Raw genomic sequence first — 56,226 nt, 5'->3', positions numbered from 1 at the left:
AGAACATCAGCTCGCCGGCGTTTTCCGCCTCGATGAAGACCGCATTGAACGCGCCGCGTACGGCGGCCAGCGGGTGCTCGCGCGGCAGCAGCGTGGGGTGCACGCGCACGGAAACGCCTTCGCCGCCGTCGGCATCCGTGAGCTTTTCGGCGATGGCCAGCAGTTTGATGACAAATCCGGCATCCTTGGCTGCGGCGATGTCCGCCGCGCTGACGGACGTGATGCCTTCGCAGTGCACGTTCTCCAGGGCGAAGCGGGTGTGGAAGGACAGCGACGCGAGAATGGCGGCCTTGGAGGCGGCGTCGTGGCCTTCGACGTCGGCGGTGGGGTCAGCTTCCGCGTATCCAAGGCGCTGGGCCTCCGCGAGGGCGTCCGCGAACTGCGCGCCGGTGGAGTCCATCTGGTCCAGGATGAAGTTGGTGGTGCCGTTGACGATACCCAGCACGCGGGTGATGCGGTCTCCGGCCAGGCTGTCCCGGATGGGGCGCAGGATGGGGATGGCACCGGCTACGGCGGCTTCGTAGGACAGCTGCACGCCGGCCTTGTCGGCCTCTTCGTAGAGGGTGGGGCCGTCCTGGGCGAGCAGGGCCTTGTTGCCGGTGACTACACAGGCGCCGTTGCGCAGCGCGGAGAGGATCAGCGTGCGGGCAGGCTCGATCCCGCCCATGAGCTCGATCACCAGGTCGGCGTCCTTGACCAGGGTGTCCGCGTCGGTGGTGAAGAGGTCCTGCGGCAGGTCCACGTCCCGCTTGGCATTGACGTTGCGCACCGCGATGCCGCTGAGCTGCAGGCGGGCACCGGTACGGGCGGCAAGGGCGTCGGCGTCCTCAATGAGAATCCGCGCAACCTGGGCCCCAACGTTGCCACAGCCCAGCAGGGCTACTTTCAGGGTTCGCAATTCAGTCATTCGGCACTCCCATGTCGCGGTTAAGCAAATCTTCTTCGGTTTCCCCGCGGACAATCAGCCGGGCAGATCCGCCGCGCACCGCGACAACGCCCGGCCGGGCCAGATAGTTGTAGTTGCTTGACAGGGCCCAGCAGTAGGCGCCGGTCCCCGGTACAGCAAGCAGATCACCGGCTGCCACGTCCTCGGGCAGATATACATCTCTAACAACTATGTCGCCGCTCTCGCAATGTTTGCCCACCACGCGGGACAGCTGCGGGGACGCGGCGGACGTGCGGGAGGCCAGAATCGCCGAATAATCCGCGTCGTAGAGCACCGGGCGGGCGTTATCGCTCATGCCGCCATCCACTGACACATAGCGGCGCGGATGCGTAACGTTCTCCTTGGCCTCTGAATCGCCCGGCGCGTCGACGCGGACGGTTTTCAGGGTACCCACCTCGTACAACGTGAACGTGGTGCTGCCCACGATCGCGCGTCCGGGTTCGATCGAAATCCGGGGAGCGGTGATGCCCAGCTCAGCACACGTGGAACGCACGACGGCGGCCATCGCCTGCGCGACGTCAGCTGCGGGGCGCGGGGTATCCACCGGGGTATAGGCAATGCCGTAGCCTCCGCCAAGGTCCAGCTCGGGCATCACGATGGAGTACTTTTCCTGCATGGCGGCGTGGAAGCGCAGGAGCTTCTGCGCGGCGAGTTCAAAGCCGTCCGGCTCGAAGATCTGCGAGCCGATGTGGCAGTGGAGGCCCAGCAGTTCGATGCTGGCGTAGCCCGTGGCCGCAGCCACGGCTTCCTCCGCTGCTGACAGTCCGGCCTGCTCGGTGGAATCCCCGGCCATAGAGAGGCCGAACTTCTGGTCCTCGTGGGCGGTGGCGATGAACTCGTGGGTGTGCGCGTGGACGCCGGGAGTCAGGCGCAGCATAACGTTGGCAATTTCGCCCCGGTCCGAGGCGATTTTGGCGACGCGGTCCAGCTCATCGAGGCTGTCCACCACGATTCGTCCCAGCTTCATATCCAGCGCGCGGTTGATCTCGGCGTCGGATTTGTTGTTGCCGTGCAGGCCCAGGTTTTCGCCCTTGATGCCGGCCCGGGCCGCCACCGCGAGCTCGCCGCCGGAACACGTGTCCAGCCGGAGTCCTTCGTCTGCCACCCAGGCGGCTACGGCGGTGCACAGGAAGGACTTGCCCGCGTAGTAGACGTCCACTCCCCCGCAGATGTCGGCAAACGCGGCATCAAAGGCGTCCTTGAAGGAACGTGCGCGGGCCCGGAAGTCTGTCTCGCTCATCACAAAGAGCGGCGTGCCGAACTGCGCCTTGAGCTCGCTGACGGCGATGCCATCGATGGCGAGCTCACCGGCGTCGTTCTTCCGCACATCCTGCGCCCACATGGGCTCGTGGAGCGCATTCAGGTCCGCGGGAACGGCGAGCCACTCGGGAGCCAGCGGGGATCCGCTGTTGGTGTCCTGTGCTGACACCTTCTGCGTCGAAGTTTCCTGTGCCGACATCAGTTTCACATCCGTTCCGGTGCGGACACGCCCAGCAGGTCCAGTCCGTTAGCCAGCACCTGGCTGGTGGCGTCGTTCAGCCACAGGCGAGTGCGGTTGACGTCGGTGACGGCTTCGTCGCCCTGCGGGGCAACACGGCAGGCGTCGTACCAGCGGTGGTAGGCGCCGGCAATGACCTCGAGATGGCGGGCCACACGGTGGGGTTCACGCAGTTCGGCGGCTTTGGCCACAATCGAGGGGTAGCTGCCCAGGTAGGAGAGCAGTTCGTTTTCCGTGGCGTGATCCAGAAGTGAAGCATCGAACGCGCTCCGGTCCACGCCGGCAGCCACGGCGTTGCGGGCGGTGCCGCGGGACCGGGCGTGGGCGTACTGGACGTAGAACACCGGGTTTTCGTTGCTGTGCTTCTTCAGCAGATCGGGATCCAGGGTGAGCGGGGAATCTGCCGGGAAGCGGGCCAGGGAATAACGAACGGCGTCCTTGCCCAGCCAGTCAATGAGGTCCTTGAGCTCGATGATGTTGCCGGCACGCTTGGACAGCTTGGCGCCGTTAACGGACACGAGCTGGCCGATCAGCACCTCGATATTCACCTCGGGATCATCGCCCGCGCAGGCCGCAATGGCCTTGAGGCGGTTGATGTAACCGTGGTGGTCGGCGCCCAGGAGGTAGATCTTTTCGGTAAAGCCGCGGTCCTTCTTGGAGAGGTAGTATGCGGCGTCCGCGGCAAAGTAGGTGGGTTCGCCGTTCGCGCGGATCATCACGCGGTCCTTGTCGTCCCCGAAGTCGGTGGTGCGCAACCAGACCGCACCGCCGTCGTCGAACACGTGGCCCTGCTCGCGAAGGCGGGCGACGGCACTTTCGATGTGGCCGGCGTCGTGCAGTTCCTGCTCCGAGAAGTAGACGTCAAACGCAACGCCAAAATCGGCAAGGGTGTCCTTGATGTCCTTCATCTGGGCCTTGTAGGCGGCGGCGCGGATGACAGGAAGTGCGGCGACCTCGGTGAGTTCGCGGATGTCGGGGTGCTGGGTGAGGACGTCGTGGCCGAGGTCCGCGATGTACTGGCCCGGGTAGCCGCCGTCCGGCACCGGAAGTCCGTGCAGCCGCGAGTAAACAGAGTTCGCGAACACGTTCATCTGCGAACCGGCGTCGTTGATGTAGTACTCGGCGGTGACCTCCGCGCCCGAAGCACGCAGCACACGGGCGATGGCATCGCCCAGGGCGGCCCAGCGGGTGTGGCCGATGTGCAGCGGACCGGTGGGGTTCGCCGACACAAATTCCATGTTCACCACGTGGCCGGCGAGCGTGGTGGTGGTGCCGTATTCCCGTCCGGCTTCCACGATGGCCTTCGCCAGGGCACCCGCAGCGGCGGCGTCCACGGTGATGTTCAGGAAGCCGGGGCCAGCGATATCCACGGCAGCGACGCCGTTGATGGACTTCAGCCGGGCGCTCAGGACGGTGGCGAATTCGCGCGGGTTGGTGCCGGCCTGCTTGGACAGCTGGAGGGCGATGCTGGTGGCCCAGTCGCCGTGTTCCCGGTTCTTCGGTCGCTCCACGCGCACCTCATCAGGGACAGCTGATGCGGAAAGCGCGATTTCGCCAGCGGCGACGGCGTCTTTCAGGCAGGCGGATATGGCGAGGGAGAGTTCTTCGGGAGTCACCCCTCTAGCCTACCGGGGGCCGCCACGTGGACGAATTTGGGGGTGATGCGTGACTGGTTCCGCACCACATTTCCTCACAGCGGACGCACTGCCGATTCACAGGGTGAACCATTAGGCTAAATCCGACGTTGAGTACAGCGTAAGCACCCAGCCCACGAAACGAGCCCCATCATGAGACCGTCAGTCCGCAAAAGTGTTTTCGTCGGCATCGCCGGTCTGTCCCTCACTGGAACGGTGGCCGGCTGCGCGCCGTCGGCCACGCCCGCTGCGACTTCCGACAGCACCTCCGGCGCCACCCCCGCCCCTTCCGGCACGGCATCATCACTGGCCAGCAGCGGCTCCCTCTACCAGGACGGCACGTACAGCGCCGACGGCACCTATGTCTCCCCCAACGGCACCGAAACCGTGGGGGTTGAGCTGACGCTCGCCGCGGGCACGGTCACGGCCGTGAACATCACCCAGCACCCCTCGAACCCGAACACCCGGAAATTCCAGGGCGAATTCGCCGGCGGGATCGCAGCGCAGGTTGTGGGTAAAAGCATCGACGAACTCAACGTCTCCAAGGTGGCAGGATCCTCGCTCACCAGCGGCGGCTTCAAGCAGGCCTTGGACAAGATCAAGGCCGAGGCCCAGTAGGCCGTGCCGGACCCGGAGGACTTCCGCTTCGACGGGATCGGAACCCGTTGGGAAATCTCCACCCCCCGTCCGCTTGACGCCAGCGTCCGCGGCCGGCTGCTCGCCGCGGTGGAGCGGTACGACGGCGACTGGTCCCGGTTTAGGTCCGATTCGACCGTCGGTGCCATGGCCCGCCGGCCCGGGCGGTATGAGCTGCCGCCGGAAGCGGCGGACCTTGGCCGGCTGTACCGCTCGCTGTACGACATCACCGGCGGTGCAATGACACCCCTGATCGGCGGCAGCCTGGAGCGCCTCGGGTATGACGCCGCCTATTCCCTGCGGCCTGCCGGGTCCGCGCTGCCGGCACCCCGCTGGGAGGACGTCCTGGTGTGGGACGGCAATGTGCTGACCACCTCCGCTCCCCTGGTCCTGGACATCGGTGCCGCCGGTAAGGGGCAGCTGGTGGACCTTCTCGCTATTGAGCTGTGCTCCTGCGGCGTGGACTCCTTCGTGATTGATGCCAGCGGCGACCTGCTGCACCGCGGTCCTGATCCGGTGTCCGTGGCGTTGGAGCACCCGTACGATCCGGCGAGGGCCATCGGGACCGTGCCGCTGGCAGGCGGCGCCTTGTGCGCGTCAGCCTCAAACCGACGGGCATGGGGCGACGGCCTGCACCATGTGCTTGATGGCACCACAGGGCTACCCGTCAGTACGGCGGTAGCCACGTGGACCATGGCGGAAAGCACTATGGTGGCCGATGCCCTGGCCACCGCCCTGTACTTTGTTCCGGGCAGCGAGCTGGAACGGAGTTTCGATTTTTCCTGGCTGACGGTATTTTCTGACGGAAGCGCTGCCTACTCGGCCGGATTTGAAGGGACACTGTTCTCATGAGCCCCGTTGACGCCCCCAAGGCAACTGCCGTTTTCACTGTCGGGCGGCTGGACACCCTGCTGGGCAAGTACACGATGTACCGGCTGATCCTGCTGGTGCTGGCAGCCCTTGCCGCGTACAGCCTTCTGCTGAATGCCCTTGGCTGGCTCACGTTCGGCATTCCGCAGATGCTCGTCCACCTGGTGCTGTGTCTTGGCCTGACCTACGTGTCCAACCGAGGGCTGGCTGCCCTTTTCCACGTCCGCCCGCATTCCGAATCGTCGCTGATCACCGGTCTGCTGCTGTACTTCCTCTTCTGGCCCTCCTTTGTGCCCCTGGATACGGCGGGGGTGGCCCTGGCCTGTGTGCTGGCCTCCGCCTCGAAGTACGCGCTGGCCTGGCGCGGCCGGCACATCTTCAACCCGGCCGCCGCGGGGGCGTTTGTGACCGGGCTGACCGGCCTGAACATTGCGACGTGGTGGGCGGCGACCCCCGCCATGCTCTGGCTGCTGGTTCCGGGCGTCCTCCTGGTGCTCTACCGGACGCGTAAGTTGCTCATGGCGGCCGTGTTCCTTGTGGTTGCCACATCAATTGTGAGCGCTGAGCTGCTGCAGGCAGGGCTTACCCTGGGCAGCGCACTCTGGCAGGCCCTGGCGCAGAGGCCGCTGCTGTTCTTCGTCGGCTTTATGCTGACGGAGCCGCTCACCCTCGCTCCGCGCCGCTGGCAGCAGCTCGCGCTCGCCGCACTGGTTGGTGTGGTGTTCGCAGTGCCGTACAACTTCGGCTTCATCGCCAACTCGCCGGAACTGGCCCTGCTGGTCGGCAACCTGCTGGCGTTTCTCGTGGGCCAGCGCGGCGGGCTCAGGCTCCGGTTCGCTGGCTCCCGTCCTCTGACGCCGAGCACCACAGAGTTCGTCTTTGAACCGTCCCGTCCCGTCCGCTTTGTGCCGGGGCAGTACATGGAACTGGATCTGCCGCACGCCAAGTCTGACGGTAAAGGCCGACGCCGGGTGTTCAGTTTGACCAGCGCCCCCGGTTCGGAGACGGTGAAGTTTGGCGTCCGAACGGCGGAGCCCCTGTCCGCGGCGAAGAAAGTCCTGCTGGACCTGAAGCCTGGTGATGAGGTGGCCGCCACGTCCGTGGGCGGAGATTTTGTCCTGCCCCGCGATCCCCGGGCCCCCGTCCTCCTGATCGCCGCGGGCATCGGTATCACGCCCTATCTTGCGCATCTGGCTTCCGGCGCCGCGCAGGACCGGGACGTGGTTCTCCTCCTGCTGGCGCGCAACGCTGCCGAAATTGCCTACGCGGCCGAGCTGCAGGTGTCCGGGGCGCGTATCCTGGCACGCCTCGCTGACGGTTCGGTCCCGCCGTCGTTCATCACCGATGCCGGGACGCTGGAATCCGGGGGCGCTGCCGCTGGCGCCCGGCTGGACGGAGATTCCCTGAAGGCCCTCGTTCCCGACATTGCCGGCCGCGCTGTCTACATCTCCGGGTCCCCTGCGAGCGTCGCATCGCTGCGCCGTGCAGCCCATATGGCGGGCTCGCGCCGGGTGCACGTGGACTCTTTTTCGGGCTACTGAACAGGGCCGTTTTTCCTTGCAGGCACCTTCCTGCTAAGCTCTAGGACGTCCCGCTGGCAACGGCAGGATCCCTGAATTGCCCTCGTAGCTCAGGGGATAGAGCGTCTGCCTCCGGAGCAGAAGGTCGTTGGTTCGATTCCAATCGAGGGCACATATGAAACCCCCGCCGCTTGCAAAAGCGGCGGGGGTTTCTGCGTTCCTCCCCCACAGGCGCGAGCGGACACTTGAGGGCCTGCCGAGCTGGGCAGCCGGACACATGAGGCCCTACCGAGGTGGCGCGGCCGGACACCGGCCGCATGTTTATTGCGGCGCGGCTGTGGCACTCCGGCTTGTCGGACTCCGCGGCAGGCGCTGTGCCTCAATACCCAGCCCGCGACATGGCCCGCGCTAAGGCGGCGTGGTGCACAAGGCCCCAGTTGTTTCCGGCGCTGGCAACGTTGGTGGTTCCCAGTCGGGGTGTTCGCTGGCGTAGTGACGTCCGGTCGGTGATATCCAGCCGGGTGGTTCGTTCTTGGTTGCGGTGGTAGGTTTCCAGGCTGTGCTGTGGCGGAGCCTGTGGTGTTTGGGGCAGGGCTGGCCGAGGTTTGAGATCCCGGTGGCGCCGCCGTGGGCCCAGGCCAGGAGGTGGTCCGCTTCGTTGTCCAAGGAGTGGTTGCTGCAGCCCGGGAACGGGCACTTCCCGTCGCGAAGTCTGAGCCATTGGCGCTGGGCTTTCGTGACCCGGTAGCTGGTTCTACCGATCTCCAACGGTGCACCATCCCGTGGGTCTGTCAGGACCCGATGGAAGGACTCGGCTCCGTCGGCGATGAGCTGCCGGGCCATGGACGGCGGGATCGGGCCGTAGCCGTCGAGCATGGCGGGCTCATCCGTGACACCCAACAGCGAGAGGACGGGGACCGTAACAAGAACCTGCGCCCGCGGCGACGGGACACCAGCAGCCACACTGCCGCCGTCGATACCTGCCTGGTCACCGCTGCCGCCGAGGAGCCAGGTGGCGACGGTGTCAGCGCGGAGCTGGCTGAGTGTCCTGGCTTCCTCCGGGCCCTGCAACGCTCTGGCGGCGACAGTAGTCCGGTCCCAGATCCCTGCCGCCTGATCCGCGGGAAGGTAGGCGGAGAGCCACGCCATACCGTCCCTGTCCGGGGCATACTCCAACCGCCGGTCGGCGGCGCACCTGGTGTGGCGCTTCTCGATGCTGACCGGATGGTGGCGTTCCCGCCACGTACGGGCCTTGTGCCGGAACCGTCCGGGCACGAGCCCACCGGCCGGACACCCCCTCGCTGGGTTAACCGCGTCGGGGTCCAGGAAATGAGCCTCCAACGCCGCAGCGGCCGGCCGGTCAAGGTTGGTGGTTTCGTCGACCATGATCCGGGCGTGCTGCCACGAAATCTGCCCTGCCTGCAGCGCGGATAAGGTCAGGGGCAGCCTGGTGGTGAGTTGGTGGGCCTCGGCCAACAGCGCCCCAGCGGACCGTTCGCTCACCGTGAGCACGCATGCCACCTCCGCGACCACGGCCATCTCTTGCCCGGTGTTGTCCTCAGGTGACGTGGCCGGACCCGCCAGCGCTTGGGCAGCGTCGTCATAGTCGGCGACCGCCTGGACTTTCAGGGCAGCCATCTTCGCCTCCCCGCGGGCCACGGCAGCCAGCGTCTGCAGGGCGAGCTCGGCCCTCCGATGCAGCGGGTCAGCACACGGACCCGGGGCTTCGACAGCCTCACGGATCACAACCGAAAGCTCAGCGAAGGACACAGAAAGGGCCTCCAACGCCGCCACAGCTGCTCTGCTATCCATACTCAAATCATCGCGCGAGGCTCTGACAATAACGGCGAGGCTGAATGGCTATGTGCATAACTCTGCGAAGCAACGATCGGTGCCGCCAATCGCGCCGCGGCAATTCAGGGCCTCAAGTGTCCGTTCGCGCGGGTGGTCGGTGGGAAAGGCCCCAGCTGTCCCTTCGCGCCATGGAGCAGGGCCTCAACTGTCCGTTCGCGCTGGATCAAGTGCGCCTTCATCAGAATGTCGGTGGCCCCTCGTAGGCTGATTCAACGAACTCGAGGGGTAGGCCATGCACGTTCCAACCACATTCTGTTCCATCATTCCGCCTTACTTGCTGCGGCGGTTGGCCCGCCTGGACGAGCCTCGGTTTTCCGCCGCCGCGCGGGCCGCCAAGGAAGCGCTCAGCCACGTCCGGTCAGTCCAGTCAGCCCGTACCCAGCCGGCTCCGGCCGCTCCCCCGGCACTGCGCAACGTGCGTCCGGGCCCGCCCAACAGGAGCATCTACGATGCCGGCCGTTCCGAGAACCTGCCCGGAAAGCTCGTGCGCAAGGAAGGCGAACCGGTTTCCGGTGATCAGTCGGCGGATGAGGCGTACGACGGCCTTGGGCACACGCATCGCCTGTTTGCCGACATCTTCGGCCGTAACTCCATCGACGGCGAAGGCCTGCCGCTCGATGCCACGGTGCACTTTGGCAAGCTCTACGACAATGCTTTCTGGGACGGCCGCCAGATGGTCTTCGGCGACGGCGACGGCGAAGTCTTCGAACGTTTTACGCGGTCGCTGAGCGTCATCGGGCACGAACTCACGCACGGCGTCACGCAGTACTCGACGGGGCTGGCTTACCGCAACCAGGCAGGTGCCATCAACGAATCCATGTCCGACGTTTTCGGCGCGCTCGTGGAGCAGTACCTGAACAGGCAGTCCGTGACCGACGCCAGCTGGCTGATCGGCGAAGGACTGTTCACGCCCCAGGTTGAGGGATCGGCCCTCCGCTCGCTGAAGGCGCCGGGCTCGGCGTACGACGACGACGTGCTGGGTAAGGACCCCCAGCCGGATTCGATGGACTCGTACGTGCGGACCAGCGCGGACAACGGCGGCGTCCATATCAACTCCGGGATCCCCAACAGGGCCTTTTACCTCACGGCGGAGACTCTGGGGGGCAACGCCTGGGAGGCGCCGGGACGGATCTGGTACGACGCACTGACGGGCGGCTCGCTGCCTGCCACCGCCACGTTCCGCGTCTTCGCGAGGGCGACGGCGGCATCTGCCGTCGACCTGTTCGGCACCGATTCGCCGGAGCATGACGCCGTGCGGCAGGCGTGGGAAACTGTGAAGGTCAAGCTTTAGTTGAACGCCTGCCCGCCCCGAGCTGGCGGCCAGGCTGCAGGAAAGCCCAGGACCCAGGCCATGAAGATCAGTGTGGAGCGCAGCGGCGGCATCGCAGCCCTGACCCGCGTATGGACAGTGCACGCCCAGACCGCGAGCGCCAAAAGCCAGTGGCAACCCATTGTGGAAGCATGCCCTTGGGACGCGGTGCCCAAGACCGTCCGGGCCGCAGCCGCGGAGGTGCAGGACAACCAGCCGGACCGATTTATCTATTCGATCCGGGCCGGCCAGCGGCGGGCGGCGCTGCCGGAGCAGGCTGTCACAGGACCATGGCGTGTGCTGGTGGACACCACCCGGGCGGCAGCCGAGGACAGCCCCGACCGGCGGGGTCCTGTGCAGGCTTAGCTGCGTCTCCAGTCAGCCTGCTGTTACCAGTTGCCCCCGGAACGCCCGGCGGTAGGACTGCGGGCTGGTGTCCAGCACCTTGGCGAAGTGATGCCGAAGGAGGACGGGGTGGCCAAAGCCGGATTCCCGGGCAACCTCGTCGATGTTCAGGTCAGTGGATTCCAACAGCTCCTGCGCCCGGAGGACCCGCTGCGAGTTCAGCCAGGCAGCAGGTGTGGCCCCGGTTTCGGACCGGAAGCGGCGGGCAAAGGTCCTGGCTGACATGTGCACGCGGGACGCCAACTCAACGACGGTGTGCTCCTGCTCCAGGTTCTGCACCATCCAGCGCAACAACTCTTCCATCGGCGCCGATCCACAGGCAGGCACGGGCCGGTCGATGAACTGAGCCTGTCCGCCGTCGCGGTGCGGCGGCACCACCATGTCCCGGGCAATGGCTGCTGCCACATTGGCGCCCAGCTCAACGCGCACCAGATGGAGGCAGGCATCAATTCCTGCCGCTGTTCCGGCGCTGGTGATCAGGTTGCCGTCCTGCACATAGAGCACGTTTTCATCGACCTGCACTTCCGGGTACCGGTTTGCGAGTTCATGGGAATAGTGCCAGTGCGTGGTGCAACGCCGCCCGTTCAGCAGACCGGCGCGGGCCAGGGCGAAGGCTCCGGAACAGATGGACATCACCCAGGCTCCACGGGCGTGCGCGGCGCGCAATGCCTCCAGCACGGATTCCGGAACGTCGTCGTCGCGTCCGAACGGGGTCATGATCACGAGGTCCGCGTCCGCCGTGGCATCGAGCCCCAACGGGACATTCATGGAGAGGCCTGATTTCAAGCGGACGTTTCCGGGCTCGGGCGTGCAGGTCCGGAAGTCGAACGCGGGGACGTTGCTGCCGCGACCCGACCTGTCGATGCCGAACACCTCGCATGCGGTGGCGAACTCGAAGATCGAGAAGTTGGGGACGACAATGACTGCCACTGATTTCAGCATGCTTCCATTGTGGCAGAAACTCGAGCTTTTTGGGCATTTCTGCCACTGTTTCTTGAACATGCACCGGAGCAACATTGAGTCATGGAAATCTTCGGAATCGCCCTAGTGGTCCTGCTCCTCGTTGTTCTCGCCGCCACCGTCTCAGCGCTCCTGCGTGATGGCCGCGGCCACACCCCGCCCATCACCTCCGACCAGCCTTGGTCCGCCCTGGACCTGCCCAGCGTTAACTACACCCTGCGCATTTTCTAACCAGAAGGCATGCCTCAAGCCGTCTTTGTTAACCCATCCGTACTAACACGAAGGAACCCGGCACATGTGAGCCGGGTCCTTTCCTCATGTTCTGATTGAGTGGGGTCCGGGAGGGCGGAATCAACGGCCGGGCCGACGGCGGGGTTGACGGCAGCAAGCGCGGGAAACAGGCGCCGCCCCAGTAGACTGGCTGCAGCCATGACATTTCATATCTCCTACCCTGCTGAGCTGCCCGTTTCCGAGCGCCGCGAGGACCTGAAGGCTGCCATTGCAGCGAACCAGGTGACCATCATCGCCGGCGAGACCGGCTCCGGCAAGACCACCCAGATCCCCAAGATGTGCCTCGAGCTGGGCCTGGGCGACAACGGCCTGATCGGGCACACGCAGCCGCGCCGGCTCGCAGCCCGCACGGTGGCTGAGCGCATCGCCGAGGAACTCGGTGTGGAGATCGGCCAGGAAGTCGGCTTCCAGGTGCGGTTCACCGGCGAAGTCAGCCGCGCCACCAAGGTCAAGCTCATGACCGACGGCATCCTGCTCGCCGAGATCCAGCGGGACAGGCTGCTGCGCAAATACAACGCCATCATCATTGATGAAGCGCACGAGCGCAGCCTCAATATCGACTTCATCCTGGGCTACCTCAAGCGCATCCTGCCGCAGAGGCCGGACCTGAAAATCATCATCACCTCGGCCACGATCGATCCGGAGCGTTTCGCCAAGCACTTCGGGTCCGACGACGAGCCCTCCCCCATCATCGAGGTGTCCGGGCGCACGTTCCCGGTGGAGATCCGGTACAGGCCGCTTTCCCAGCCGGCCGGCGGGGCCGACGAGGACGCCTCCGATGACGAACTCGAAGAGGACCGCGATCCGCTCGACGCCGTCTGCGACGCCGTTGACGAACTCGCCACCGAGGCCCCCGGCGACATCCTGGTCTTTTTCTCCGGCGAGCGCGAAATCCGCGACGCAGCAGAGGCACTCAACGCCAGGATCCAGTCCAACCGGCGCCTGGCCGGCACCGAGGTGCTCCCGCTGTTCGCCCGCCTGAGCCTGCAGGAACAGCACAAAGTGTTCCACCCCGGCAAGAACCGCCGGATTGTGCTGGCCACCAACGTGGCCGAGACGTCCCTGACGGTCCCTGGCATTAAGTACGTCATCGACACCGGCACGGCCCGCATCTCCCGCTACTCGCACCGCACCAAGGTCCAGCGGCTGCCCATCGAGCGCGTGTCGCAGGCTTCGGCGAACCAGCGCTCCGGCCGGTGCGGCCGTGTGTCGGACGGAATCGCCATCCGGCTCTATTCGGAAGAGGACTTCGGGTCCCGGCCGCTGTTCACGGATCCGGAAATCCTGCGCACCAACCTGGCGGCAGTCATCCTGCAGATGACCGCCATGGGCGTTGCACGTGGGCCCAAGGACGTGGAGAACTTCCCGTTCGTCGAGCCGCCGGACTCGCGGGCAATCAACGACGGCGTTACGCTCCTGCGCGAGCTCGGCGCCCTGAACGCCGTTAGACCGCAAAACGCACCAGCGGACGCCAAGAGCGGCGGACTCACCGCCGTCGGACAGCAGCTTGCCCAGCTGCCGGTGGATCCCCGCCTCGGCAGGATGATCGTGGAGGCCGGCAAGCGCGGCTGCGTCCGCGAGGTAATGATCCTGGCCGCGGCGCTGACCATCCAGGACCCGCGTGAGCGTCCCACGGACAAGCAGCAGCTCGCTGCCGAGAAGCATGCCCGCTTCCGTGACGAAAACTCTGACTTCACCGGCTTCCTGAACCTGTGGAACTACCTGCAGGAGAAACAGGAGGAACTCTCGTCCACCCAGTTCCGCCGCCTGTGCCGGACCGAGTTCATCAACTACCTTCGGGTCAGGGAATGGCAGGATCTCTTCGCCCAGCTCCGCCAGATGGCCCGCCCGCTCGGGATCAGCCTGGACAACAAGCGCCTTGCCGATCCTGTGGGCAACCACGAGGGCATCCACATGAGCCTGCTGTCGGGCCTCCTCAGCCACATCGGCATCCTGGACGAGCGCAAGCGCGAATACGCCGGTGCCCGCGGCAGCCGGTTCGCAATCTTCCCCGGTTCGTCGCTCTTCAAGAAGTCCCCCACGTTTGTGATGGCTGCCGAACTCGTGGAGACCAGCCGCCTCTGGGCCAGGGTCGCAGCCAAGTTCGATCCCGTCTGGGCAGAACAGGTGGCGCCGGACCTCGTTAAGCGCAGCTACAGCGAGCCGCACTGGTCCACCAAAATGGGCGCGGTCATGGCGTACGAGAAGGTCACCCTGTACGGCGTGCCCATCATCCCGCAACGCCGAGTCAACTACAGCCGAGTGGATCCTGTGCTGGCCCGCGAGCTATTCATCCGGCACGCCCTGGTGGAAGGCGATTGGAAAACGCACCACAAGTTCTTCCACCGCAACCGCGCCCTGCTTCTGGAAGTCGAAGAGCTCGAGGCCAGGATGCGCCGCCGCGATCTGCTGGTGGACGACGAAACGCTGTTTGAGTTCTACGACGCCAGGATCGGCCCCGACGTTGTATCCGAACGACACTTCGACAAATGGTGGAAGGAGGCCCGGCAGCAGAATCCGGACCTCCTCGACTACGACAAGTCATTGCTGCTCAACAACGACGCCGATGACCTGGACGAGGCCGCTTATCCGAAGACGCTGTTGCACAAGGGCTTCGAGCTGCCACTCAGCTACGAGTTCCACCCTGTGGCGCCCGGGTCACCGCCCAACCCGTCCGACGGCGTCACGGCCGAAGTCCCGGTGCTCTTCCTGAACCAGCTCGATGATGCCGCCTTCCGCTGGCTGATCCCCGGCCAGCGTGCCGAGCTCGTGGCTGCCCTGATCAAGTCCCTGCCCAAGCAGGTCCGTAAGAACTTCGTTCCCGCTCCGGATGTGGCCCGGCAGGCCGTTGCCGCCCTGGAATCAGACTTTGATCCGGCCCACGATGAGCTGGAAGCTTCACTGGAACTGGCCCTGCGCCGGATCCGCGGCCACGTCATCCCGCCCGGTTCCTGGAACTGGGATGCTGTGCCGTCCCACCTGCGGGTGAGCTTCAAGGTTGTCGATACCCAGGGCAAGGTGCTGGATGACGGGAAGGACCTCGCGGCCCTGCAGGAGCGGCTGGCCCCGGCAACACGCCGCGCCATTGCTGAATCCCTGGGGGCGACACCGGGAACCACCGCGCTGCAGTCTCGGGGAAATTCGAAGACACCCGGAAAGGCCGGCGGAACAGTACCCGCGTCATCTACTGGCGGAAATGCAGCCGGCAGCGGCACAGGCTTCCAGGAACAGACCGGCCTCACCGAGTGGGCCTTCGGCACGGTCCAGCGGCAGGTCAGCAACACAGTCAAGGGCCACACTGTCACCGGCTATCCGGCGTTGGTGGATGAAGGAACATCCGTGGCGCTGCGCGTCTTCCAGACCTCGTCGGAGCAGCTCGAGGCCATGCGCGGCGGTGTGATCCGGCTCCTCGCCCTCAGGGTACCGGCGCCGGACCGTTACGTCCTGGAGCATCTCAACAACACCGAAAAACTGACGTTCAGCCAGAATCCGCACGGTTCGGTGTCAGCCCTCATTGCCGATTGCGCCCTGGCTGCCGTGGACAAACTGACCCCGGCGGAACTCCCGTGGGAGCGGGCGTCCTTCGACGCCCTCTACGAGCAGGTCCGGGCGGAACTCATCGATACCGTCTTTAGTGTGACGGCCGTGGTGGAGCGTGTCCTGGCCAGCACCCGGCGGATTGAGAAAATGCTGAAGGGCACCACCAGCCTGGCACTGATCAGCGCCCTGAACGATGTCAGGAGCCAGCTCGAGCAGCTCGTGTTCCCGGGATTCGTGGCCCGCACAGGCTACAAGCAGCTGAGCCAGCTCCCCCGCTACCTTGCCGCCATCGAGAAACGCCTCGAAAAGCTCCCCGGCAACGTCCAGCGGGATGGCCTGAGCATGGCCGCGGTCCAGCGGCTGGAAGACGATTACGACGACGCCGTGTCGGCCCTGCTGCCAGGGCGTCGGGTGGGTGCCGAACTGACGCAGGTCCGCTGGATGATCGAAGAGCTGCGGGTGAGCCTCTTCGCCGTCGAACTCGGAACGGCCTATTCCGTCTCCGAAAAGCGGATCAGGGCTGTCCTTAACAAGGCGCTCGCGCCGGCCTAGGCCTGCCGGCCCACGGCCGGTGCGGGCAAGGACCTGGAAGGGCCAAACCGGCGCGAGCGTCAGGCTCAGCTTGCCGGAACGAACTCCGCGTAGCCTGCGGCCCGGAGCCCGGCACGCAGCTTCTCGGCGTTCGCGTCCAGCACTGCAGGGTCCGGGTTCTGGTCTGCTGAGGCGAAATCGAAATCAGCCATGGTCCTGGACGGCCACACGTGGACGTGCAGGTGGTTGATCTCGTACCCGGCCACAATCAGCCCCGCCCGCTCGGCGGGGAAGACGTCCAGCTGCACCGCACCGATCCGCCTTGCCACTTCCATCACCTTCGCGAGGGTTTCCGGGGACGCATCAGTCCAGCGGTCCACCTCCTCGGTGGGGACCACCAGGGTGTGCCCGTCTGCCAGGGGACCCATGGTCAGGAAGGCCGCAACGTCCGCCTCCCGCCAGACAAAGCGTCCGGGGATCTCGCCATTGATGATTTTGGTGAACAGGGTGCTCATGCGTCTGCCTTCTCGGCCGCAGCCTGCAGGGTGCTGGTGTCCAGCACAAACCGGTATTTCACGTCGCCTGCCACCATGCGGTCGTAGGCCTCATTCAGCTGGTCTGCGCGCACCAGTTCGATGTCCGCCACCACTCCATGCTCGGCGCAGAAGTCAAGCATCTCCTGCGTTTCGGCGATGCCGCCGATCAGCGAGCCAGCGTAGGCTATCCGCCGCCGGATCAGGGCCCCGGGGTTCACCGGCGGCATGGCGTCGGAGGGCAGGCCCAGCTGGAACAGCGCACCGTCCACGCGCAGGGTGCGGAAGAACGGATTCAGGTCGTGCGGAGCGGCCACGGTATCGATGATGAGGTCGATGGTGCGGTCCGCGGCGGCCATGGCGTCCTGGTCCCGGGACAGGATCACTTCGTCGGCCCCGAGTTCCAGTGCGGCCGGCACCTTGCCTTCGGACGTGGTGAAGACTTTCACCACCGCCCCCATGGCCTTGGCGAGCTTCACGGCCATGTGTCCGAGCCCGCCGAGCCCCACCACGCCCACCACGTCGCCTTCCTCCACGTCAAAGTGCCGCAAGGGAGAGAACGTGGTGACACCTGCGCAGAGCAAGGGGGCGACGGCGGCCGGGTCCAGGTTGCCGGGCACACGGACCACGTAGCGCCGGTCCACCACTACGGCGGACGAGTAGCCGCCCTGGGTGACGGCATCGCCGTTACGCGAATCCTTGGCGCCGTAGGTCCCGGTCAGGCCGTTTTCGCAGTACTGTTCCAGGCCGTCCAGGCAGCTTTCGCATTCGCGGCAGGAATCAACCATGCACCCGACGCCCACGCGGTCGCCCGGGGTGAAGTCAGTCACGGCCGAACCGACGCGGCTGACAGTTCCGACGATTTCGTGGCCGGGGACCAGCGGATACTTCTGGCTGCCCCATTCACCACGCGTGGTGTGCACGTCCGAGTGGCACAGGCCGCAGAATTCGATGGCAATCTCGACGTCGTCCGCTTTCGGAACACGCCGGGCAATCGTCAGGGGTGCCAGGCCGCTGTCAGGGGAAACCGCGCCATAGGCGGCTGCCAGCAGGCCGGTGCCCGGATCGGCGTCCAGGTCCGTAGCAGGATGAGCAGCAGGATCGGCAACAGCATCATCGTTCGGCAATACGGGGCGGGCAAGGGGCGGCGGTACGGGGCGTCCTGGGGTCATCCTTCGACGCTACCCCCGCGGGCCGCCGCATGGCCATTCGGCCGGCTGCCCGTCGCCACCGGCAGCGCGGGATTGTTGGACCATTCCGAGAAGGAACCCGGATAGAGGGCGGCCCGGAATCCTGCGATTTCGAGGGCGGCCACCTCATGGGCGGCGGTCACGCCCGAGCCGCAGTACACGGCCACCGCGACGTCGTCGCGGACGCCGAGGTCCTCGAACTTATGCCGCAGCAGGTCCGCCGGCAGGAAATGCCCGGCCCCGTCCACGTTCTCCGTTGTTGGCGCGCTCCGGGCGCCCGGAATGTGGCCCGCGCGCGGATCAACGGGTTCAAATTCGCCCCGGTATCTTTCGCCGGCCCTGGCATCCAGGAGGACGCCGGTTGCCGGCCAGTCCGCCGCTCCGGCCGCGTCGATGCTGGGCATCCTGCCTCCGGCAGGGGAAACGTCAAAGGAAACATGCCCGACGGCGGCGTCCACGGGTCCGGTGTCCAGCGGCAGTCCGGCGTCCTGCCAGGCGGCCAGGCCGCCGTCGAGCAGGTACACGTCCTGGAACCCGGCGTTGCGGAGCATCCACCAGAGCCGGGCGGCAGCCATGTTGCCGCTGTTGTCATAGGCCACCACAACGTCGCCGTTGTTGATCCCCCAGCGCCTGGCAGTTTCCTGGAATTCCGCGTCGGTGGGCAGCGGGTGCCTGCCGCGGGCCGGGGTGGCCGGCGTCGCCAACTCGGTGGCGAGGTCCACAAAAACTGCCCCGGGGAGGTGGCCCCCAAGGTAGTGTTCCCGGCCGTGCGGGTCCCCCAGCGCCCAGCGGACGTCCAGCACCACGGTTCGCTGGCCGGCGTCGAAACGCGCCGCCAAAGCCGGGACAGCCATCAGTGGACCCATCGTTCTCCTTGCAATTATGCTTGTGAGGTGTGCAGTCGCTGACCCAACTCTAGCTGCGGCAGAACGGCTGGCGGGGAGCGCCGCCGGTAAGCTGATCCGGTGAAGAACGCGAGCACGGACCGGGCCTGGGCTGACGAGGCCATCAGAAAAGTCAATGCAGAAAACAACCGGTCCGCCGATACCCATCTCTACTCGGTACCGCTCCCGGAGCACTGGGGTGTCCAGCTGTACCTCAAGGACGAGTCCACGCACCGTTCGGGGAGCCTCAAGCACCGGCTGGCCCGCTCGCTGTTCCTCTTTGGCCTGGTCAACGGCTGGATCCGCGAAGGTACCACAATCGTGGAGGCTTCCAGCGGCAGCACCGCGGTCTCGGAGGCATATTTCGCGCAGCTCCTGGGGTTGCCGTTCGTAGCGGTCATGACCCGCACGACGAGCCCGGAGAAGATCGCGCTGATCGAGCAGTTTGGCGGCTCGTGCCTGTTGGTTGACCATGCCTCAGAGGTTTACGCCGCGGCGGCGGACGTCGCTGCCACGTCCAACGGCCACTACATGGACCAGTTCACCTACGCGGAGCGGGCCACGGACTGGCGTGGCAACAACAACATCGCGGAGTCCATCTTCGGGCAGCTGGCGCTGGAGGAACACCCCGTCCCCCGCTGGATCGTGGTGGGTGCGGGGACCGGCGGCACCAGCGCGACCATCGGCCGCTACCTGCGCTACCGCGGCCACGACACCCGCCTTGCGGTGGTGGACCCGGAGAATTCAGCGTTTTACCCCGGCTGGGTGAACGGTGCTGGTGGAGCCAGCACCGGCCTGCCGTCCCGGATCGAAGGCATCGGCCGGCCGCGGATGGAACCGAGCTTTGTGCCCGCCGTCATCGACCACATGATCCAGGTTCCCGATGCCGCCTCCATCGCAGCCATGCGGCACCTGCGCACGGTCGCCGACCTGCACGCCGGACCGTCCACCGGCACTAACCTGTGGGGTGTCTGGCAACTGGTGGCTGAAATGGTCGCGGAGGGGCAGCGCGGCAGCATTGTGTCGCTGATGTGCGACGGCGGCGACCGCTATGCGGGGAACTATTACAACCCTGCGTGGCTCGCCAGCCAGGGGCTGGACCCCGAGCCGCAGGCGGAAGTCATCCGCCGGTTTTTCAAGACAGGCGTCTGGAACGTGTAGCTGATCAGACCTCCACCGATTCCCGCGGGGCAAGGCGGGTGTACTCTGTGCCGTATTTCCGGCCCAACCGGGCAACATGGGATTCTGCGACCTTCAGGCCCGTTTCGTTGAGCAGCCCATCGTGGATCTGGAACGCACGCGGGGCCCGGACGGCGATAACAAAGTCCACCACCTCGCTGACCTTGCTCCACGGTGCGTGGAGCGGAACCAGCAGCGTCTGCACGCTGAGGCCGTCGGGGATGATGAAGGAGTCCCCCGGGTGGTACACGTTGCCGTCCACTAGGTAGCCGATGTTGGCGACGATGGGAACCTGCGGGTGGATCAGTGCGTGCTGTCCGCCGAAGCTGCGGACGTTGAAGCCGGCCGCGTCAAAACTGGAGCCGGGTTCAACCGTGTGGATCCGCGCTGCAGCCTGCGGCGCCTCCTCCCGCAGATGGGCGGCCACACCGGCCGGCGCGAAGACCGCCAGGACGTCCGAGCCGCGCAGTGCGTTGACCATGACCGGCACGTCCACGTGGTCGGCGTGCTCGTGGGTGATGAGCACGGCCTGCGCCCCGTCCAGGGCTTCGGCGGTCTCGGAGAATGTTCCCGGATCCAGCACCAGCACGCGGCCGTCCTGCTCAAGCCGGACGCACGAGTGGGTGTATTTTGTCAGCTTCATAGCGCCAGCCTAGGGTCCGGCCCCAAGCCTGTCCAAGGCTCGTCTGGCGGGGCGCTCCCGGCTGGTAATCTTGATGATTGCCACCGTCCTTCAGGGAAGCGAGTACCTTCATGCCGTTCGGCACCAAAGCTGACGCCACGCCGTCGAACGCTGCATCCGGCGCAGGCACCGTCAGTGTGCCCGGCAAGGAGCAGCGCGTCACCAAGCAGCGTGTGGCAGTCAGCGCTGCCCTGGACGAGCTGGATGACTTCGTCAGCACGCAGGAGCTGTACCGCATCCTGCAGAACAAGAGCGTCTCAGTTTCCCTGGCAACGGCGTACCGGATCCTGCAGTCGCTCGCCGACGACGGCCTCGTGGACGTGCTGCGCAACGGCGAGGGCGAAGCCGTTTACCGGCGCTGTGCCGTGACCGGGCACCATCACCATCTGCTGTGCCGCAACTGCGGGAAGGCCGTGGAAGTCGAGGCCCCGGCGGTGGAAACCTGGGCCGCCCGGATCGCCACCGAACACGGCTACACAGAGGTGGCGCACACCGTGGAGATCTTCGGCCTGTGCCCGGACTGCACAGCCCTCAGTGCCACCGGCAAACTCTGACGGCCTGCGCGGCCGCGGCCTCACGCATCCCGTTCGACCGTGTCAGCGGGCGTGCAGCAGCCGGCCGTTGATGCCTTTCTTGGCCCGGACACTGCCCACGAGGCGGCACACCACGTAGATCAGGAATGACAGCGTGGTGACATAGGGGCTGATGGGGATCCGCCCGCCCAGGGCCAGCAGGATTCCGCCCACCGTGGCCGTGACGGCGAAAACAACGCTGAGCGCCACCACGGCCACGGGCGCGGACGTCACGCGGAGCGCCGCGGCTGCCGGGGTGATCAGCAATGCGAGCACCAGGAGCGCCCCCACCACCTGGATGGACAGCGCTACGCTGACTCCCAGCAGGACCATAAAGATCAGCGCGAGCGTCCGGACGGGCACCCCGCGGGCTTCTGCCAGTTCGGGATCAACGCTGGCAAAGTTCAGCGGGCGCCAGATGGCTGCCAGGGCTGCAATGACCAGCACGGCGGCGCCGGCGAGGACCTGGAGCTGGACGGTGTCCACGGACACGATCTGCCCCGTGAGCAGGCCGAATTTGTTGGCGGCACGGCCTTCGTAGAGGGACAGGAACAGAATGCCGAGCCCCAGCCCGAAGGGCATGATCACCCCGATGATGGAGTTTTTGTCCCGGGCCCGGACCCCCATCAGGCCCAGGAGCAGCGCCGCCGCCACCGAGCCGATCAGCGAGCCAAGCACGATGTCCGCGCCGATCAGGAGCGCAAACGCGGCCCCGGCGAAAGAGAGTTCTGAGATGCCGTGGACGGCGAAGGCCAGGTCCCGTTTCATCACGAAGGTGCCCACCAGCCCGCCCAGCAGGCCCAACACGGCCCCGGCCCAGATGGAGTTCTGGACCAGCACCAGCAGCTCGCCGTAGTTCTCGAAGCTGAAGATCGCTCCGATGATGCTGTCCGCATCCATCAGGCCACCTCCCCCGCCGTTGCGTGGACATCGGAGTGGTGGTGCGTGGTCGCGTCGGGCAGGCCGACGACGACGAGGCGCCCGTTCGCGTGGATGACTTCCACGTGGCTGCCATAGAGCTCGGACAGGACCTCGGTGGTCATGACCTCTTCCGGGGTCCCCACGCGGAACCGCCCGCCGGCCAGGTACAGCACCCGGTCAACGTAGTCGATGATGGGGTTGATTTCATGGGTGACAAAAACCACCGCGCTGTTCTGGGCGTGGCACTGCTTGTTGATCAGCGCGCTGACGGCCTGCTGGTGGTGCAGGTCCAGGGACAGCAACGGCTCGTCACAGAGGAGGACCTTGGGGTCCGTGGCCAGCGCCTGGGCCACCCGGAGGCGCTGCTGCTCACCGCCGGAGAGCTGGCCCACCGGGACTTTGGCGTAGTCACTGGCGCCCACCAGTTCCAGAAGCTCATCGATCCTGCGGTTTGCCCGGGACTTGCCCAGCCGCAGCCCCCAGCGGTGGCCGTCCACGCCGAGCCCCACCAGGTCCCGGGCACGCATGGGGGTGTCCGGAGCAAAGGATTTCTGCTGCGGAATATAGCCGATCAGGTTGCTGCCCCGCTCCACGGGACGGTCGCCAAGCGTGGCCCGGCCGGACTGCAGTTCCTGCAGGCCCAGGAGAACCTTGAGGAAACTGGTCTTTCCGCTGCCGTTGGGGCCCAGGACGGCGAAAAACTCACCGGGCCTGATGTCCAGGTCAAGATCCTCCCAGAGCAAGCGTTTGCCGAACTGCAGGGACGCCCCGCGGAGGCTGACCACCGGTTTCAACTATTTTTCTCCAAAACTTTGCTGACGTTGTCAACATTGTCCGTCATCCACTGCAGGTACGTCTTGCCTTCGGGCAGGGTTTCGCTGAAGTCAATGACGGGAACGCCGGCTGCTTCGGCTGCCTTTTTCAGCGCCTGTGTCTGGGGTCCCTCTGTCTGCGCGTTGTAGGCCAGGAACCTGATGTCCTTGGATCCCGCCAGGTCCGTGGCTGCCTTCAGCGCCGCGGGCGGAACGTCCGAGCCTTCCTCGATCGCGGCGGTGTAGTCGGCCGGAGTCTTGTTCTCCAGCCCGGCTGCCTCGAGCAGGTACAGCGGGACAGGTTCGGTCACGGCCACGGCTGCGCCTGTTCCGTTGGCCTTCAGTGCGGCGAGTTTGCCGGCCAGGCCGTCCACCCCGGCTTTGAAGGTTGCGGCATTGGATGTGAACAGGGCCGCAGAGCCCGGTTCGAGTTCGCCCAGTTTGGCCGCCAGAGAATCAGCCAGCTTACCCATGGCATCCAGGCTGTACCAGGCGTGTTCGTTGAATGCACCGGGCTCGTGCGCGTGTTCGTCGGCTGATTCGCTAACCGACGGCGACGTTTCGGCGTGGGCTTCCTCCGGCGCCAGGCCCGCTACTTCCACGGCGGTGACGATGTTGCTGTCGTCGGCCATCTTGTGGAGGAAGGCGTCGTAGCCGCCGCCGTTCTCGATCACCAGTTCCGCTTTGGACACCAGCAGCCGGTCCTGCGCGGTGGCCTCGTACGAATGCGGGTCCTGGCTGGTCTTGGTGATGATGGAGGTGACGTTGACCTTGTCCCCGCCGATGATCGCGGCGATGTCCCCGTACACGTTGGTGGAGGCCACAACGTCGACGACGCCGGCGGATGAGCCGGCGCCGGACGTCGCCGACGGTGCACCGCCTCCGGAGCCGCAGGCGGTGAGCAGCAGGCTCACCCCGGCGAGGGCTGCGAGGGACGTTCGGATGGCGGCGGGGTGGCGCACGGAAACCTCAGTTCAGTACAGGGATGGACTTTTGCGTCTCCAAAAAGCTTACCCCTAAATGTGAATGATTCCTATTTAGGATAGCCGGGCCGGTCCCTTGCGGACCCGGGCGCGCTCAGTCACCGTTCGGTTCGCCCAGCCTCCTGATGCCGGTGGCCTGTGTGGCGTCCCGGATCTCTCCCACCAGCTGCTCGATCACGTCTTCCAGGAAGAGGACGCCGCGGGTCTGCCCGTCCGCGCCGATCACGCGGGCCAGGTGTGAGCCCGTGCGCTGCATGACGGACATGGCCGTTTCAACTTCGTCATCCAGCGCGAGGTTGGCCAGCGAGCGGATCCTGCTCTCGGCGATGGGGTGCTGGTAGTCCGACTCGGGAATGGACAGCACATCCTTCACGTGGAGGTAGCCGGACAGCATGCCGTCATCGTCCAGCATGGGGAACCGTGAGAACCCGGTCCTGCTGACGGCTTTTTCAAACTCCACCGGCGTGGTGGCCGCCTTCAGCATGACCAGGTCGTCCAGTGGAACCATGATGTTCGAAGCCGTGTATTCGGAGAATTCCAGGGCGCCGGTGATCAGGCCCGCGTCATCATCCACCAGCCCGTGACGGGTGGATTCCTGCACGATCGACTGGACTTCTTCGAGCGTGAAGGACGAATTCACCTCATCCTTGGGCTCAATCCGCAGGAGCTTGAGGATGTGGTTGGCGGACCAGTTCAGCGCGACGATGGCCGGGTTGACCAGCTTCGCAACAAACATCAGCGGCGGCGCCAGCAGCAAGGCAGCCTTGTCCGCCACCGATACCGAGATGTTCTTCGGCACCATCTCGCCGAACGTCACGTGGAGGAAGGTCACCACCATCAGGGCAATGGCGAACGCCGCGACGTCGGCAACTTCCACCGGCAGCCCGACAGCTTCCAGGGGAGCCGCCATCAGGTGGTGGATGGCCGGTTCGGCCACCTGCAGGATCAGCAGCGAGCACACGGTGATGCCCAACTGCGCACAGGCCAGCATCAAGGAGACGTTTTCCATGGCGCGCAACGTGGTCTGTGCCCGCTTGGAACCGGCCTCGGCGAGGGGTTCGATCTGGCTGCGCCTGGCCGACATCACGGCGAACTCGGCGCCGACAAAAAACGCGTTACCCAGCAGGAGGACAACCAGCCAGGCAATTCCGGCCCAGTCACTCATCGTTCACTCCTGTCGTCCGGAGCAGGCTCCGCTTCAGGCGCCGCCGGATGGAAGGAGATCCGCTCGATCCTTCGGCCGTCCATCCTGGTCACGCTCAGCGTGCCTCCGCCTACGTCGACGGTGTCCCCCACTGCGGCGATCCGGCCCAGTTCACTCATGACGTACCCGCCCACGGTTTCGTAGGCGGCTTCGTCCGGAACGGTCAGCCCCGGGATCTGTTCGGAAAGCTCGTCGGGGCGCAGCAACCCGGGGAAGTACCAGTCCCCGGAGGCGCTCTGGAGCAGTCCCGGGCGTACCTTGTCGTGCTCGTCGGACACTTCACCGACGATTTCCTCCACCAGGTCCTCAAGGGTGGCGATGCCTGCGGTTCCGCCGTATTCATCCAGGACAATCGCGAGCTGGAGGTTTCCCTCGCGCAGCTCGGCCAGGAGGGCATCGAGGTGGATGGTCTCCGGCACGCGGAGGACATCGGTCATGATGGCTCCGGCCTCCAGGTTGGCCCGCCTGTCCCACGGCACGGCAACGGCCTTCTTGACGTGGACCAGGCCCTTGATGTCGTCGGAGGACTCCCCGATGACGGGGAAGCGGGAGTACCCGGTGCGCCGGGCGGCGTCCAGGATGTCCGAGACAGGCTGGTCGGCGTCGATGGTTTCCATCCGGATCCGGGGCGTCATCACATCGGCGGCCGTCCGGGCCGAGAAGTTCAGGGTGCGGGCCACAAAGTTGGCCGTCCCGGCGTCGAGCGTTCCCATGGCGGCGGAGCGCCGCACCAGGGAGGCGAGCTCGGCCGGCGTCCGGGCACCGGAAATCTCCTCCTTGGCCTCCAGGCCAAAGACGTTCAGTACCTTGTTGGAAAAGCCGTTGAGCACCACGATGGCGGGCTTGAAGATGGCCGTAAAGACCAGCTGCGGCCGCGCCAGCGCCTTGCCCACTTGGAAGGACAGCGCAATTGCCATGTTCTTGGGCACGAGTTCGCCAAACAGCATGGACAACAGCGTGGCCAGCACCATGGCGATGACCAGGGAAACGGATGCCGCCGCGACTTCGGGAATTCCGACGGCGGCCAACGGGCCCTCGAGGAGGCGTCCTACCGACGGTTCCATCACGTAACCGGTCAGAAGGGTGGTGAGGGTGATGCCGAGCTGACAGCTGGAAAGCTGGGTTGAGAGGGATTTCAGGCACCTGAGCAGCGGGACGGCACCGGTGTCACCGTTATCGATGGCACGTTGGACCGTGGCCTGGTCAAGGGCAATCAGGGAAAATTCGACGGCGACGAAAAAGCCGGTGCCGGCGATCAGCAGGAGGCCTGCCGCGAGGAGCAACCACTCCATTCAGCATCCCGCCCGAAAGCCGGGAGAAATTGTGTGAAGCCGGGGGAAACGGACCGGCGGAGGATGATCGGCCGAAGCCGATGCTGTTTCCATAGGGGCTCCGCCGGGGTGGGCTGACGGAGAATGATGGGCGCGTGTTCGGGGTTTGCCGGCTCTGCGGGTGGACTGCGCGGTGCTGTACGTCATGCTCCGCTGACAGCCCCCAGGCCGGCACCTAGATTTACTGTCCATAAGAATTTCAGTCTACAGGAGCAGATTGCGCCATTCGGATGGCCGCACGGAGGTCCCGGCGCACCCGCGCCGGGACGGCTTCCGGACGCCACAATCCGTGATCTCCGCGTCATTGCCATGATTTGGGTCACCGTTATTGGCAGTTAACACAGAATGCTCATTAGACTGGCAACGGTCCGGGTTCAGGACGCAGAGACTGGTTCGAATGTTGTGCTGCGGCACCGTGGCGGCCAGAGAGAAATCAAACTCATGGAAGAGGCGTATTTCAAGTGCCAGAGCAGCCTAGCCACCGTCTACCAGAGGAATTTGGCGGAAACGAGTGGCTCGTTGACGAACTGTACGAGCAGTATCAGAAAGACAAGAACACGGTGGATACCAAATGGTGGCCCCTGTTCGAGTCCTTCGATTCAGGCAGCGGTTCTTCTTCCAACGGAAGCACGGCGGTAGCCGTGGCCCACCCAGCAACCCGCGAAATCCCGGCTGTACCACCGGCGCCTCCGGCTTCTGCAACTGCTGCACCGGCAACGTCGCCGGCCGCACAGCCCGCAGCGCCGGCCGCCGCCCCCGCGGCGGCAAAGAAAGCTCCCGCTACGGTCGCCCGCGATGGCGCGAAGAAGACCGAGCCCGGAAGCACGGCCCAGCCGATCCCCGCCCAGCTTCCCAAAAACGTCAAGGCACCCACGGCTCCGGAAGAGGACGTGGTCTCCGTTCTTCGCGGCCCGGCCAAGGCCATCGCCACCAACATGGTCACCAGCCTTGAGGTCCCCACGGCCACCAGCGTCCGGGCTATTCCGGCAAAGCTGCTGATCGACAACCGCGTGGTCATCAACTCCAACCTGGCCAGAGCACGCGGCGGCAAGGTTTCCTTCACGCACCTCATCGGCTACGCCGTGATCCGCGCACTCGCCCAGTTCCCGTCGATGAACGTCTACTACGACGAAATCGACGGCAAGCCCAGTGCTGTCCAGCCGGCCCACGTCAACTTCGGCATCGCCATTGACATGCCCAAGCCGGACGGCACCCGCCTGCTCATAGTGCCCAACATCAAGAAAGCGGAGACCCTCAACTTCTCCGAGTTCTGGCACACCTATGAAGACCTGATCAAGCGTGCCCGCAGCGGCAAGCTGACCGCTGATGACCACTCCGGCACCACGGTGTCCCTGACCAACCCCGGCGGCATCGGCACCGTTCACTCCGTGCCGCGTCTGTCCAAGGGACAGGCCGCCATCATCGGCGTCGGCGCGCTGGACTACCCGGCCGAGTTCCAGGGCGCCAGCGAAAAGATCATCGCGCAGAATGCCATCAGCAAGGTCCTCACGCTGACATCCACCTATGACCACCGCGTCATCCAGGGAGCCGGCAGCGGCGAGTTCCTGAAGCTTGTGCACCAGCTGCTGCTCGGTGCCCAGAACTTCTACGACGACATCTTCGAGTCACTGCGCATCCCTTACGAGCCCATCCGCTGGAGCCCCGACCTGCAGGTGGACCCCGCTGACGAGATCAACAAGGTTGCCCGGATCCAGCAGCTGATCCACTCCTACCGTGTGCGCGGCCACCTGATGGCGGACACTGATCCCCTGGAGTATGTCCAGCGCAAGCACCCGGACCTTGACGTCCTCACCTACGGGCTGACGCTGTGGGACCTGGACCGTCAGTGGCCCACCGGCGGTTTCGGCGGCGCACCCATGCTCAAGTTCCGCGACATCCTCGGCGTACTCCGCGACGCCTACTGCCGCACCACGGGCATCGAGTACATGCACATCCAGGAGCCGGAAGAACGCAAGTGGTTCCAGGACCAGCTGGAGCACGCATACTCGAAGCCGAGCCGCGAAGAGCAGCTGCGCATCGTGTCCCGGCTCAACGCGGCCGAAGCGTTTGAAACCTTCCTGCAGACCAAGTTCGTCGGCCAGAAGCGCTTCTCCCTGGAAGGCGGCGAATCCCTGATTCCGCTGCTGGACGCCATCATTTCCGATGCCGCCGACGACGGACTGGACGAAGTTGCAATCGGCATGGCCCACCGCGGCCGCCTGAACGTCCTCACCAACATCGCCGGCAAGACCTACGCCCAGGTGTTCCGCGAATTCGAAGGCACCCAGGATCCCCGCTCAGTGCAGGGCTCCGGCGACGTGAAGTACCACCTCGGTACCGAAGGCACGTTCACCTCGGAAAACGGCAACGAGACCAAGGTCTACCTCGCCGCCAACCCGTCCCACCTCGAGGCTGTCGACTCGGTGCTCGAAGGCATCGTCCGCGCCAAGCAGGACCGCCTGGACCAGGGCGAGGCCTTCCCGGTCCTGCCCCTCATGGTCCACGGAGATGCTGCGTTCGCAGGCCAGGGCGTGGTTGCTGAGACGCTGAACCTGTCCCAGCTCCGCGGTTACCGGACCGGCGGCACCATCCACGTGGTGGTCAACAACCAGGTCGGCTTCACCACGGCGCCGTCGTCGTCGCGCTCGTCCACCTACTCCACGGACGTCGCCAAGATGATCCAGGCGCCGGTGTTCCACGTGAACGGTGACGATCCCGAGGCTGTGGTGCGCATCGCCCAGCTCGCCTACAAGTTCCGCCAGCGGTTCCACAAGGACGTTGTGATCGACATGGTGTGCTACCGCCGCCGTGGCCACAACGAGGGTGACGACCCCTCGATGACCCAGCCCATGATGTACAACCTGATCGAAGCCAAGCGCTCCGTCCGCAAGCTGTACACCGAGGCGCTCATCGGCCGTGGCGACATCACCGAGGAAGAAGCGGAGCAGCTGCTCCGCGACTACCAGGAACGGCTGGAACGGGTCTTCGCCGAAACGCACGCTGCCCAGACCTCGCCCATCCCGATCATCACCGCGGACTCCGCCGCCGTCGCCGACATTGAGCGTCCCATCGCCCAACAGGCTGACTCCGGCACCAACGCCCCGGCGTCCACTGCCATTTCGCCGGAGACCCTGGCGCACATCGGCAGGGCCCACGTCCAGATCCCCGAGGGCTTCACCGTCCACGCCAAGCTCAAGCAGCTCCTCGAAAAGCGCGAGCAGATGTCCCGCGAAGGCGGCATTGACTGGGGCTTTGGCGAGATCGCGGCCTTCGGCTCGCTGATCATGGAAGGCGTTCCCGTCCGGCTTGCCGGCCAGGACTCGCGCCGCGGCACGTTTGTGCAGCGCCACGCAGTGTTCCACGACCGCGCCAACGGCAACGAGTGGCTGCCCCTGGGCCACCTCTCGGACAACCAGGCCAAGCTGTGGATCTACGACTCCCTGCTGTCCGAATACGCGGCCATGGGCTTCGAATACGGCTACTCGGTGGAACGCCCGGATGCCCTGGTGCTGTGGGAAGCGCAGTTCGGCGACTTCGTCAACGGCGCGCAGACCATCATCGATGAGTTCATCTCCTCGGCCGAACAGAAGTGGGGCCAGCGCTCCTCCCTGGTCCTGATGCTGCCGCACGGCTACGAAGGCCAGGGCCCGGACCACTCCTCGGCACGCATCGAACGCTTCCTGCTGATGTGCGCCGAAGAGAACATGATCGTGGCCAACCCCACCACCGCGGCATCACACTTCCACCTGCTGCGCCGCCAGGCCTACAGCAGGCCGCGCAAGCCGCTGATCATCTTCACGCCGAAGCAGCTGCTGCGCCTCAAGGCAGCCGCGTCGTCCGTCGAGGACTTCACCACGGGCGCCTTCCGCCCCGTCATCGGCGACCACGAGCAGCTGGTGGCAGACGCCGTCGAACGCGTACTGCTGGTCTCCGGCCGCCTGTACTACGATCTCCTGTCCACCCGGCAGAAGACCGATGACAAGACCACCGCGATTGTCCGCGTGGAGCAGCTCTACCCGCTGCCGCACGAAGAAATCGCAGCGGAACTGGCCAAGTACCCGAACGCGGAGGTTGTCTGGGCACAGGACGAGCCCGCAAACCAGGGACCGTGGCCGTTTATGGGCCTGAACCTCCCGGAGTCGCTGGATCGGCGCGTCCGTCTGGTGTCGCGTCCCGCATCGGCCTCCACGGCGGCCGGCTCCATGAAGCGGCACGCAGCCGAGCAGGATTCACTCCTGAAGCAGGCATTTGCACGGAAGTAGTCCCAGTGGCTGCCCGGCCGGACGTCGAAATACCAGACTCCGGCCGGGCAGTTCTGTTTAATGAAGATGGATCATAGCCACGCCGATTGGCCTGAATCGGCACGGACGTAAAGAGGGACTTGTGGAAGACAGGAAGCTGCGGATCGCAGCTGTTGGAGATGAACTGCTGGCCGGGTTGGGCGATCCCAGGGCCCTCGGCTGGCTGGGCCGCGTGTTGGCCCGCACTCCGCAGGACGGCATGGTCATGGAAGCGTATGCCCTCCCCTGTCCCCAGGAAGGAACGGAAGGGCTGGCTGCCCGCTGGCAGGAGGAGGCAGGGCGGCGGTTCGGCGACCAGCACGAGAACCGCCTGGTGATCGGCCTCTCGGGCCGGGACATCGAGTTCGGCCTTTCCACCGCCCGGAGCCGCCTGAACCTGGCCAACATCCTGGATACCGCCACGCAGAACCGGATCGAGGTGTTTGTGGTGGGCCCGCCGCCCACGCTGGACCCGGTACAGAACCGCCGGCTCTCCGATCTGAACACAGCTTTCGCTGACGTCACCACCAGGCGCAAGCACCTCTATGTGGACACGTTCTCCCCGCTGCTGAACCACGAACAGTGGCGCCAGGACCTTGCGGCCAACACCGGCACTCCCGGGCAGGCGGGCTATGGCCTGATGGCCTGGCTGGTGCTCCACCGTGGCTGGTTCCAGTGGCTGGGCATGGACGCCCCCGAGTAGGTTTCCCCACCTTCCAGTCGCGATATATCTTGACCTGCTCCGCCGGCCCGTTGTATCTTGGGGTATCAGTCACGATATATCGCGGTTTTGGAGGATTTCATGACAGAGGACAGCTGGACCGTCACAGGTCCGCAAACCATCGACGTTGACCACGTCAGGTCGCTAAAGCTGGGCATGGTCCGCGGCAGGTTCGATGTCGTCATCCATGCCGACGCCGTTGCCCGCGTAGAGATCAACGACGTCCAGGGCGATCCCGTGTCGGTGACACTGACGGACGGCCGGCTTGAGGTCCGCCATCAGCTGCACGGCCCGCAGGGCTGGTTCAAGAACCTGATGGGCACGGTCAACCACAACAGCAACAACTCAGCGGTTATCAGTATTGCCCTGCCGGCCGGCGTCGAGGTGGAGGCCGGCACGGTCAGCGGCGATGGCCTTGTGTCCGGAATCAGCGGGCGCACGCGGCTCAATACCGTCTCCGGTTCTGTGATGGCAGACGGCACATCCGGGGAACTTCACGTCAACACCGTCAGCGGCGAGGTCATCGCGCGAAATCACGACGGCGTCCTAACCGCCAAGAGCGTCTCCGGCGAGGTCACCGCATCCGGCCGGTTCAGCAACATCCGGGCTCATACGGTCAGCGGCGACATGAGTTTTGACCTGCTCGGCTTTACCCACGACTTCGGTGCCAATTCAGTCTCCGGCGACCTCACCATCAGGCTGCCCCACGACGTCGGGGTGGACATCGTGGCGAAGTCTGCCAGCGGCGTTGTGGTGATTGATGACCAGCAATACTCGCAGCCCGGCGGCAAGGTGGAAACCATTGCCGGACCGGACGGGAAGCTGATGCTGGTCCGGACCAACTCGGTGTCCGGCAAAACGTCCATCTTCCATGGCCAGCCGGCCCGCAATGACGATGCAAGTAGCCCGGAAGCGGGGCACTGATGCCTCCGGTGTTCGCCCATGGTGCGCTCCGGCTGTACTTGCTCGCACTGCTGGAGTCGGGGCCCAAACACGGCTATGAACTGATCAAAGCCCTCAGCGAACGGTTCGGCGGCACCTACTCCCCCAGCGCGGGAACCATCTATCCGCGGCTGGGGAAGCTGGAGGAAGAAGGGCTCGTCGCCACTGAATCAGAAGGCCGCCGCACGAACTACCGCATCACCGCGGCGGGGCTTGCCGAACTCAACAAGCGCCGGGAGGAACTCGCCGGAGTCGAGAACGACATTTCCGCTTCCGTCCGCCGCCTGGCGGACAACCTGCGGGCGGATATCCGCGCCAACATGCGCGGGTTGCGGGCAGACCTGGCAGCCACCGCAGAGGCGGCCCGTTCCACGGCGCGGGCCGCCGATTTCAGGAAAGCCGGCCGCCAGTCTTCGGAAGGGTTCCGGGAACTGAAGGAAGCGGAGATGCTGCTACAGGCGTTCCGGGACGACCTGCGCGTGGAACTGCGGCTGCAGGCCACCCGGCAACCGCTCAGCGCCGTCACGCTGGAAACTGTCAGGACCGTCCTGGACCAGGCACGCATCTCCATCCGCAACTCACTTCCCGGCTGAGCCGTCCGGCGGAACCGCCGGGCTGAGCTGCGCGGCTGTGCAAGCCGCCGGACTGAGCCGCCGGTCGGTGTTGCCCCCGGTCACAGCCGTTTCGGTTTCGCGGCGTGTCCCATGGTGTGGGAGACTTGAGGGCAGCTCTTTTGAGTACCAACATTTAAGGAGGCCAGCTATGAGCAAGCGTGCACGTAAACGTCGTGACCGTAAGCGTGGCGGCGCGAACCACGGGAAGCGCCCCAACGCCTAAGCTAAAGCTTGGAAAACGGTTTAAGCGAAGGACCCCGGAAGCCACACGGCTTCCGGGGTCCTTCGTCTTTGCGCTGTTCTATGCCTGCCTGCAGTACTGCTGACGGGCATCGACGCATCCAGGCGTCCACGCAGTCAGGTGTCCCTTCAGACGGCTACCGCTTGGGTCAGGCGTCCACCGGGCGGATCGCGTGGATCCGGTCCAGGATGGCGTTCTTCAGGTTCTCCGGAGCGGCCTCGGTGCACGAGCGCTTCACCATGGTGCGGATCACACACTCCAGGTCGTACTGCTCCGTGCACTCAGGGCACTCATCAAGGTGGGTCTTGATTTCCGTGATGTCCTCGCGGGTCAATGCCCCGTCGAGGTATTCGTAGATGCGTTGCATCCGGGCGTCATCGCAGTCGCCCAATCCCTGGCAGTCGCTCATTTCCTGTTCTCCTGTTTTGTGGTCGCGGCCGTGTCCTGTGATTCGACGGCGCCTTTGAATCCTCGTTCGGCGGCATAGTCCGCCAGCATGTCCCGCAACATTTTCCGGCCGCGGTGAAGCCGGGACATCACTGTCCCGATGGGCGTGTTCATGATGTCCGAGATTTCCTTGTACGCGAAGCCTTCGACATCGGCGAAGTACACGGCCAGCCGGAACTCCTCGGGGATGGCCTGGAGCGCCCGTTTGACGTCCGAGTCCGGCAGGTGGTCCAGCGCCTCAGCCTCGGCCGAGCGCAGGCCGCGGGACGTGTGCGACTCCGCCCTGGCCAGCTGCCAGTCCTCGATGGTGTCCGAGTTCGACTGCAGCGGTTCGCGCTGCCGCTTGCGGTAGAGGTTGATGTACGTGTTGGTCAGGATCCGGTACAGCCATGCCTTGAGGTTGGTGCCGGGCTTGTACTGGTGGAACGCTGAGAAAGCCTTGGTGTAGGCCTCCTGGACCAGGTCTTCCGCATCCGCGGGGTTCCTGGCCATCCGCATGGCGGCCGAGTAGAGCTGGTCCACGTACTGCATGGCATCACGCTCAAAGCGGACCCGGCGTTCTTCCGCTGATTCGGTGGCCACATCCACGGGTTGCTCGGCGGGCGCAGGCTCAGCGGGCAAAGGGACATCCGTTTCAGGCTGCGCGTCTGCAGGCCGCGAGTCACTCCCTGCCGGCGCATCGCCGCTGGCATTGGCGTCGTTGCTTGTTTTGGCTTCGCGTTCGGAGGCCTCGTACATGGCCTCGAGGGCCGGATCCAGGGTGCTCATTGCGTTCAAGTCTACTGTGACGGCCTTGGCGCGCCGCGATCCGTACTCCGGTGGATCGGATTCCAGAGTCTGCAGTGCTACGGGTCCGGCGGGCTCCGTCCCGTCCTTCAGTAACCTCAAGGGCAACTCCAGTCTGTGTCAGGCCATGGTGTTCCAGGCAAATACCTGCCGGGCAATCCATGATGAGTCAATTCGTCCGGTGTTCGGACCCGCAATCCATAACCGCTGGCGGCAGGAAAATATTCCCCAAAAGTGCAAGACTAGAACGGACTCCGCCGCATTCGGTGCGGTTCGTCCAGCCAGGAGGAAACCCATGTCCTTTGTCCGTACTCTCGCCCGCCCCATGCTGGCTTCCAGTTTCGTCGTCGCCGGACTGGACAAGCTGAAGAACGCCGATGACACCGCCACCCAGCTCTCGCCGCTCCTGCAGAAGGCGGCCGCGTCGCTGCCCTTCCAGGCCGACGAAAAGATGCTGGCACGGGTGATCGGCGGAACGCAGGTGGGTGCCGGCGTGCTGTTCGGACTGGGCAAGTTCAGCCGCCTCTCGGCAACACTGCTGACCGTCATCTCGCTCCTGAACACCTTTGTGGAATGGCGCAGCGCGGACATCAGCACCAAGGAAGGCCGAGAGGCACGCCGGAACCAGCTGCTCAAGAACATTTCGCTCAGCGGCGGCGCCCTGCTGGCCTCGGTGGACACCGCCGGCAAGCCGGGCCTGGCCTGGCGTGCCGAGCACCTCGCCGCGGACGCCCGGAAGACTGCCGCCGGCGCCCGCAAGACCACCGGCCAGAAGCTTCACAAGGCGGACAAGGCCGTGCGCCGCGCCGTCGAACACGCAACGGGGGCGTAAGGACGGATGACCGGTTCCACCCCGCCCGCAGCCACCGACTCGCACAGCTCCACCGGCACCGTTCCGCACTGGCCGGCCCCCTTCGCCAGCAGGCCCATCAACGCCACCGTCACAGTGCCGGGTTCAAAATCCCTGACCAACCGGTTCCTGGTCCTGGCCGCGCTGGCTGACGGGCCGTCCCGCCTCCGCGCCCCCCTGCATTCCCGGGACTCTGCGTTGATGATCGACGCCCTCCGCCAGTTGGGAGCCACCATCACGGAGGTGCCCGGCGACGGCGCGTTCGGGCCGGACCTTGAGGTCATGCCCCTGAGCCAGGAGGCGCCGTCGTCAAGGACGCACATTGACTGCGGCCTCGCCGGAACAGTGATGCGTTTTGTTCCGCCGCTTGCGGCGTTGCGCAACGGCGTGAGCGTGTTCGACGGCGACCCCCACGCCCGGAAGCGCCCCATGGGCACCATTATCGAGGCCCTGAAAGCTCTCGGGGTGGCCCTGACCGCGGACGACGGCGGGACCCCCTCGTCGCTGCCCTTCACCGTGGAAGGCACCGGGGAAGTCCGGGGCGGCCATCTGGTGATCGATGCCAGTGCGTCGTCACAGTTCGTCTCGGCCCTCCTGCTGGTCGGCGCCAGGTTTACCGACGGACTCCACCTTGAACACGTGGGCAAACCAGTGCCCAGCCTGGACCACATCAACATGACCGTTGCCGTGCTCCGCGGCGTCGGTGTATCAGTGGACGATTCCGTGCCCAACCACTGGGTAGTGGCACCGGGCCCCATCCGTGCCTTTGACCAGCGCATTGAGCAGGACCTCTCCAACGCCGGTCCGTTCCTGGCCGCCGCGCTGGCCTCCGGCGGCACCGTCCGGATCCCGGACTGGCCCGCCGGCACCACCCAGGTGGGAGACCTCTGGCGCAGCATCCTGGCGGACATGGGCGCGGACGTCAGCCTGGCTGACGGCGTCCTGACCGTCACCGGTGGGCCAGAGATCAAGGGTGCGGATTTTGACGAAACCAGCGAACTCGCCCCCACGGTGGCGGCCCTTTGCGCCCTGGCCGGCGGACCTTCACGGCTGACCGGCATCGCGCACCTGCGCGGCCATGAGACTGACCGGCTGGCCGCGCTGGTCACCGAAATCAACCGGCTCGGCGGCGACGCGGAAGAAACCAGCGACGGCCTGGTGATCCGCCCGGCAAAGTTGCACGGCGGCGTCGTCCACAGCTACGCGGACCACCGGATGGCCACCGCCGGCGCCATCCTTGGCCTGGCGGTGCAGGGTATTGAAGTCCAGGACATCGCCACCACGGCGAAGACGATGCCGGAATTCCCGCAGATGTGGGCCGATATGCTGGCCCAGGGCGCTGCCGCCGACGACGCCACGGAAGGCTCCAGCGGTGGCACGCAGCACTGATTCCTGGGACGAGTCCGACGTCCGGATCCGGCCCAGCAAAAAGGGCTCCCGGCCGCGCACGAAGGACCGTCCCAGCCACGACGACGCCGTCACGGGCCGCATCATCACCGTGGACCGCGGCCGGTACACCGCCGTCGTCGGTGAGGACTCGGGCGACGAGCGGATCATCATCGCAGCGAGGGCCCGCGAACTCCGCCGCTCCCCCGTGGTGGCCGGCGACTTCGTCTCCCTCGTTGGAGATGTCTCCGGGGAGCCGGACACCCTGGCCCGCCTGGTCCGGATCCAGGACCGCAGGACCCTGTTGCGCCGCAGCGCCGATGACACCGATCCGATCGAGCGCGCGGTGGTGGCCAACGCCGATCAGCTGGTGGTGGTGGTGGCCGCCGCAAACCCGGAGCCGCGCACGGGCTTCATCGACCGCGCCCTGGTGGCCGCTTACGACGCCGGCATTGAGCCGCTGCTGCTCGTCACCAAGGCGGACGTCAAGGATCCGGCGGAACTGCTGTCCAACTACGAGCACCTGGACTTCCCGGTGATTATCAGCCGCACGTCGGACTCCGAGGCCTCAGGTATTGATGCCCGCTCCGACGACGGCCTCTCGGCCCGCCTGGACAGTGATGCAGTTTCGCAGCTCCGCGCGTACCTCGAGGGCAAGGTCTCGGTGATGCTGGGTCATTCCGGCGTGGGCAAGTCCACCATGGTCAATGCGCTCACGGGGGCCGAACGGGCCACCGGTGGCGTGAACGCGGTGACCGGCCGCGGCCGCCACACGTCGTCGTCGGCCCTTGCCCTGAAGTTGACCGGAGCTCCGGCCGGAAGCTGGATCATCGACACCCCTGGCATCCGTTCGTTCGGCCTGGCCCATGTTGACCCGGACCGGATCTTGCGGTCCTTCCCGGACCTGGAGCCGGGTACGGATGCTTGCGAGCGTGGCTGCAAGCACAACACCGCGGCCGTCAATTGCGGGGTGGATGCCTGGGTGTCCGCCGGCCACGCGGGCCCCACCGGCCCGGCCCGGCTCGCGTCCCTGCGGCGGCTGTTGGGCACGGATCCCCGCCTGGTAGGCCAGGAAACCAAGGAACTGGGCAGCATCGGCTAGACGGGACGCCGATGTCCCCAACACTGCGGCCCGGAGACGGTAGTTTGGAACCATGATCCAACCCGCTTCGAGCTACAACGATGACTTGCGCCTTGCCCATGTGCTGGCAGATTCCGTGGATGACCAGACCATGAGCCGCTTCAAGGCACTGGACCTCCGCATCGAGACCAAGCCGGACCTGACGCCGGTAACGGACGCGGACAAGTCCGCGGAGGAAGCCATCCGCGGCCAGCTGTCCCGCTCGCGTCCGCGCGACGCCGTGCTGGGCGAGGAATTCGGCAGTTCGGGCCATGGCTCCCGCCGCTGGATCATTGATCCCATCGACGGCACCAAGAACTTTGTCCGCGGCGTCCCGGTTTGGGCCACCCTGATCGCCCTCGTGGACGAAGGCGAACCCGTGGTGGGAGTGGTCAGCGCGCCCGCGCTGGGCAAACGCTGGTGGGCCGCCAAGGGTTCCGGCGCGTACATGGGCAAGTCCCTTGCCGCCGCAACGCGGCTCCGCGTCTCGGACGTCTCCAAACTTTCGGATGCCTCCCTGTCCTACTCCAGCCTGGGCGGCTGGAAGGAACGCGGCAACCTGGATGAGTTCCTGGGCCTGACCGAGGACGTGTGGCGCACGCGCGCCTACGGCGATTTCTGGTCCTACTGCATGGTGGCCGAAGGTTCCGTGGACATCGCCTGCGAGCCCGAACTGAACCTGTACGATATGGCTGCCCTGGTGCCCATCGTGGTGGAAGCCGGCGGCCGCTTCACCTCCTTGGAGGGACAGGACGGGCCGTTCGGCGGCAACGCCCTGGCCACGAACTCCATCCTGCACTCAGAGGTGCTCAAGCGTCTGAACCCGGATCTGGACGATCTCCTCTAGGCACTTTCTTCGAATTATCGACGGCGGACGCCTCCTCAAGGGGGCGTCCGCCGTCGTATCTTCGACAAATGTGCGGTTCCTCAAACGCGCGTAACAAAGTCCTTAACATTGGGCCGGCTTCCTTTCTGCAGCGGCAGATGTTCTACGCTCTTAACAGGTCACGAGTGCCAGCGCTAAACCCCGGTTTGCTGGCCGGCAACCCTCCATTCGCGGTGGGGTGCCCCGGGTGACGACCAGGCCGGTCCGGAATGGACACGGCAAGCGCGGATTCCCGGTACCGGGAGTCCTTTTAGAGTGAGGTCTCCGTGACAACTGCCACCGTCTCCCCCAACACTGTTTCTCCCAGAAACGCCGCCCCCGCCAAGGCCGCTGCGCTGTTCAAGGATGCCGCCGCCATTGCCGGCCGCCCCCTCTCTGCCGTCACCGGCGCGGAAATCCAGGCACCGCTGATCCAGGGCGGCCACATCCGGTACGCAAACCTGGACTACGGCGCATCCGCTCCCGCCCTCTCCGTGGTGTCGGCCTACCTCAACGAGATCCTGCCGTTCTACGCCAGCGTCCATCGCGGCGCCGGCTACGCATCGCAGATCAGCACGTCCGTCTATGAGAACGCCCGGGACATCGTGCGCGACTTTGTGGGCGGGCGCCCGGACGACTCCGTCATCTTCACCCGGAACACCACCGACTCGCTGAACCTGCTGGCGGGTTGCCTGCCGGCGACGGACGGGCGGTCCAATGGCGATGTCCTCTACCTGGACATCGAACACCACGCCAACCTCCTGCCGTGGCAGGGAGTCCCGCACCGCAGCGTCGTCGCCGCGGACACCATCGTGGGGACCCTCGAGGTCCTCCGCGCCGAACTTGAGCAGGGCAACGTCAGCCTCCTCGCGGTCACGGGCGCCTCCAACGTCACGGGCGAGATCCTCCCGATCAGGGCTCTGGCCGCCCTCGCCCATGAGTACGGCGCGCGGATCGTGGTGGACGCCGCGCAGTTGGCGCCGCATCGGCGCATCAATATCAGCACCGACGACGTCGACTACCTCGCCTTCTCCGGTCACAAGCTCTACGCGCCCTTCGGCTCCGGGGTCCTGGTGGGCCGCACCGACTGGCTCGACGCCGGAACTCCCCACCTGGCCGGCGGCGGCGCCGTCCGCGAGGCAAAGCTCGACGGCGTCAGCTGGGCCACCGGTCCGGCCCGGCACGAGGGCGGCTCCCCCAACGTCCTCGGCGCGGCCACGCTGGCCCGCGCCACCCAGGTCATCGCGTCCCTGGACCACGACCGCTGGCACGCCCACGAAGCGGCCATCAGGTCATTCCTGGTGGACGGTCTCGCGAAGATCGACGGCGTCACCGTGCACCAAATCTTCTCGGACACGGATGCTGAAACGGGCACCATCGGCGTGGTGAACTTCTCCGTGGCAGGGTACGACGCCGGGCTTGTGGCCGCGTACCTGTCGGCCGAGCATGGCGTTGGCCTCCGGGACGGCCGCTTCTGCGCGCACCCGCTGCTCAAGCGCCTCGGCCTTCCCTCCGGTTCCCTGCGGGCCAGCTTCGGCGTGGGCTCACGGCTGGAGGATGCCCAGCGGCTCCTTGCCGGCCTGGAGCAACTCCGCCGGACCGGCCTGGGCTGGGACTACGTGGTGGACGCGGGCCGCTGGGTTCCGGCCAACGACACCCGCACGTACCCTCACTGGGCTCCCAACACGCCGGGCACCGCCGGCGCGGCTCCGTGCCTTGACGACTGACTGACGCTTTCCTCCCCTGGTTCCTGACCTGACCGCTGCCCACCCGGCTGCGGCCCATGCGGTAAATTCGAAGGATACCGATGGGCACAGTTGAAGGAGGCCGCACGTGGCACGGGGTGGCCCCAGACTTGAGCACGGACGCCGCCTGGAACTCGGACGGAGTTTCCAGGACGGCGGCGAACATTACCAGCGTGTACGCCCTGGTTACCCTGCCGAATCGGCGGACTGGCTGATCCCTGCCGGGGCCACGGACGCCGTGGACGTGGGCGCCGGCACCGGCAAGTTCACCGCCCTTCTGCTGGAACGCGGCCTGGCGGTTTCCGCCGTGGACCCGTCGCCGGACATGCTCGAACAGCTGCGGGCCCACTACCCGGCGGCGGACGCGACCCAGGGGACGGCAGAGGCGACGGGACTCCCTGACTCCTCGTTCGACGTCGTGAGCGTGGCGCAGGCCTGGCACTGGTGCGATCCTTTGCCCGCGAGCACCGAACTGGCCCGGATCCTGCGGCCCGGCGGAACGCTGGGGCTGATCTGGAACCAGCTGGATACGTCCGTTGCGTGGGTCCACCGTTTGTCCCGCATCATGCACGCGGGCGACGTCTACAAGCCCGGGTTCCGCCCGGTGGTGGGCCCGGAGTTTGAAGGCCTCGAGAGCCATGTGACGCGGTGGGAGGACAGCCTCAGCACGGCGGACATCATGGAACTGACGAAGTCTCGCAGCTATTATCTGCGCGCCGGCGAAGCCACCCGCGGCAAGGTCCTCGCCAACCTGGACTGGTACCTGCACGAGCATCTGGGGCACGCCGTCGAAGAGGACATCAGCCTACCGTACCTGGCGCTGACGTGGCGGGCCACGAAGGCGTGACGGGCGCTGACCACCGGGTAGGCTTGGAGGTGTGAAGACCAGCGCGCCCTCCTCCTCGATCGAGGACTACGTCAAGGTCATCTACGGCTTCACGGAGTGGCAGGACAAACCCATCACGTCCTCCCAGCTCGCGCAGCGCCTGGGGGTGGCCAATTCCTCGGTCTCGGAAATGGTCCGCAAGCTCAAGGACCAGGGCCTGGTGGACCACAAGCCGTACAGCGCCATCACCCTCACGGACTCCGGGGTCCGGTTGGCGTTGTCCATGGTGCGCCGGCACCGGCTTATTGAGACCTACCTCGTGCAGGAGCTCGGTTACCGCTGGGACGAAGTCCACGACGAAGCCGAACTGCTGGAACATGCGGTGTCCGACACATTTATTGAGCGCATGGCGGAAAAACTCGGCAACCCGCAACGCGACCCGCACGGTGACCCGATCCCCGCCGCGGACGGCACGGTGCTCCTGCCCGAGGCCCACCTGCTCGGCGAACTCGATCCCGGGCACACCGGCCGGATCACCCGCATCAGCGACGAGAACCCGGATCTGCTGCGGTATCTTTCCGCCGAGGAAATTGACCTCGACGACGAAGTGGAGGTGGTGGGCCGTAAACCGTTCGGCGGCGCGCTGGTGGTGCGGATCAGCAACACCGGCAGGAAGCGGGACTACGATCTCGCGGATGAAGTCACCGCGGCGCTCTGGGTCCACAGCGACCACCCCCATACCGGCTGCACGCTCAGCGACAGCTGAATGACGAACGCCCTCGTGCCGCACTGGCGGGCCTGGCTGGCCGTGGCGGTGGGTGGCCTGGCCGGAACGGAACTCCGGTACGGCCTGGGACTCGCCTTTCCGGAATCCTCAGGGACAATGCCATGGGCCACCCTGAGCATCAACGTCGCCGGAAGTTTTGTGCTGGCTACCCTCACCACGGTCTGGATAGCCCGGCCGCACACAGCGTTCTGGCTCCGCGCCGGCCTGGGGCCCGGGCTCCTGGGCTCGTTCACCACGTTCTCTGCCGTAGTCTTCTCGATTGGCCACCTGGCCAGGGCCGGCGAACATCCCGTGTGGATTGCGTACCTGGGTCTGTCCCTGCTGCTGGGCCTGGGCGCCGCGGCCGGTGGCTGGCGGACCGGCCGGCTGCTCACCGACCGGCTGCAGGGTGACCGGGCGGGGACAGCGCCGTGATGGGCGCGGTCCTGGTGGGAGTGTTCGGCATGGCGGGCGCCCTGCTGCGCTTCGCCGTCGACAGCTGGTTCGCCCACCGCGAGGGGCTCCGCACGGCCGTCAGCCCGAGCGGTAGGCCGCGGCACTGGCCGTGGGCCACGCTGACAGTCAACGTCACGGGGTGCCTGATTATCGGGCTGTCCATCGGCATGACCGGACGGCTCGGCCTTGCACCCGAGTGGCAGACCGCTGTCGCCACCGGCCTGGCGGGCGGGCTCACCACGTTCAGTTCGTGGACCACCGCCACGGTGCGGCTCCTGAGTGAGTCGCGGTTCGGTGCCGCCGCCCTGAACGTCGGCGCCAACCTGGCCGCCGGATTTGCCGCGGCGGCTGTGGGCATCGCTCTGGCGTCGTAGGAGACTCTTTCGGGTTTGTCCCGGTCCCGTATCGTTGACTCTGATGATTAGCAGACGCGACGCGGCAATTGCCCTTGATGTACCGATGGAAATGGCCCAGCGCCACGGCATCCCGAAACGACTGTCCGAGGCGGAGCTGGGCGAAATCCTGGACAACCCGCCGGCATGGCTGATCCAGTCGCGGGCCAACCGGACCGGCAAGCGTCCGGTCTGGGTGCACCTGGAATGCGCCGTCTGCGGCTACGAGGAAGCGGCCCGGCCCAAAAAATGGTGGCCGGAATTCACGTATGTGGTGTGCGAGCACCATGCCCCGGATGAGGTGCCGCCGCTAAGGCCGGGCCTCATCAGGAGCGAGTTCGACGGCGTCGGGACCCGTTTTGTGGGCATCGCGGACGTTGCAGTTCCGGACTGATTCGGGGCATTACATTCGGGGCTGAACAGGCGTATTTTACGAAGTGGGACGCAGCCCGTCCCCCGTTGTAAGGAGCACGCCATGCCGGACAAGTCACCACACCAGCAGCTGCACAAAAAGCCGGTCAAAACCATCAAGGAAAAACGCGCGGAGAAGAAGGCCAAGAGCCCGATTGAAGGCCCGCAGGACCCTGTAGCGCACCTGAAGAAGCGCCGGTAGCGGTTTACCCGTTCCGGCCATCTCTTCGGGCACTGCCACAATGTCCACTTCCTGGCCGTCCCTCAGCACTCGAATCGGCAGCGGCTGGCCGATCGCATCGGCGAACAGCAGCTTCTGCAGGCTCTCGGCGTTGCTGACGGGGCGGCTTCCGGCTGTCAGGATGACGTCACCCGCCCGCAGGCCCCCGCGATCTGCAGGCGAACCGGCCAGAACCTCCACCACGCGCAGCCCGTCCCGTTGTCCCGTCCTGATCACCGCGCTGGCATTGAGCCGGAACGGCGTGCTGACCACGCCGAGATAAGCCAGCCTGACACGGCCATCCTTCAGCAGCGCAGAGATGATGCGCCGCGTAGTGGTGTTGATGGGCACAGCCAGGCCCAGCCCCGCTCCGGCCACTGCGGTGTTGATTCCCACGATGCGGCCGTGCGTATCGGCCAGGGCTCCGCCGGAACTGCCGGCACTGAGTGCTGCGTCGGTCTGGATGACGTCCTCGATCACGCGCCGGTTGCCGCTGGACCACACCGGAATGGCGCGGCCCAGGCCGCTGACCACGCCCGCTGTGACTGATCCGGCCAAGCCCAGCGGATTTCCCACCGCAACGACCAGCTGGCCCACCCGCAACGTCTCGGCATCGCCGAACTGCGCCGGGGCCACTTTCGGTGCCCTGCCGTGGACCACCGCGAGGTCGGACAAAGGATCCGCCCCCACCAGTTCAAGATCGGTCCTGCTGCCGTCCGCAAAGGCGGCATGCCCTTGGTGTGTGCCGGCTACGACGTGTGAATTGGTGAGGAGGTAGCCGTCTTCCGTGAACAGCACCGCCGAGCCTGCACCCCTGCGGAAAGGGCCGTTGCGTCGGTTGCCGGTCATTTCAATGGCCGCAACGTGCGGGGTGACCGTCTCAGCCACGCGCATGACGGTCTCCGAATACGAGTCCAGCGGACCGTCGTCGGCCGCTGCAGAGTTGGGTTCCCGCGCCGCATCCATGGCGCACCTCCTGGCTGGCGTTGCTGACTCCGACTTCCAGACCTTGTGCTGCGCCGGACCTTATTGGCAACAACCACGCGGTGGCACTGGGTAGTCCCGGAATAGCTACGCCGTGGGTGAACAGGGCGGCTGACACGGCGCTTAAATGCCAGAAGACCCGGACGCGGCGTCCGGGTCTTCTGGCAATGTCTTGCGACATTCAAAATGTGGAGATGGGGGGAATTGAACCCCCGTCCGATGTCGTGTTAACAGGTCTTCTCCGGGCGCAGTTTGCGTCGGATTTTCTCGGCCCCAGCCCTCCTGCAAACAGGTGGCTGATCCGGGCCCAGTCATCTAAGAGTCCCGTTTGCCCCGATGACGGAGGCAAGCAGCAGTGGCTATCTAAATGACGCCAGGTTCCGGGGCAATAGCAACCTCGGGCTGACGGACTGTCTTACTGCTTAGGCAGCGAGAGCGAAGTCAGTGCGGTTTGATTTGGCACTTATTGGTTTGCAGACAGCGTTTACGAGATAATTCTGCATCCTCGGCCCGCTTCACCTGTCGCGACTAACATCGTCGAAACCGATCATCCCCGTATTTTGTTTTCAAACCGGCCGGGCTGTGCAGGCACAAATCCCTACCGGACTACTTATCCTAACGCATGTCCGGCGGAAATCATTCCTACCGGCGGTTGCGTTCCCGGACCTCGCGAAGGGCTTCGCGGTTGTCCTGTTGCTCACGCAGGGTCTGTCGCTTGTCGTACTCACGCTTACCGCGGGCGATCGCGATTTCCACCTTGGCCCGGCCGTCGAGGAAGTACAGCTGCAGCGGAACCACCGTGAAGCCGGACTCGCGGATCTTCACGGAGATCTTGTTGAGCTCCTCACGGTGCAGCAGCAGCTTCCGACGGCGGCGTGCGGAATGGTTGGTCCAGCTCCCCTGGTTGTACTCGGGAATATGGATGCCCTCCATCCACAGCTCATCGTTATAGAACGTGCAGAAGCCGTCCACCATGGAGGCATGGCCTTCGCGCAGGGACTTGACCTCGGTCCCCATCAGGGCGATGCCTGCCTCGTAGGTATCCAGCACGAGGTAGTCATGCCGGGCCTTACGGTTGGTGGCCACAACTTTACGGCCACTTTCTTTGGGCACGGTGGAACTCCTCAGTTCGTGGATCCTGGTTGGCTCCGGCCTTTCCGGCGCGGAGTCATACCAGTGTACGGCAGGCGCGGACTGGCGTTACAGCAGGCGCATCGGGTCAACTGCGGCCCCGTTGAGCCAGGTTTCAAAGTGTGCGTGGCAGCCCGTTGAGTTGCCGGTGCTGCCCGAGTAGGCGATGAGCTGCCCCTGGGATACCTGCTGGCCGTTGGAGACCACGACGCTGGCGTTGTGGTAGACAATCGTGGTCAGGGAGTTGCCCTGGACCACACCGTGGGAGAGCTTCACCCGCCAGCCGCCGCCGTCGGCAGAGTTCCAGCCTGAGGAGAAGACCTCGCCGGCTGCCGCTGCGTACACCGGCGTGCCGCAGGCGGCGCCGAAGTCGATGCCGGTGTGGAGGTAACCGCCGGTGCCGTAGAAGTCGATGGTTCCCGGCGGGGTTGAGCGCCAGCCGAAGCCGGAGGTGATGGGCACGTCGCCCGAGAAGGGATGCCGCAAGCCAAAGGCCGACGGCGATCCGGTCACCGGAGCGTACGGCTGAACGGCCTGGCCCTGCGCCCGGGCGGCGGCAGCGGCAGCCTCAGCGAGGCGGCGCTGCTCTGCTTCCCAGGCCTCCCGGAGTCTGCGGTCACGTTCGGCGATCTCGTTGGCGACCGCGTTCTGGCTTGCTGCAACCGCCGCCATTTGGGACTGGATGCCAGGTTTCGCTGCCTGGAGTTCAGCGTCAAGTCTTGTTGTGTCGGCGATCAGCTGGTCAACCTGGGCCTTCTTGGCAGCGGCCTCGTCGCGCGCAGCCTTTTCCTTTTCGAGGGCGGCGTCTGCCTTGGCTTTGAGATCCCTGATCTCGGCTTCAACGGCTTCGAGCCTGGCCTGGGAGTTGACGTTGGTGGCACTTTGCTGGGACAGCTTGTCCATGGCGGCGTTCTGGCTGCGCATGGCTTGGTCAGCGAGGTCCATGGTGTCGGTCAGGCTGCCGCCGTTGTTGGCCCCGAAGAACAGGGTCAGGTTCGACGGGACGCCGCCGGATTTGTAGGCCTGGGTGGCGATCTGGCCGATCAGCTTCTTGGTGTCGGCGATTTTCTGCTTGTCAGCCTCAAGCTGCTGCGTGATCTTGGCTCTATTCTGCTGCGCAAGGTCAACGCGCGCCGTCAGCGCTTCGACTTCCTTGACCGCACTGGCCACTCGCCCCTGGGCCTCCAGGAGGGCCTGCTGTGCACCGGGAAGCTGGCCCTGGTAGATCACCAGATCGCCGGCGGCCTTCGCGATGCGTGAGTCCACGAATTCCAGGGACTGCTGAACCCTGGCCGCCTCAGCTTCAAGGGCGGCCCGCTTGTCATCGAGCTCATCGGCGTACGCCACCGGCGCTGACGCGCCCATGCTGGCGGCGAGGAGCAATGCCAGGACGCCGCTGATCAGGCCGGCGCGGCGGCCCGCAGGTCGCCGGCGTTCGGCCCGGTGCCGGGGCGCAGTTCGGTGCAATTCGCTCATCAGGATTCCTTGTTCGGTTTGCACAGCCTAAACCTTCAAATATCTGCGTAAGGTCAAGAGAGACGAAATTCCTGCCAAAGATCCGCCAAGGATCAGCAAGGCCGGCGCAAGAATGAGCGTCTGGCCCGGCGAGATAAACGCCGTGTCCGGATACTGCTTGGACAGGAATTCGCCCAGGAAGAAGTGCGCCACTGCCCACAGCGTGCCGGATGCCAGGGCGGCGCCGATCACCGCCGCGATCACGCCTTCAAGGATGAACGGCAGCTGGATGACGATCTTGGAAGCGCCCACCAGGCGCATGATCCCGGTTTCGCGGCGGCGGCTGAAGGCCGAGAGCCGGATGGTGGTGGCGATCAGGAGGATGGCGCAGACAATCATCACGCCGGCGATGCTGACGGCCACGAGGGATGCGGCGTTCATGGCCGAGAACAGCCGCTCCAGCAGCTGGCGCTGGTCAATGACAGTTTCCACCCCCGGCTGCGAGGAGAACGTCTCGCTGATGATCTGGTACTTTTCCGGATCCTTCATGTTGATCCGGAACGATGAAGGGAGCTGGTCCGGCGTGACTGAATCAACGATCGGAGAATTCGAGAACTGGTCCTTGAAGTGCTTGTAGGCCTCTTCCTTGGACTCGTACTGGAAATCGTTGACGTACTGGGCCACGGCGGGTGATTCGAGCAGGGTCTGCAGGTTGTCCTGCTGCTCCGGGGTGACCGGGCCCGTTGCGCAACCGGCCGCCGTCGAACCGTCACTGCAGAGGAAGATGGCAACCTGGACTTTGTCGTACCAGTAGCCCTTCATCTGGTTGATCTGGAGCTGCAGCATGCCTGCGGCACCCACGAACGTCAGCGAGACGAAGGTGACCAGGATGACCGAGACCACCATGGTGATGTTGCGCCGCAGTCCGCTGCCGATCTCACCGAGGATAAAGGCGAGCCTCATCGCTGCTCCTCCCCTGCGCCCGGATTGCGTTCCCCGGATGCGGGCGGCTGGGATTCGTCCCGGCCGCTGGCGTCCCTGAGCCGGCGGGACTGGCCCACCACGGGGATCATGGAGGTATACAAAGCTTTGGCCTCGTCGCGGATGACGATGCCATTCCTGAGCTCTACAACGCGCTTGCGCATCTCGTTGACGATGTCGTCGTCGTGCGTGGCCATGACCACCGTGGTGCCGTTCTGGTTGATCTTGTCCAGCACGCCCATGATGCCCATGGAGGTGGTGGGGTCCAGGTTGCCGGTGGGTTCATCGGCGAGGAGGATGCCGGGGCGGTTGACTACCGCACGGGCGATGGCCACACGCTGCTGCTCGCCGCCGGAAAGCTCATGCGGAAGGCGGTTTTCCTTGCCTTCCAGGCCCACGGTCTTCAGGACTTCGGGGACGGTGTCGCGGATGACGCTGCGGCTCTTGCCGATGACCTGCATCGCGAAGGCTACGTTGGCGAACACGCTCTTCTGCGGAAGGAGCCGGAAGTCCTGGAAGACCACGCCGATGCCGCGGCGGAGCCTGGGCACGCGCCAGCTGGAGATCTTGGCGACGTTTTGCCCGGCGACGTACACGGCGCCCGAGGAGGCCCGGTCTTCCTTCAGCACGAGCCGAAGGAAGGTGGACTTTCCGGAGCCGGAAGCGCCGACGAGGAAGGCAAATTCACCACGGTCAATCTCAAGGCTGACATCGTCCAGCGCAGGCCGGGCCGTCTGGTCGTAGACCTTGGTGACATTTTCGAATCGGATCATGGCCCTAATTACCCTGCAGGGCACGGCTGACACAGCCCAGATCTGCAGCCGGCGCACGGGCATTCGTTTGGGGGAAGTAGAGCTCCGGCTCCTCGACTATACGCAGCCTTTTGGCCGTTTTTCGGGGGCTTCGGGGGTGTGTCGCGCGATCGGGCCTACCGGGTAGGCCCGGCTGGTGCTACTTCGCGGCGTTGCGGTTGTCGGTGCGCCAGCGGATCCCGGCGTCGATGAAGTCGTCAATTTCGCCGTCGAACACTGCGGAGGTGTTGCCCACCTCGTGTTCGGTCCTGAGGTCCTTGACCATCTGGTACGGGTTCAGGACGTAGGAGCGCATCTGGTCGCCCCAAGATGCCTTGACATCGCCGGCGAACGCCTTCTTCTCGGCGTCCTCCTGTTCCTTCTTCAGGAGCAGCAGCCGCGACTGCAGAACGCGCAGGGCTGCTGCCCGGTTCTGCAGCTGCGACTTTTCGTTCTGCATGGACACCACTGTGCCGGTGGGGATGTGCGTGAGGCGGACGGCGGAGTCTGTGGTGTTAACGGACTGCCCGCCCGGACCGGAGGACCTGAACACGTCCACACGGATCTCGTTGTCCGGGATGTCGATAGAGTCTGTTGACTCGATGAGCGGAATGACCTCGACGGCGGCGAAGGATGTCTGGCGGCGGCCCTGGTTGTCGAACGGGCTGATCCGCACCAGGCGGTGGGTTCCGGCTTCGACGCTGAGCGTGCCGAACGCATACGGTGCCTTCACTTCGAACGTTGCGGACTTCAGTCCCGCCTCCTCGGCGTAGGAGGTGTCCATGACGGTGGTGGGGTACCCGTGGCGTTCGGCCCAGCGAAGGTACATACGCATGAGCATTTCGGCGAAGTCTGCGGCGTCAACGCCGCCGGCCCCGGCCCTGATGGACACCACGGCTTCACGTTCGTCGTACTCTCCCGAAAGCAGCGTCACTACTTCGAGTTCCTTCAGGGATTTCTTGATGGACTCCAGCTCGGTTGCAGCTTCGCCCATGGAATCGGCGTCATCCTCGTCCTGGCCAAGCTCCACCAGCACTTCGAGGTCATCGATCCGCGATACCAGCCGGTTCAGCCGCTCCAGCTCGGACTGGCGGTGCGACAGGCGGGAGGTGATCTTCTGCGCCGCGGCGGGATCGTCCCACAGGTCCGGCTCGCCGGCGCGTTCGCTCAGTTCGGCGATGTCTTCCTTCAGAGCCTCAACATCGCTGACTCGCTCGATGGAGGTGTAGGTGGCGCGAAGAGCGCGGATTTCTGCGGAAAAATCAATATTGGCCATGGTTGTTTAAGCCTACGCTATCCGGCTGGAGCGCCGGACTTCTCCTGGCTTCTCCGCTTCCGGTCAGCGCGTGAGCCGGGAACGGGCCGTGGAGGCCGCTTCAATTCTGATGCCATCAGGCACCAGGAAGTTCACCATCGGCGGGTGGACAACAGCGGTGAGAACCACGACGGCGGTGGACCCGTCAGGGCTGCCGGTCGCCGCTGAAACGGCTAACCCGTCGAACCGGGCCGACGACGGGCTCCGGGCGATAAAGTCGGCCGCAACGCTGCGGACGCGTCTAGGGCCCAGTACGGCTGAGGGGCTCCCGCCCTCTCCCCCGACCTCGCCCAAGGTGTAGCTGTCGGCGGCGGCCAGCGAGGCGCCGTCGGCCAGGGACAACAGCCGCTTGTGTTCGAGGTAGACGCTGGAGATGCCGATGACCACTGTGACCACCAGGAGGGCCAGCGCGACGTAGCCGATGATCATGACGATCATCTGGCCGCCCTCACCTGGATCGCCGGGCGTGGCTTCGGGGATCGCTTTGTGCGTCACCTTTGGGTCACCGGAACCTGCCCACCAGTTGGGTGGACGAGGCTTCAACTTCGCTGGCCTTGAGCCTGAAGTCCTCGTTGAATGGCACGAAGGGCAGCGGCACAGTGAGGTTGACCGTGACGGTGATGGCCGTGCCGGCGGCCTGGCAGTGGGCAGGGTCGCAGCGGGTCGATACGCGTGCCTGCCCGGCATCGTGGCCGAAGTCCGCGAGGGCGATGAGGGCTGCTTGTTCGGCGGCAGCCTGGGCTGACTCTGCATCCGGTTGGGCGACGAACACCTTCGCGGCCTGGTCGGCGGCGCCGACCACGGCGAAGGACCCACCCTGGATCTGGCCCACGGTGATGATGAAGTAGACCAATGGGACCATCAGGAGCAGCGCGAGGAAGGTGAATTCGACCACTGCACTCCCCTCTTCCCTGTGCTCGTTGCGGAGCGCCTCGCTGAATCGCTTGCGTAGGCGGGAACGCCAGTTGTTAGGGCTGGATTGCCGCATGGCCTTTCACCTCCAGGAGGCCCCGGGGGCCGATCAGCCCGATGACGGGCATGGGAGCCTTGATGGTCACTTCGATGGTCCGCAGGCCCTGGAACATCACTTCGGCAGTTGTGATGTCCTGCGCGAACTCAGCGTTCAGGGAAGTCTCGATGAGCGTCGCCGCCCGTTCCTGGGCATCTGACGCTCCCCGGTCTGCGAGGGTTCCATAACGTGCCCCTGAGGCTGCCGCGTCGATCAGTGTGTTGCGGACGTGCAGGACCAGGGTCAGCTGGATTATCGCCAGAAAAAACATGGTGAGCAGGCCGCCCACGAGGACGAAGTCCACGACGGCAGAACCGCATTCATCGCGGCGCCAGCCCGGCTCAGCGCCGATCCGGGACCGGCACGGTTCCCGGCTGGGCATGCACTGGCTGGCGCCCAGCATGACTTACTTTCCGACCTTGTCCATGGCCTGGTTAAACATCGTTTCGAGGGCTGGGCCGGCGAGAGCCAGCAATGCCGCCACCAAGACTGCGGACATTAAGGTGATCATCACCCAACCGGGGACGTCGCCACGTTCCGGGTGGTCTTGGGCCGGCATGCCGGGATCTGTCGCTGCGTACCTCCGGCCTGAGACAGTTTCACTGGTCCGTGCCCACAGGCCGGCCAGCAAAGCGAGGAGCAGCAGGCTGCCCGAGATTCCCATGTTTTTCATTTCGGTCCCATTCGTTGTGTAAATGACGCGGTGGAAGTCATGTGGCGGTTAGTGGATGTGACGGCTTGGCGATGCTCATGGCTAAAGTCCAAGGCTGATGGCCGCGATGCCGGGGAACACTGCGAAAACCACTGTTAAGGGCAGGACACCAAAGACCAAAGGAACCATCATGGCAATTTCTTTCTTGCCCGCCGACTCCATGAGGTCCCGTTTTGCGGTGTCCCGGACGTCCTGGGCCTGAGCCCTCAGCACATCTGCCAAGGGTGTGCCCCGCTCGACCGCGACAATGATTCCGTCGACAAATCTGACGAGCGGCCCCAGATCTGTCCGCGAGGAAAACTCCTGGAGCGCTTCCACCAGCGGTTTCCCCGCTCTGGTCTCAGCAAGAATCTTGGAAAACTCCTTGGCCAGCTCCCCACTGGCACTGCGACAGACGCGGTCCAGTGCACCAGTGGCACTTTCACCGGCACCGACAGCCAGGGCCATCAGCTCGGCAAGGCTGGGAAACTCCGCCATCATCCGGGATTCCCGCCTGCTGATCTGGACGCCCAACCAGAAGTCACGGAAGAGAAAGCCGCCGAGCGCGCTTCCGAGGACGGCCACAACCGCGAGGAATGGACTGAACCGGCCGGCTACCGCGCCCAGCACCACCGCGGCCACGGCGGCGGCGAATCCCGCGGCGGCCCAGAGGAGCTGTTCGGCCCGGAAATCTATGGGTGATTTGTTGATGCCGGCTTGGGCGAGCCTGCGGGTCAGAGCCTTTGACCCGAGGTTCAGCTTCCCCAAGGCTGCGAGTCCGTCGTGGAGCAGGGGACGCACGATCCGTTCCAACGGTCCGAATGGCGTGGCGTTCTGTCCGCTGGCCCGCAGCAACCGCGATTCAAGGTTTTGCGATTTCAGCTGCGGATCGATGCGCTCGACGAATGTGAGCGGCCGCATAAAGGGCAACCGGACGAAGATCAGCCAAAGGCCCGTCCCGAGGACGATGCCGCACACAATCGCAGCCGCCGAGATCCCGTTCATCGCAGCACCCGTTCGTCCTGCGGAAGGGCGCCGATGCGGAGCATGATGGAGTAGCAGACCAGCGACACCACGAGCCCGCCGAGGAGGACGCCGGCTCCCATGGGCGTGTTGTAAGCGTTCACGGCTTCAGGCCTGGTGGCCAGGAGGAGCATAACGATCCAGGGAGCGGCAACGGCGAGCCTGGCGGCGTTGACAGTCCAGGACTGCCGGGCCTCGAGCTCGCTGCGTGTCCGCGCATTTTCCCGGAGAAATTCCGCAAGGGTGCCCAACAGCTTCCCCAGGTCCGAACCGCCCACTTCACGGGTCAGCCTGAGTGCCTCGACGATCCGGTCCGCCACCGGGTCCGCCAGCCGGTCCTTGAGTTTATTAAGAGATGCATCGAATTGCCCGCCAGCACGGTAGTCGGCCCCGAAGTCCCGGAATACATGCCGAAGCTCCTCAGGGCCCTTCTCCCCCAGCTGGATCAGGGCTTCCGGCAGTGAGAGCCCGGCGCGGATGGCTGAACGCAGGTGGTCCACCACGTCCGGCCAGAGCTGGCGTAGGACGGCGGTTCTCCTGTTCGCCCGCCACCGGACAATGCCGACGGGCAGCCACGCGCCGAAGATTCCGAAGCAGACGGATATCGGCCATGACCGGCTGACAACAAAGAGGATGAGAGCCACAAATATGCCCAGTCCCAGGCACGACGCGACGAGGCCCGTCCCGGTGACCTTTTCGATTCCGGCGGAGGCCAGCAGGTCTTCGATGCGGCTGGCCCGCGGGCGGCGCTTCAGCGCTGCAGGCTTTTCCCAGAACGACCACCAGATCAGGAAGAGCCCGGCGCCCGCAAGCACCCCAACCAGAGGCGCCATCAGCGCGGCTCCAGCAGCGCCGCGACGTCGTACCCTGCCCGGGAAAACTTCTCCGCCGCGGGCATGGAGTTGGCCCGCGGCTGCAGCTGGCCATCCTCCATGGCGAAAACCATGGAGGACTCAATGATGCCGTTTTCCACCCTCCGGCCGAGGGAAAGGATCTCGGTTACCTGGCGGCGGCCGTTGGCGTGCCGGCTGCAGTGGACCACGAGGTCGATGCAGGACGCCACCGTGGGGACGACGAAGGCAGACGAGATATTTTCACCGGCGAGTAGCGGAAGGGTACAGATCTTGGTCACAGCGTCGTGAGCTGAGTTTGCATGGACGGTGCACATCCCCGGAAGTCCACTATTTAAGGCGATCAGCATGTCCAGGCTTTCCGCTTCCCGTACCTCTCCCACCACTAGTCTGTCCGGGCGCATCCGGAGGGCTTCCTTTACAAGCCTGCGCAGTGGGATCTCGCCTTCGCCTTCGAGGTTGGGCTGCCTGCATTGGAGTCCGACGACGTCCCGGAGCGGGAACTGGAGTTCAAAGATTTCCTCGACCGTAATGACGCGCTCACGGCTGCCGATGCTCGCGGCCAAGCAGTTGAGCATGGTGGTCTTGCCCGCCTGGGTTGAGCCCGACACGAGGATGTTCAGTCCGCTGGACACCGCTGCACCGAGGAATCGGGCGGACTGAGGTGTCAGTGTTCCAAGCTCGACCAGGTGCTCCAGGCGGCTGGCCTTCACCACGAACTTGCGAATATTCACGGCCCAGTGCCTGCGGGTGACATCTGGAATAACTACGTGGAGTCTCGAACCATCAGGCAAGGCTGCGTCCACGAAGGGCGATGACATGTCCAGGCGGCGGCCGGAACTCTTCAACATGCGTTCCACGAGATCGCGAACCTGCTGGTCCGTGAGGCTGAGTGAGGTCAGTTCCGACTCGCCGTTCCTGGCGACGTAGATTTCGTTGGGCGCGTTGATCCAGACTTCCTCGATGGTCGGATCGTCCAGCAGCGGCTGAAGGACGCCGAATCCGGCCACTGCATCAAAGACGAATCTGCGCGCGGCCTCCAACGGACCGATGGGAGGGAGTGGTCCCATGAGTGCCCGCTCGTCGTAGTCGCTGACGGCCGCCTCGACCAGGCGGCGGACCTCGCCCGCCTGCCGCAACGGATCCAGACCCTGACGGCGGATCAGCTCGCGGACTTCGTCTTCAACGATTCGCACGGCGTCCATATTGTTCCCCAATACAACTGCCGCCCCCGGCGGAGGCAGTTCAACTGGGTACAGCCTAGGGACGGTACGCCACGCCGCCAAGTCATATGGCGCGGGCTGTGGATAACAGTGACGCATCTTTCACATTGGCAACAACGGAAACTCTGGTTACTGCAGACACTGCGGTGTTAGGGTAGGCGCGTTAAGTCTCGATATAACCAGTTCAGCGTCTCCCGAACTGCAACCCACTAGTGACGCGCTTAAGTTCGCGCCTCATTGTCTCCGGAGCCAAAATGAAGCGGAACCAGCCCAACAATCATCGTCCCCTCCTGCAAGTCTTCGGGACAGCAGTTTTGGCTGCCGCTCTCGTGGCGGGCCCCGGACTGGCGGGGGTCGCGTTCGCCGTTGAACCGACGCCGACTCCGGCGCCTGGTTCAAAATCAGCGCCGGCTCCGACCTCATCGGCGGTATCGACGCAGGTCCCGGAATCAGCTACGACTCCAACACCTGCGCCGGCTGCACCTGTGCCATCAGTCGCACCGACTCCGACGGCCCCACCCTCTCCTGATCCGGCATCTGCCAGCATCAACGAGTCCATGGCTGAGGCTGTTGGCGTCGGCGGTGCGGAAATGGGCCAACGGTCCGCCAGGGTGGCCGCGACATCTTCAAGCACCAGCTTTAAAAGGCTCAGCACTGAGGCCCTCGGAACCGAAGGCACCTGGATGCCGACGTTTGGTATCCAAGGATTGGACGTAAGCGGCCACCAGCCCAGCGTGGATTGGCAGTACCAGTGGAACATGGGCGCCCGATTCGCGTACGTCAAGGCCAGCGAGGGCAACTACTATACGAACCCGTCCTATAGTTCGCAGTATCAGGGTTCGCGCAATGTCGGCATGGTTCGGGGGGCTTACCACTTCGCAATCCCCAACTGGTCCTCCGGAGCAGACCAGGCACGCTACTTCGTACAAAACGGTGGTGGCTGGACCGCCGACGGGTACACCATGCCGCCTGTCCTAGACTTCGAGTTCAACCCCTACGAAGGCCGTACCATCAACGGTTTTTACTTCGGCAACACCTGCTACAGCATGTCGCCTGCACAGCTGGGCTCCTGGGTCCGCGACTTCGGCAACACAATGCAGTCTTTGACCGGACGGGTTCCCGTTATCTACACCAACACCAGCTGGTGGAATCAGTGCCTCGGCAATCCCTCAGGTTTTGGTGACTACCCGCTGTGGGTCGCGGCCTACCCGAGTTCGCCTACGAACAACGCGGGACCGGTTCCTTTCGCAAGCTGGAGCACTTACAGTATCTGGCAGTACAGCAGCACCGGGCCCTTGGCGGGTGACTCGAATGTCTGGAATGGAGACTACTCGGGACTGAAAGCCTTCGCCTCTAGCGGCATTCCGCCTGCGGCCACTCAGCAGATCGGTGCGTACAGATCCAGTCATCCCGCCTTGG

General features: G+C 65.3%; 54 protein-coding genes, 1 tRNA gene, 1 other RNA gene and 1 riboswitch (2 of these 57 cut by a window edge). Of the genes, 26 read left to right on the top strand and 30 right to left on the bottom strand.

Translation table 11 applies throughout. The annotated features are described in order from the left end of the window. The 3 genes in view from ACVWY0_RS01025 to argS are tightly spaced (at most 35 nt apart) and all read right to left on the bottom strand, a layout consistent with a single transcriptional unit that may run on beyond the window. Window positions 1-907 carry the 5' portion of a homoserine dehydrogenase gene (locus ACVWY0_RS01025; protein WP_252565120.1) on the bottom strand. 410 nt of this gene lie to the left of the window's left edge, so the window shows 907 of its 1,317 coding nt (coding positions 1-907); its start codon is at window positions 905-907; the stop codon falls past the left edge of the window. Further along, window positions 900-2,375: a diaminopimelate decarboxylase gene (gene lysA, locus ACVWY0_RS01020; RefSeq protein WP_485835074.1), complete on the bottom strand. Its 1,476-nt coding sequence runs from the start codon at window positions 2,373-2,375 to the stop codon at window positions 900-902. Before lysA ends, ACVWY0_RS01025 begins: the two co-directional genes overlap by 8 nt. A gap of 35 nt (window positions 2,376-2,410) precedes the next feature. Further along, on the bottom strand, window positions 2,411-4,060 hold the full coding sequence (gene argS, locus ACVWY0_RS01015) for an arginine--tRNA ligase (RefSeq protein ID WP_485835073.1): 1,650 nt from the start codon (window positions 4,058-4,060) through the stop codon (window positions 2,411-2,413). Between the two features lie 171 nt (window positions 4,061-4,231). On the opposite strand from argS, the gene ACVWY0_RS01010 reads away from it, so the two are divergent. From ACVWY0_RS01010 to ACVWY0_RS00995, 4 genes are all read left to right on the top strand, one after another. After that, window positions 4,232-4,696, top strand: a complete 465-nt coding sequence (locus ACVWY0_RS01010; RefSeq protein ID WP_485835072.1) for an FMN-binding protein — start codon at window positions 4,232-4,234, stop codon at window positions 4,694-4,696. 3 nt (window positions 4,697-4,699) lie between these two features. Next, window positions 4,700-5,566 carry an FAD:protein FMN transferase gene (locus ACVWY0_RS01005; RefSeq protein ID WP_485835071.1) on the top strand — a complete coding sequence of 289 codons (867 nt, stop codon included), beginning with the start codon at window positions 4,700-4,702 and terminating at the stop codon, window positions 5,564-5,566. After that, the gene (locus ACVWY0_RS01000; RefSeq protein WP_485835070.1) at window positions 5,563-7,125 is read left to right on the top strand and encodes a ferredoxin--NADP reductase; all 1,563 of its coding nucleotides are present in this window, start codon (window positions 5,563-5,565) and stop codon (window positions 7,123-7,125) included. Before ACVWY0_RS01005 ends, ACVWY0_RS01000 begins: the two co-directional genes overlap by 4 nt. A 78-nt stretch (window positions 7,126-7,203) precedes the next feature. Further along, window positions 7,204-7,276, top strand: a tRNA-Arg gene (locus ACVWY0_RS00995). A 236-nt stretch (window positions 7,277-7,512) separates the two neighbouring features. Here the strand turns inward: ACVWY0_RS00995 and ACVWY0_RS00990 are convergent. Then, window positions 7,513-8,916, bottom strand: a complete 1,404-nt coding sequence (locus ACVWY0_RS00990) for an HNH endonuclease signature motif containing protein (RefSeq protein WP_485835069.1) — start codon at window positions 8,914-8,916, stop codon at window positions 7,513-7,515. A 274-nt stretch (window positions 8,917-9,190) separates the two neighbouring features. Between ACVWY0_RS00990 and ACVWY0_RS00985 the strand changes: the two genes are divergently transcribed. Continuing rightward, a complete protein-coding gene (locus tag ACVWY0_RS00985) occupies window positions 9,191-10,249 on the top strand; it encodes a M4 family metallopeptidase (protein WP_485835068.1) in 1,059 nt (352 codons plus the stop codon). 60 nt (window positions 10,250-10,309) lie between these two features. After that, a complete protein-coding gene (locus ACVWY0_RS00980; protein WP_056343351.1) occupies window positions 10,310-10,633 on the top strand; it encodes a protealysin inhibitor emfourin in 324 nt (107 codons plus the stop codon). 12 nt (window positions 10,634-10,645) lie between these two features. Here ACVWY0_RS00980 and ACVWY0_RS00975 read toward each other — a convergent pair whose 3' ends face one another. Next, on the bottom strand, window positions 10,646-11,614 hold the full coding sequence (locus ACVWY0_RS00975) for a GlxA family transcriptional regulator (protein ID WP_485835067.1): 969 nt from the start codon (window positions 11,612-11,614) through the stop codon (window positions 10,646-10,648). Window positions 11,615-11,695: 81 nt separating this feature from the next. On the opposite strand from ACVWY0_RS00975, the gene ACVWY0_RS00970 reads away from it, so the two are divergent. After that, window positions 11,696-11,863 carry a hypothetical protein gene (locus ACVWY0_RS00970; protein WP_181037140.1) on the top strand — a complete coding sequence of 56 codons (168 nt, stop codon included), beginning with the start codon at window positions 11,696-11,698 and terminating at the stop codon, window positions 11,861-11,863. Window positions 11,864-12,061: 198 nt separating this feature from the next. Next, window positions 12,062-16,015 (top strand): ATP-dependent RNA helicase HrpA, encoded by a 3,954-nt coding sequence (gene hrpA, locus ACVWY0_RS00965; RefSeq protein ID WP_485835066.1) that lies wholly within the window; start codon window positions 12,062-12,064, stop codon window positions 16,013-16,015. Window positions 16,016-16,080: 65 nt separating this feature from the next. On the opposite strand, the gene ACVWY0_RS00960 is transcribed toward hrpA, so the two are convergent. Genes ACVWY0_RS00960 through ACVWY0_RS00950 form a run of 3 tightly spaced genes read right to left on the bottom strand, consistent with a single transcriptional unit; the run spans window position 16,081 to window position 18,583 of the window. Then, entirely contained in the window at window positions 16,081-16,509 is a 429-nt protein-coding gene (locus ACVWY0_RS00960) for an HIT family protein (protein WP_485835065.1), read from the bottom strand. Further along, on the bottom strand, window positions 16,506-17,699 hold the full coding sequence (locus ACVWY0_RS00955; RefSeq protein ID WP_485835064.1) for an NAD(P)-dependent alcohol dehydrogenase: 1,194 nt from the start codon (window positions 17,697-17,699) through the stop codon (window positions 16,506-16,508). The genes ACVWY0_RS00960 and ACVWY0_RS00955 overlap by 4 nt, the downstream gene beginning before the upstream one ends. Further along, the gene (locus tag ACVWY0_RS00950) at window positions 17,696-18,583 is read right to left on the bottom strand and encodes a sulfurtransferase (RefSeq protein ID WP_485835063.1); all 888 of its coding nucleotides are present in this window, start codon (window positions 18,581-18,583) and stop codon (window positions 17,696-17,698) included. The genes ACVWY0_RS00955 and ACVWY0_RS00950 overlap by 4 nt, the downstream gene beginning before the upstream one ends. Before the next feature lie 99 nt (window positions 18,584-18,682). Here ACVWY0_RS00950 and ACVWY0_RS00945 point away from each other — a divergent pair, with 99 nt between their 5' ends. Further along, on the top strand, window positions 18,683-19,762 hold the full coding sequence (locus ACVWY0_RS00945) for a PLP-dependent cysteine synthase family protein (RefSeq protein WP_485835062.1): 1,080 nt from the start codon (window positions 18,683-18,685) through the stop codon (window positions 19,760-19,762). A 4-nt stretch (window positions 19,763-19,766) separates the two neighbouring features. On the opposite strand, the gene ACVWY0_RS00940 is transcribed toward ACVWY0_RS00945, so the two are convergent. Next, window positions 19,767-20,423, bottom strand: coding sequence for an MBL fold metallo-hydrolase (locus ACVWY0_RS00940; RefSeq protein WP_485835061.1), 657 nt, complete (start codon window positions 20,421-20,423; stop codon window positions 19,767-19,769). 110 nt (window positions 20,424-20,533) lie between these two features. Between ACVWY0_RS00940 and ACVWY0_RS00935 the strand changes: the two genes are divergently transcribed. Further along, window positions 20,534-21,016 (top strand): Fur family transcriptional regulator, encoded by a 483-nt coding sequence (locus ACVWY0_RS00935; RefSeq protein ID WP_485835060.1) that lies wholly within the window; start codon window positions 20,534-20,536, stop codon window positions 21,014-21,016. 42 nt (window positions 21,017-21,058) lie between these two features. On the opposite strand, the gene ACVWY0_RS00930 is transcribed toward ACVWY0_RS00935, so the two are convergent. The 5 genes from ACVWY0_RS00930 to ACVWY0_RS00910 form a co-directional block, all read right to left on the bottom strand. Beyond that, window positions 21,059-21,934 carry a metal ABC transporter permease gene (locus ACVWY0_RS00930; protein WP_485835059.1) on the bottom strand — a complete coding sequence of 292 codons (876 nt, stop codon included), beginning with the start codon at window positions 21,932-21,934 and terminating at the stop codon, window positions 21,059-21,061. Continuing rightward, window positions 21,934-22,749, bottom strand: a complete 816-nt coding sequence (locus ACVWY0_RS00925; protein ID WP_485835058.1) for a metal ABC transporter ATP-binding protein — start codon at window positions 22,747-22,749, stop codon at window positions 21,934-21,936. Before ACVWY0_RS00925 ends, ACVWY0_RS00930 begins: the two co-directional genes overlap by 1 nt. Further along, entirely contained in the window at window positions 22,746-23,729 is a 984-nt protein-coding gene (locus ACVWY0_RS00920) for a metal ABC transporter solute-binding protein, Zn/Mn family (protein WP_485835057.1), read from the bottom strand. The genes ACVWY0_RS00925 and ACVWY0_RS00920 overlap by 4 nt, the downstream gene beginning before the upstream one ends. 115 nt (window positions 23,730-23,844) lie before the next feature. Then, a complete protein-coding gene (locus tag ACVWY0_RS00915; protein ID WP_252576395.1) occupies window positions 23,845-24,915 on the bottom strand; it encodes a hemolysin family protein in 1,071 nt (356 codons plus the stop codon). Then, window positions 24,912-26,246, bottom strand: a complete 1,335-nt coding sequence (locus tag ACVWY0_RS00910) for a hemolysin family protein (protein WP_485835056.1) — start codon at window positions 26,244-26,246, stop codon at window positions 24,912-24,914. Before ACVWY0_RS00910 ends, ACVWY0_RS00915 begins: the two co-directional genes overlap by 4 nt. A gap of 500 nt (window positions 26,247-26,746) precedes the next feature. On the opposite strand from ACVWY0_RS00910, the gene ACVWY0_RS00905 reads away from it, so the two are divergent. The 5 genes from ACVWY0_RS00905 to ACVWY0_RS00885 all read left to right on the top strand — a co-directional run bounded on the left by ACVWY0_RS00905 (window position 26,747) and on the right by ACVWY0_RS00885 (window position 33,065). Continuing rightward, window positions 26,747-30,547: a multifunctional oxoglutarate decarboxylase/oxoglutarate dehydrogenase thiamine pyrophosphate-binding subunit/dihydrolipoyllysine-residue succinyltransferase subunit gene (locus ACVWY0_RS00905; RefSeq protein WP_485835055.1), complete on the top strand. Its 3,801-nt coding sequence runs from the start codon at window positions 26,747-26,749 to the stop codon at window positions 30,545-30,547. A 121-nt stretch (window positions 30,548-30,668) separates the two neighbouring features. Further along, a complete protein-coding gene (locus ACVWY0_RS00900) occupies window positions 30,669-31,268 on the top strand; it encodes a GDSL-type esterase/lipase family protein (RefSeq protein WP_485835054.1) in 600 nt (199 codons plus the stop codon). A 99-nt stretch (window positions 31,269-31,367) separates the two neighbouring features. Then, window positions 31,368-32,210, top strand: a complete 843-nt coding sequence (locus ACVWY0_RS00895) for a DUF4097 family beta strand repeat-containing protein (protein WP_485835053.1) — start codon at window positions 31,368-31,370, stop codon at window positions 32,208-32,210. Further along, window positions 32,210-32,821, top strand: coding sequence for a PadR family transcriptional regulator (locus tag ACVWY0_RS00890; RefSeq protein ID WP_056343302.1), 612 nt, complete (start codon window positions 32,210-32,212; stop codon window positions 32,819-32,821). The genes ACVWY0_RS00895 and ACVWY0_RS00890 overlap by 1 nt, the downstream gene beginning before the upstream one ends. Before the next feature lie 169 nt (window positions 32,822-32,990). Continuing rightward, complete coding sequence (locus ACVWY0_RS00885) at window positions 32,991-33,065, top strand: 50S ribosomal protein bL37 (RefSeq protein ID WP_104061284.1); 75 nt, start codon at window positions 32,991-32,993, stop codon at window positions 33,063-33,065. Between the two features lie 166 nt (window positions 33,066-33,231). Here ACVWY0_RS00885 and rsrA read toward each other — a convergent pair whose 3' ends face one another. Beyond that, window positions 33,232-33,492: a mycothiol system anti-sigma-R factor gene (gene rsrA / locus ACVWY0_RS00880; RefSeq protein WP_485835052.1), complete on the bottom strand. Its 261-nt coding sequence runs from the start codon at window positions 33,490-33,492 to the stop codon at window positions 33,232-33,234. Next, complete coding sequence (locus ACVWY0_RS00875) at window positions 33,489-34,298, bottom strand: sigma-70 family RNA polymerase sigma factor (RefSeq protein WP_485835051.1); 810 nt, start codon at window positions 34,296-34,298, stop codon at window positions 33,489-33,491. The genes rsrA and ACVWY0_RS00875 overlap by 4 nt, the downstream gene beginning before the upstream one ends. A 313-nt stretch (window positions 34,299-34,611) precedes the next feature. Between ACVWY0_RS00875 and ACVWY0_RS00870 the strand changes: the two genes are divergently transcribed. The 10 genes from ACVWY0_RS00870 to ACVWY0_RS00825 all read left to right on the top strand — a co-directional run bounded on the left by ACVWY0_RS00870 (window position 34,612) and on the right by ACVWY0_RS00825 (window position 43,116). Next, a complete protein-coding gene (locus ACVWY0_RS00870) occupies window positions 34,612-35,148 on the top strand; it encodes a DoxX family protein (RefSeq protein ID WP_252564995.1) in 537 nt (178 codons plus the stop codon). Between the two features lie 6 nt (window positions 35,149-35,154). Beyond that, the gene (gene aroA, locus ACVWY0_RS00865) at window positions 35,155-36,555 is read left to right on the top strand and encodes a 3-phosphoshikimate 1-carboxyvinyltransferase (protein WP_485835050.1); all 1,401 of its coding nucleotides are present in this window, start codon (window positions 35,155-35,157) and stop codon (window positions 36,553-36,555) included. Then, window positions 36,539-37,654 carry a ribosome small subunit-dependent GTPase A gene (rsgA, locus tag ACVWY0_RS00860; RefSeq protein ID WP_058931974.1) on the top strand — a complete coding sequence of 372 codons (1,116 nt, stop codon included), beginning with the start codon at window positions 36,539-36,541 and terminating at the stop codon, window positions 37,652-37,654. The genes aroA and rsgA overlap by 17 nt, the downstream gene beginning before the upstream one ends. A 52-nt stretch (window positions 37,655-37,706) precedes the next feature. Further along, window positions 37,707-38,519, top strand: a complete 813-nt coding sequence (gene hisN / locus ACVWY0_RS00855) for a histidinol-phosphatase (protein ID WP_104061136.1) — start codon at window positions 37,707-37,709, stop codon at window positions 38,517-38,519. A 156-nt stretch (window positions 38,520-38,675) separates the two neighbouring features. Beyond that, window positions 38,676-38,789, top strand: a riboswitch (SAM riboswitch). Window positions 38,790-38,824: 35 nt separating this feature from the next. Next, window positions 38,825-40,264 carry an aminotransferase class V-fold PLP-dependent enzyme gene (locus ACVWY0_RS00850; RefSeq protein ID WP_485835049.1) on the top strand — a complete coding sequence of 480 codons (1,440 nt, stop codon included), beginning with the start codon at window positions 38,825-38,827 and terminating at the stop codon, window positions 40,262-40,264. A gap of 106 nt (window positions 40,265-40,370) precedes the next feature. Continuing rightward, window positions 40,371-41,129: a class I SAM-dependent methyltransferase gene (locus tag ACVWY0_RS00845; protein ID WP_485835048.1), complete on the top strand. Its 759-nt coding sequence runs from the start codon at window positions 40,371-40,373 to the stop codon at window positions 41,127-41,129. 31 nt (window positions 41,130-41,160) lie between these two features. Further along, entirely contained in the window at window positions 41,161-41,874 is a 714-nt protein-coding gene (locus tag ACVWY0_RS00840; RefSeq protein ID WP_485835047.1) for a metal-dependent transcriptional regulator, read from the top strand. Further along, complete coding sequence (locus ACVWY0_RS00835) at window positions 41,875-42,309, top strand: fluoride efflux transporter FluC (RefSeq protein ID WP_485835046.1); 435 nt, start codon at window positions 41,875-41,877, stop codon at window positions 42,307-42,309. Next, window positions 42,309-42,704 (top strand): fluoride efflux transporter FluC, encoded by a 396-nt coding sequence (locus ACVWY0_RS00830; protein ID WP_104061131.1) that lies wholly within the window; start codon window positions 42,309-42,311, stop codon window positions 42,702-42,704. Before ACVWY0_RS00835 ends, ACVWY0_RS00830 begins: the two co-directional genes overlap by 1 nt. 43 nt (window positions 42,705-42,747) lie before the next feature. Beyond that, window positions 42,748-43,116: a hypothetical protein gene (locus ACVWY0_RS00825; RefSeq protein WP_485835045.1), complete on the top strand. Its 369-nt coding sequence runs from the start codon at window positions 42,748-42,750 to the stop codon at window positions 43,114-43,116. A 93-nt stretch (window positions 43,117-43,209) separates the two neighbouring features. Here ACVWY0_RS00825 and ACVWY0_RS00820 read toward each other — a convergent pair whose 3' ends face one another. The 14 genes from ACVWY0_RS00820 to ACVWY0_RS00755 all read right to left on the bottom strand — a co-directional run bounded on the left by ACVWY0_RS00820 (window position 43,210) and on the right by ACVWY0_RS00755 (window position 54,789). After that, entirely contained in the window at window positions 43,210-44,319 is a 1,110-nt protein-coding gene (locus tag ACVWY0_RS00820; protein ID WP_485835044.1) for a S1C family serine protease, read from the bottom strand. Window positions 44,320-44,523: 204 nt separating this feature from the next. Next, window positions 44,524-44,892, bottom strand: a transfer-messenger RNA (tmRNA) gene (gene ssrA / locus ACVWY0_RS00815). 87 nt (window positions 44,893-44,979) lie between these two features. Continuing rightward, window positions 44,980-45,450, bottom strand: a complete 471-nt coding sequence (gene smpB, locus ACVWY0_RS00810; RefSeq protein WP_160672161.1) for an SsrA-binding protein SmpB — start codon at window positions 45,448-45,450, stop codon at window positions 44,980-44,982. Between the two features lie 87 nt (window positions 45,451-45,537). Continuing rightward, a complete protein-coding gene (locus ACVWY0_RS00805; protein WP_485835043.1) occupies window positions 45,538-46,944 on the bottom strand; it encodes a M23 family metallopeptidase in 1,407 nt (468 codons plus the stop codon). A 27-nt stretch (window positions 46,945-46,971) separates the two neighbouring features. Further along, the gene (ftsX, locus tag ACVWY0_RS00800; RefSeq protein ID WP_485835042.1) at window positions 46,972-47,886 is read right to left on the bottom strand and encodes a permease-like cell division protein FtsX; all 915 of its coding nucleotides are present in this window, start codon (window positions 47,884-47,886) and stop codon (window positions 46,972-46,974) included. Then, entirely contained in the window at window positions 47,883-48,677 is a 795-nt protein-coding gene (gene ftsE, locus ACVWY0_RS00795) for a cell division ATP-binding protein FtsE (RefSeq protein WP_485835041.1), read from the bottom strand. The genes ftsX and ftsE overlap by 4 nt, the downstream gene beginning before the upstream one ends. Window positions 48,678-48,855: 178 nt before the next feature. Further along, a complete protein-coding gene (prfB, locus tag ACVWY0_RS00790) occupies window positions 48,856-49,971 on the bottom strand; it encodes a peptide chain release factor 2 (RefSeq protein WP_485835040.1) in 1,116 nt (371 codons plus the stop codon). A gap of 63 nt (window positions 49,972-50,034) precedes the next feature. After that, on the bottom strand, window positions 50,035-50,448 hold the full coding sequence (locus ACVWY0_RS00785; RefSeq protein ID WP_485835193.1) for a pilus assembly protein TadG-related protein: 414 nt from the start codon (window positions 50,446-50,448) through the stop codon (window positions 50,035-50,037). 64 nt (window positions 50,449-50,512) lie between these two features. Continuing rightward, window positions 50,513-50,998, bottom strand: a complete 486-nt coding sequence (locus tag ACVWY0_RS00780) for a hypothetical protein (RefSeq protein ID WP_485835039.1) — start codon at window positions 50,996-50,998, stop codon at window positions 50,513-50,515. Next, window positions 50,979-51,401: a TadE/TadG family type IV pilus assembly protein gene (locus tag ACVWY0_RS00775; RefSeq protein WP_485835192.1), complete on the bottom strand. Its 423-nt coding sequence runs from the start codon at window positions 51,399-51,401 to the stop codon at window positions 50,979-50,981. The genes ACVWY0_RS00780 and ACVWY0_RS00775 overlap by 20 nt, the downstream gene beginning before the upstream one ends. 24 nt (window positions 51,402-51,425) lie before the next feature. Beyond that, window positions 51,426-51,692 carry a hypothetical protein gene (locus tag ACVWY0_RS00770; RefSeq protein WP_485835038.1) on the bottom strand — a complete coding sequence of 89 codons (267 nt, stop codon included), beginning with the start codon at window positions 51,690-51,692 and terminating at the stop codon, window positions 51,426-51,428. 81 nt (window positions 51,693-51,773) lie between these two features. Then, window positions 51,774-52,715, bottom strand: a complete 942-nt coding sequence (locus ACVWY0_RS00765) for a type II secretion system F family protein (protein ID WP_485835037.1) — start codon at window positions 52,713-52,715, stop codon at window positions 51,774-51,776. Further along, window positions 52,712-53,566 (bottom strand): type II secretion system F family protein, encoded by an 855-nt coding sequence (locus tag ACVWY0_RS00760; RefSeq protein WP_485835036.1) that lies wholly within the window; start codon window positions 53,564-53,566, stop codon window positions 52,712-52,714. Before ACVWY0_RS00760 ends, ACVWY0_RS00765 begins: the two co-directional genes overlap by 4 nt. After that, complete coding sequence (locus ACVWY0_RS00755; RefSeq protein WP_485835035.1) at window positions 53,566-54,789, bottom strand: TadA family conjugal transfer-associated ATPase; 1,224 nt, start codon at window positions 54,787-54,789, stop codon at window positions 53,566-53,568. Before ACVWY0_RS00755 ends, ACVWY0_RS00760 begins: the two co-directional genes overlap by 1 nt. A 575-nt stretch (window positions 54,790-55,364) precedes the next feature. Here ACVWY0_RS00755 and ACVWY0_RS00750 point away from each other — a divergent pair. Further along, window positions 55,365-56,226, top strand: the 5' end (the start) of a protein-coding gene (locus ACVWY0_RS00750; protein WP_485835034.1) for a GH25 family lysozyme. 1,751 nt of this gene lie beyond the right edge of the window; 862 of the gene's 2,613 nt are visible here — the first part of the coding sequence; its start codon is at window positions 55,365-55,367; its stop codon lies off the right edge, out of view.

This window comes from Arthrobacter sp. UYNi723, assembly GCF_054057635.1.
This window is presented reverse-complemented; position numbering and strand designations above follow the sequence as displayed.

Excerpts from the sequence above, each read along its gene's own strand:
- ftsX (WP_485835042.1), bottom strand. The coding sequence starts at position 47,886 with ATGAGGCTCGCCTTTATCCTCGGTGAGATCGGCAGCGGACTGCGGCGC.
- ACVWY0_RS00980 (WP_056343351.1), top strand. The coding sequence starts at position 10,310 with ATGAAGATCAGTGTGGAGCGCAGCGGCGGCATCGCAGCCCTGACCCGC.
- ACVWY0_RS00765 (WP_485835037.1), bottom strand. The coding sequence starts at position 52,715 with ATGAACGGGATCTCGGCGGCTGCGATTGTGTGCGGCATCGTCCTCGGG.
- ACVWY0_RS00950 (WP_485835063.1), bottom strand. The coding sequence starts at position 18,583 with ATGGGTCCACTGATGGCTGTCCCGGCTTTGGCGGCGCGTTTCGACGCC.
- rsrA (WP_485835052.1), bottom strand. The coding sequence starts at position 33,492 with ATGAGCGACTGCCAGGGATTGGGCGACTGCGATGACGCCCGGATGCAA.
- ACVWY0_RS00940 (WP_485835061.1), bottom strand. The coding sequence starts at position 20,423 with ATGAAGCTGACAAAATACACCCACTCGTGCGTCCGGCTTGAGCAGGAC.
- ACVWY0_RS00890 (WP_056343302.1), top strand. The coding sequence starts at position 32,210 with ATGCCTCCGGTGTTCGCCCATGGTGCGCTCCGGCTGTACTTGCTCGCA.
- ACVWY0_RS00805 (WP_485835043.1), bottom strand. The coding sequence starts at position 46,944 with ATGAGCGAATTGCACCGAACTGCGCCCCGGCACCGGGCCGAACGCCGG.
- ACVWY0_RS00780 (WP_485835039.1), bottom strand. The coding sequence starts at position 50,998 with ATGCGGCAATCCAGCCCTAACAACTGGCGTTCCCGCCTACGCAAGCGA.
- ACVWY0_RS01010 (WP_485835072.1), top strand. The coding sequence starts at position 4,232 with ATGAGACCGTCAGTCCGCAAAAGTGTTTTCGTCGGCATCGCCGGTCTG.
- ACVWY0_RS00930 (WP_485835059.1), bottom strand. The coding sequence starts at position 21,934 with ATGGATGCGGACAGCATCATCGGAGCGATCTTCAGCTTCGAGAACTAC.
- ACVWY0_RS00895 (WP_485835053.1), top strand. The coding sequence starts at position 31,368 with ATGACAGAGGACAGCTGGACCGTCACAGGTCCGCAAACCATCGACGTT.
- ACVWY0_RS00785 (WP_485835193.1), bottom strand. The coding sequence starts at position 50,448 with ATGATCGTCATGATCATCGGCTACGTCGCGCTGGCCCTCCTGGTGGTC.
- ftsE (WP_485835041.1), bottom strand. The coding sequence starts at position 48,677 with ATGATCCGATTCGAAAATGTCACCAAGGTCTACGACCAGACGGCCCGG.
- ACVWY0_RS00975 (WP_485835067.1), bottom strand. The coding sequence starts at position 11,614 with ATGCTGAAATCAGTGGCAGTCATTGTCGTCCCCAACTTCTCGATCTTC.
- ACVWY0_RS00755 (WP_485835035.1), bottom strand. The coding sequence starts at position 54,789 with ATGGACGCCGTGCGAATCGTTGAAGACGAAGTCCGCGAGCTGATCCGC.
- ACVWY0_RS00955 (WP_485835064.1), bottom strand. The coding sequence starts at position 17,699 with ATGACCCCAGGACGCCCCGTACCGCCGCCCCTTGCCCGCCCCGTATTG.
- ACVWY0_RS00935 (WP_485835060.1), top strand. The coding sequence starts at position 20,534 with ATGCCGTTCGGCACCAAAGCTGACGCCACGCCGTCGAACGCTGCATCC.
- ACVWY0_RS00775 (WP_485835192.1), bottom strand. The coding sequence starts at position 51,401 with ATGCCCAGCCGGGAACCGTGCCGGTCCCGGATCGGCGCTGAGCCGGGC.
- ACVWY0_RS00990 (WP_485835069.1), bottom strand. The coding sequence starts at position 8,916 with ATGGATAGCAGAGCAGCTGTGGCGGCGTTGGAGGCCCTTTCTGTGTCC.
- aroA (WP_485835050.1), top strand. The coding sequence starts at position 35,155 with ATGACCGGTTCCACCCCGCCCGCAGCCACCGACTCGCACAGCTCCACC.
- ACVWY0_RS00985 (WP_485835068.1), top strand. The coding sequence starts at position 9,191 with ATGCACGTTCCAACCACATTCTGTTCCATCATTCCGCCTTACTTGCTG.
- ACVWY0_RS00760 (WP_485835036.1), bottom strand. The coding sequence starts at position 53,566 with ATGGCGCCTCTGGTTGGGGTGCTTGCGGGCGCCGGGCTCTTCCTGATC.
- ACVWY0_RS00960 (WP_485835065.1), bottom strand. The coding sequence starts at position 16,509 with ATGAGCACCCTGTTCACCAAAATCATCAATGGCGAGATCCCCGGACGC.
- ACVWY0_RS00970 (WP_181037140.1), top strand. The coding sequence starts at position 11,696 with ATGGAAATCTTCGGAATCGCCCTAGTGGTCCTGCTCCTCGTTGTTCTC.
- hisN (WP_104061136.1), top strand. The coding sequence starts at position 37,707 with ATGATCCAACCCGCTTCGAGCTACAACGATGACTTGCGCCTTGCCCAT.
- ACVWY0_RS01000 (WP_485835070.1), top strand. The coding sequence starts at position 5,563 with ATGAGCCCCGTTGACGCCCCCAAGGCAACTGCCGTTTTCACTGTCGGG.
- ACVWY0_RS00825 (WP_485835045.1), top strand. The coding sequence starts at position 42,748 with ATGATTAGCAGACGCGACGCGGCAATTGCCCTTGATGTACCGATGGAA.
- ACVWY0_RS00835 (WP_485835046.1), top strand. The coding sequence starts at position 41,875 with ATGACGAACGCCCTCGTGCCGCACTGGCGGGCCTGGCTGGCCGTGGCG.
- prfB (WP_485835040.1), bottom strand. The coding sequence starts at position 49,971 with ATGGCCAATATTGATTTTTCCGCAGAAATCCGCGCTCTTCGCGCCACC.
- ACVWY0_RS00875 (WP_485835051.1), bottom strand. The coding sequence starts at position 34,298 with ATGAGCACCCTGGATCCGGCCCTCGAGGCCATGTACGAGGCCTCCGAA.
- ACVWY0_RS00820 (WP_485835044.1), bottom strand. The coding sequence starts at position 44,319 with ATGGATGCGGCGCGGGAACCCAACTCTGCAGCGGCCGACGACGGTCCG.
- ACVWY0_RS00770 (WP_485835038.1), bottom strand. The coding sequence starts at position 51,692 with ATGAAAAACATGGGAATCTCGGGCAGCCTGCTGCTCCTCGCTTTGCTG.
- ACVWY0_RS00830 (WP_104061131.1), top strand. The coding sequence starts at position 42,309 with ATGGGCGCGGTCCTGGTGGGAGTGTTCGGCATGGCGGGCGCCCTGCTG.
- ACVWY0_RS00915 (WP_252576395.1), bottom strand. The coding sequence starts at position 24,915 with ATGAGTGACTGGGCCGGAATTGCCTGGCTGGTTGTCCTCCTGCTGGGT.
- hrpA (WP_485835066.1), top strand. The coding sequence starts at position 12,062 with ATGACATTTCATATCTCCTACCCTGCTGAGCTGCCCGTTTCCGAGCGC.
- ACVWY0_RS00910 (WP_485835056.1), bottom strand. The coding sequence starts at position 26,246 with ATGGAGTGGTTGCTCCTCGCGGCAGGCCTCCTGCTGATCGCCGGCACC.
- ACVWY0_RS00870 (WP_252564995.1), top strand. The coding sequence starts at position 34,612 with ATGTCCTTTGTCCGTACTCTCGCCCGCCCCATGCTGGCTTCCAGTTTC.